41 protein-coding genes (1 of these 41 only partly in view) are annotated in these 56,612 nt (G+C 39.9%); 17 read left to right on the top strand and 24 right to left on the bottom strand.

All coding sequences use genetic code 11. The annotated features are described in order from the left end of the window. Window positions 1-1,157 precede the first annotated feature (1,157 nt). From G3R48_RS03150 to G3R48_RS03140, 3 genes are all read right to left on the bottom strand, one after another. Window positions 1,158-2,054: a hypothetical protein gene (locus tag G3R48_RS03150; RefSeq protein ID WP_153660394.1), complete on the bottom strand. Its 897-nt coding sequence runs from the start codon at window positions 2,052-2,054 to the stop codon at window positions 1,158-1,160. A gap of 42 nt (window positions 2,055-2,096) precedes the next feature. Next, complete coding sequence (gene ribA, locus G3R48_RS03145; RefSeq protein ID WP_153660396.1) at window positions 2,097-2,720, bottom strand: GTP cyclohydrolase II; 624 nt, start codon at window positions 2,718-2,720, stop codon at window positions 2,097-2,099. A gap of 64 nt (window positions 2,721-2,784) precedes the next feature. Then, window positions 2,785-3,141, bottom strand: coding sequence for a YibL family ribosome-associated protein (locus G3R48_RS03140; protein WP_153660398.1), 357 nt, complete (start codon window positions 3,139-3,141; stop codon window positions 2,785-2,787). Between the two features lie 539 nt (window positions 3,142-3,680). On the opposite strand from G3R48_RS03140, the gene G3R48_RS03135 reads away from it, so the two are divergent. Beyond that, window positions 3,681-4,346 (top strand): RluA family pseudouridine synthase, encoded by a 666-nt coding sequence (locus G3R48_RS03135; RefSeq protein WP_153660401.1) that lies wholly within the window; start codon window positions 3,681-3,683, stop codon window positions 4,344-4,346. A 66-nt stretch (window positions 4,347-4,412) separates the two neighbouring features. Here G3R48_RS03135 and nrdG read toward each other — a convergent pair whose 3' ends face one another. The 3 genes from nrdG to rssA form a co-directional block, all read right to left on the bottom strand. Beyond that, entirely contained in the window at window positions 4,413-4,892 is a 480-nt protein-coding gene (gene nrdG, locus G3R48_RS03130; RefSeq protein ID WP_153660403.1) for an anaerobic ribonucleoside-triphosphate reductase-activating protein, read from the bottom strand. Beyond that, window positions 4,892-7,009 (bottom strand): anaerobic ribonucleoside-triphosphate reductase, encoded by a 2,118-nt coding sequence (gene nrdD, locus G3R48_RS03125; RefSeq protein ID WP_153660405.1) that lies wholly within the window; start codon window positions 7,007-7,009, stop codon window positions 4,892-4,894. Before nrdD ends, nrdG begins: the two co-directional genes overlap by 1 nt. 509 nt (window positions 7,010-7,518) lie before the next feature. Further along, a complete protein-coding gene (gene rssA / locus G3R48_RS03120; protein ID WP_153660407.1) occupies window positions 7,519-8,511 on the bottom strand; it encodes a patatin-like phospholipase RssA in 993 nt (330 codons plus the stop codon). A gap of 123 nt (window positions 8,512-8,634) precedes the next feature. Between rssA and G3R48_RS03115 the strand changes: the two genes are divergently transcribed. The 3 genes from G3R48_RS03115 to G3R48_RS03105 all read left to right on the top strand — a co-directional run bounded on the left by G3R48_RS03115 (window position 8,635) and on the right by G3R48_RS03105 (window position 11,234). Continuing rightward, complete coding sequence (locus G3R48_RS03115; RefSeq protein WP_153660408.1) at window positions 8,635-9,993, top strand: DEAD/DEAH box helicase; 1,359 nt, start codon at window positions 8,635-8,637, stop codon at window positions 9,991-9,993. A gap of 96 nt (window positions 9,994-10,089) precedes the next feature. Beyond that, the gene (locus G3R48_RS03110) at window positions 10,090-10,527 is read left to right on the top strand and encodes a DUF3010 family protein (RefSeq protein WP_153660410.1); all 438 of its coding nucleotides are present in this window, start codon (window positions 10,090-10,092) and stop codon (window positions 10,525-10,527) included. A 263-nt stretch (window positions 10,528-10,790) separates the two neighbouring features. Then, window positions 10,791-11,234 (top strand): M48 metallopeptidase family protein, encoded by a 444-nt coding sequence (locus G3R48_RS03105; RefSeq protein ID WP_228497317.1) that lies wholly within the window; start codon window positions 10,791-10,793, stop codon window positions 11,232-11,234. Between the two features lie 311 nt (window positions 11,235-11,545). Here the strand turns inward: G3R48_RS03105 and G3R48_RS03100 are convergent, their stop codons facing one another. From G3R48_RS03100 to G3R48_RS03085, 4 genes are all read right to left on the bottom strand, one after another. Beyond that, entirely contained in the window at window positions 11,546-12,901 is a 1,356-nt protein-coding gene (locus G3R48_RS03100) for a peptidoglycan DD-metalloendopeptidase family protein (protein WP_323741172.1), read from the bottom strand. A gap of 215 nt (window positions 12,902-13,116) precedes the next feature. Continuing rightward, a complete protein-coding gene (locus tag G3R48_RS03095) occupies window positions 13,117-16,839 on the bottom strand; it encodes an AAA family ATPase (RefSeq protein ID WP_153660412.1) in 3,723 nt (1,240 codons plus the stop codon). After that, a complete protein-coding gene (sbcD, locus tag G3R48_RS03090) occupies window positions 16,836-18,134 on the bottom strand; it encodes an exonuclease subunit SbcD (protein ID WP_153660414.1) in 1,299 nt (432 codons plus the stop codon). The genes G3R48_RS03095 and sbcD overlap by 4 nt, the downstream gene beginning before the upstream one ends. A gap of 375 nt (window positions 18,135-18,509) precedes the next feature. Then, window positions 18,510-19,271, bottom strand: coding sequence for a TSUP family transporter (locus G3R48_RS03085; RefSeq protein WP_153660416.1), 762 nt, complete (start codon window positions 19,269-19,271; stop codon window positions 18,510-18,512). A gap of 291 nt (window positions 19,272-19,562) precedes the next feature. Between G3R48_RS03085 and G3R48_RS03080 the strand changes: the two genes are divergently transcribed. Next, on the top strand, window positions 19,563-20,090 hold the full coding sequence (locus tag G3R48_RS03080) for a hypothetical protein (RefSeq protein ID WP_153660418.1): 528 nt from the start codon (window positions 19,563-19,565) through the stop codon (window positions 20,088-20,090). A gap of 185 nt (window positions 20,091-20,275) precedes the next feature. Here the strand turns inward: G3R48_RS03080 and G3R48_RS03075 are convergent, their stop codons facing one another. The 9 genes from G3R48_RS03075 to smc form a co-directional block, all read right to left on the bottom strand. Beyond that, the gene (locus G3R48_RS03075; protein WP_153660420.1) at window positions 20,276-22,243 is read right to left on the bottom strand and encodes an NERD domain-containing protein kinase family protein; all 1,968 of its coding nucleotides are present in this window, start codon (window positions 22,241-22,243) and stop codon (window positions 20,276-20,278) included. 152 nt (window positions 22,244-22,395) lie between these two features. Then, complete coding sequence (locus G3R48_RS03070; protein ID WP_153660422.1) at window positions 22,396-22,785, bottom strand: ribonuclease E inhibitor RraB; 390 nt, start codon at window positions 22,783-22,785, stop codon at window positions 22,396-22,398. Between the two features lie 9 nt (window positions 22,786-22,794). Next, window positions 22,795-23,028, bottom strand: coding sequence for an RNA-binding S4 domain-containing protein (locus tag G3R48_RS03065; RefSeq protein ID WP_153660424.1), 234 nt, complete (start codon window positions 23,026-23,028; stop codon window positions 22,795-22,797). A 42-nt stretch (window positions 23,029-23,070) separates the two neighbouring features. Beyond that, on the bottom strand, window positions 23,071-23,892 hold the full coding sequence (locus G3R48_RS03060; RefSeq protein WP_153660426.1) for a Rossmann-fold NAD(P)-binding domain-containing protein: 822 nt from the start codon (window positions 23,890-23,892) through the stop codon (window positions 23,071-23,073). 39 nt (window positions 23,893-23,931) lie between these two features. Further along, window positions 23,932-25,128 (bottom strand): HD-GYP domain-containing protein, encoded by a 1,197-nt coding sequence (locus G3R48_RS03055; protein WP_153660428.1) that lies wholly within the window; start codon window positions 25,126-25,128, stop codon window positions 23,932-23,934. Between the two features lie 126 nt (window positions 25,129-25,254). Continuing rightward, complete coding sequence (locus G3R48_RS03050) at window positions 25,255-25,743, bottom strand: DUF2919 domain-containing protein (protein ID WP_153660430.1); 489 nt, start codon at window positions 25,741-25,743, stop codon at window positions 25,255-25,257. Window positions 25,744-25,799: 56 nt separating this feature from the next. Beyond that, window positions 25,800-27,806 carry an NAD-dependent DNA ligase LigA gene (gene ligA, locus G3R48_RS03045; RefSeq protein WP_153660432.1) on the bottom strand — a complete coding sequence of 669 codons (2,007 nt, stop codon included), beginning with the start codon at window positions 27,804-27,806 and terminating at the stop codon, window positions 25,800-25,802. Window positions 27,807-27,914: 108 nt separating this feature from the next. Beyond that, the gene (gene zipA / locus G3R48_RS03040; RefSeq protein WP_153660435.1) at window positions 27,915-28,970 is read right to left on the bottom strand and encodes a cell division protein ZipA; all 1,056 of its coding nucleotides are present in this window, start codon (window positions 28,968-28,970) and stop codon (window positions 27,915-27,917) included. A gap of 21 nt (window positions 28,971-28,991) precedes the next feature. After that, on the bottom strand, window positions 28,992-32,432 hold the full coding sequence (smc, locus tag G3R48_RS03035; RefSeq protein ID WP_153662012.1) for a chromosome segregation protein SMC: 3,441 nt from the start codon (window positions 32,430-32,432) through the stop codon (window positions 28,992-28,994). Window positions 32,433-32,601: 169 nt separating this feature from the next. Between smc and cysZ the strand changes: the two genes are divergently transcribed. The 6 genes from cysZ (at window position 32,602) to G3R48_RS03005 (ending at window position 41,812) form a co-directional block, all read left to right on the top strand. Next, a complete protein-coding gene (gene cysZ, locus G3R48_RS03030) occupies window positions 32,602-33,375 on the top strand; it encodes a sulfate transporter CysZ (protein WP_153660437.1) in 774 nt (257 codons plus the stop codon). Window positions 33,376-33,651: 276 nt separating this feature from the next. Then, entirely contained in the window at window positions 33,652-35,985 is a 2,334-nt protein-coding gene (locus tag G3R48_RS03025) for a carbohydrate binding family 9 domain-containing protein (protein ID WP_212593185.1), read from the top strand. A gap of 165 nt (window positions 35,986-36,150) precedes the next feature. After that, on the top strand, window positions 36,151-37,161 hold the full coding sequence (locus G3R48_RS03020; RefSeq protein ID WP_194823816.1) for an ABC transporter substrate-binding protein: 1,011 nt from the start codon (window positions 36,151-36,153) through the stop codon (window positions 37,159-37,161). Further along, window positions 37,154-38,623: a sensor histidine kinase gene (locus G3R48_RS03015; protein WP_153660441.1), complete on the top strand. Its 1,470-nt coding sequence runs from the start codon at window positions 37,154-37,156 to the stop codon at window positions 38,621-38,623. The genes G3R48_RS03020 and G3R48_RS03015 overlap by 8 nt, the downstream gene beginning before the upstream one ends. Next, window positions 38,616-39,338: a response regulator gene (locus G3R48_RS03010; protein ID WP_153660443.1), complete on the top strand. Its 723-nt coding sequence runs from the start codon at window positions 38,616-38,618 to the stop codon at window positions 39,336-39,338. Before G3R48_RS03015 ends, G3R48_RS03010 begins: the two co-directional genes overlap by 8 nt. A gap of 17 nt (window positions 39,339-39,355) precedes the next feature. Continuing rightward, the gene (locus tag G3R48_RS03005) at window positions 39,356-41,812 is read left to right on the top strand and encodes a sensor domain-containing phosphodiesterase (protein ID WP_153660445.1); all 2,457 of its coding nucleotides are present in this window, start codon (window positions 39,356-39,358) and stop codon (window positions 41,810-41,812) included. Here G3R48_RS03005 and G3R48_RS03000 read toward each other — a convergent pair. Continuing rightward, window positions 41,795-43,024 (bottom strand): response regulator, encoded by a 1,230-nt coding sequence (locus G3R48_RS03000; protein WP_153662014.1) that lies wholly within the window; start codon window positions 43,022-43,024, stop codon window positions 41,795-41,797. The genes G3R48_RS03005 and G3R48_RS03000 overlap by 18 nt on opposite strands. A 14-nt stretch (window positions 43,025-43,038) precedes the next feature. Continuing rightward, window positions 43,039-44,160: a beta-ketoacyl-ACP synthase III gene (locus G3R48_RS02995; protein WP_153660447.1), complete on the bottom strand. Its 1,122-nt coding sequence runs from the start codon at window positions 44,158-44,160 to the stop codon at window positions 43,039-43,041. Between the two features lie 281 nt (window positions 44,161-44,441). Between G3R48_RS02995 and cysK the strand changes: the two genes are divergently transcribed. Continuing rightward, window positions 44,442-45,407: a cysteine synthase A gene (gene cysK / locus G3R48_RS02990; protein ID WP_153660449.1), complete on the top strand. Its 966-nt coding sequence runs from the start codon at window positions 44,442-44,444 to the stop codon at window positions 45,405-45,407. A 123-nt stretch (window positions 45,408-45,530) separates the two neighbouring features. Here the strand turns inward: cysK and focA are convergent, their stop codons facing one another. Further along, complete coding sequence (gene focA, locus G3R48_RS02985; protein WP_228497272.1) at window positions 45,531-46,448, bottom strand: formate transporter FocA; 918 nt, start codon at window positions 46,446-46,448, stop codon at window positions 45,531-45,533. Window positions 46,449-46,981: 533 nt separating this feature from the next. On the opposite strand from focA, the gene pflB reads away from it, so the two are divergent. Continuing rightward, a complete protein-coding gene (gene pflB / locus G3R48_RS02980) occupies window positions 46,982-49,264 on the top strand; it encodes a formate C-acetyltransferase (RefSeq protein ID WP_153660453.1) in 2,283 nt (760 codons plus the stop codon). A gap of 73 nt (window positions 49,265-49,337) precedes the next feature. After that, a complete protein-coding gene (pflA, locus tag G3R48_RS02975; protein WP_212593199.1) occupies window positions 49,338-50,078 on the top strand; it encodes a pyruvate formate lyase 1-activating protein in 741 nt (246 codons plus the stop codon). A 19-nt stretch (window positions 50,079-50,097) separates the two neighbouring features. On the opposite strand, the gene yfbV is transcribed toward pflA, so the two are convergent. Beyond that, complete coding sequence (gene yfbV / locus G3R48_RS02970) at window positions 50,098-50,541, bottom strand: terminus macrodomain insulation protein YfbV (RefSeq protein ID WP_228497273.1); 444 nt, start codon at window positions 50,539-50,541, stop codon at window positions 50,098-50,100. A gap of 185 nt (window positions 50,542-50,726) precedes the next feature. On the opposite strand from yfbV, the gene ackA reads away from it, so the two are divergent. The 3 genes from ackA (at window position 50,727) to G3R48_RS02955 (ending at window position 55,184) form a co-directional block, all read left to right on the top strand. Continuing rightward, window positions 50,727-51,929 carry an acetate kinase gene (ackA, locus tag G3R48_RS02965; RefSeq protein WP_153660459.1) on the top strand — a complete coding sequence of 401 codons (1,203 nt, stop codon included), beginning with the start codon at window positions 50,727-50,729 and terminating at the stop codon, window positions 51,927-51,929. A gap of 31 nt (window positions 51,930-51,960) precedes the next feature. Next, on the top strand, window positions 51,961-54,102 hold the full coding sequence (gene pta / locus G3R48_RS02960; RefSeq protein WP_153660461.1) for a phosphate acetyltransferase: 2,142 nt from the start codon (window positions 51,961-51,963) through the stop codon (window positions 54,100-54,102). 644 nt (window positions 54,103-54,746) lie between these two features. Beyond that, window positions 54,747-55,184: a nuclear transport factor 2 family protein gene (locus G3R48_RS02955; protein WP_153660463.1), complete on the top strand. Its 438-nt coding sequence runs from the start codon at window positions 54,747-54,749 to the stop codon at window positions 55,182-55,184. 852 nt (window positions 55,185-56,036) lie between these two features. Here the strand turns inward: G3R48_RS02955 and hrpA are convergent. Further along, a protein-coding gene (gene hrpA / locus G3R48_RS02950) for an ATP-dependent RNA helicase HrpA (RefSeq protein ID WP_153660465.1) crosses the window boundary here: on the bottom strand, window positions 56,037-56,612 show its 3' portion. 3,300 nt of this gene lie beyond the right edge of the window; only the last 576 of its 3,876 coding nucleotides appear in the window; its start codon lies off the right edge, out of view; it ends in the stop codon at window positions 56,037-56,039.

Here is a 56,612-nt window from a genome sequence, read left to right as displayed (position 1 = left end):
TTTAAATATACAGCTAAAGTTTCTGTATCACCTATAATATATAGGCTCCGTGTTTTTTCTGACACGATAACAGCTTATTAAACGGCGTATCATTCAATGTCAGCCGTTTAAGTTATTGATTAATAACATCCTACATTTGCTATCTTATTGATGTAAAGCACTTTAATTTTCAACAATTACAATACAAACCGTGCAAAATGGATTTGAAAAATATTTTTCAAATTTAAATCATAAAAATATAAATGTAATCATTATCTTACAAAGAAAAAATCATAATTACACCTACAACTTATGGATGATTTTCGACCACACAATTCATCATTCTGCCTAAAATCATTATAACTGTATAAATACACAGTTATAAATAAAAGTAGGCAAACTTATGAAGAATGCTGGGTATTTACCCCGTTACAGAACGCCATTACTTAAATCTAACCCAATGCCTGCCGCAGGGATGTTCAGGATGAACGGAGTGTTTTGGAAGCTAGCTACTGCATCTACACTGGGATTATTTTCTCTTCGATTTGACTGTATTTGTGGCAACTAACAAAGCTATAAATACCAAGGATCTATTCAGCTAAAAGACTCAATTTGAATTGAGGACGTTGAAGAAAATAGCGTGATGCTCACATGGCCTTTCTCGCACATCCATGTGCTTCAAGGCATTTAGTGCATTGTGCACTTAAGATACCTGCAGCTTTTGCGGTGCATAGATGCACCATCGCAAGCGTTAGCATTTTCGAATAAGACCGAAGCAAGCACAAATGAAGTTAGAAACATGATAGTCCCCATATGGAAATTTTCGTTTCCCAGAAAATTTCGCGATGGGCGGCTGGGTGATACAAGAAGGTATAGCTGTTGATACCCTCTTGTTCGGGTGTGGGCGAAGCGCCACGACGTTGATTTTTTTTCAAAAATAATAAAACAAACTTTGGGGCAGAAATGTGTTAGCCCTCAACGGGCTTTCTCACCAAAAAAGCAAAAAATATCAAGCTATAGTATAAATGATCAAACACTATTAAGAATTATCAAACTTTCATATAAACGCACAAGTCTATAGCATAAGATTTTTTGTAACGGCTGCCATTAACAATTAATAGCAGTAATAGCAGTAATAGCAGTAATAGCAGTAATAGCAGTAAACAGATTAACCGCGCTTAAATTGGGATGTCGAAGATTAAGCGCCACACTTCCAAACCACCGCCGTTTTGGTAACTGATGCCAAACCTGTCTAATTTGAGACCATCCCAACCAAATACTTCCCAGCCAACCGGTTTGCTGAACGCCAGCGATGCGCCCACTTCATAGCTGTGGTTGGTTAATACATCTTCACCTTCGGGATTGATAAAGGTTAATTGGTCAAAGTACCAACGACCACTAACAAATAAACGAGGCTCTACCTCTACGTTTTGCCATTGCCAATGATAACCTAAACCAAAATCAACACCCGACTGAAACACCGCAAAACTGTCAGAATTATGGTTAACGCTACTTCGATAACCCGCCCAGAATAACTTATTAGATAAAATGGGGGTGTATTTAGGATTATCGATGCGGTAAATCGCCCCAGTACCCACAGAAACAATGCCAATATTGCTCGAATTGGTAAAGTTGTGGCCATAACCTAAGTCTAAGTAACTCTCTAAGGTTAACTTGTCATTGTAAAACCAATGATACTCAAGCCCTGGAGTAATGGTTAATGTCCCCACCGTATCAGGAAACTCTCCCTCAGGAAGATCGGTAAAAGAGTAATTAAAAAAACCTAGAGAAACAGGCAAACGCAGCTTCATCTGATGATCATCATCTTCATCTATCAGCATGCTAATGGGTATATTTGCCACCGCAGCTTTTTGTCCTGCAGTCCGATAAACCCCACTACCTAAATAGTTGGCAAAAGCATAATGAGAGGCATCAGGTGTCGCGGTCGTTGCATTGGTTTGCGTTTGAGTATGTGTGTTAATTGGTTTGGCTTGTGCAGCTATTGTGCTAAAGGCAAAACAACAACAACATAAAGCGGCACTCAACTGTACAGCTTTAGTCAACAATGCATTCATATTTAGTCTTAACAATCGGCTATTTATATGCATTATTGTAATTTATTCACCCGAAGTATTTTCGTCAGTAAAATGTACTTCTGACATCATATGCCCAAGCTGAGTCGATTTAGTTTTGAGATATTGCTCGTTATAACGGTTTTTTCCGACTTGCAGTGGGACTCGTTCAACAACTTCAATCCCAACATTTTGCATAGCGGCCACTTTACGCGGGTTATTTGTCATCAACCGAACATGCTCTACACCAATCTTATTTAGCATAGGTAGAATCATATCGTACTTACGCATATCAGCTTCAAAACCAAGCATTTCATTGGCTTCGACAGTATTAGCTCCGCCATCTTGCAATTGGTAAGCCCTAATTTTATTTAACAGACCAATACCCCGGCCTTCTTGACGTAAATATAAAATAAAGCCCTGCCCCTCTTCTGCAATAGTTTGCATGGCGGTTTGTAATTGAAAACCACAATCGCATCGTAAACTAAATAATGCATCACCGGTTAAACATTCAGAATGAATCCGCCCTAAAACGGCTTGTTGACTATCAAATTGACCTAATGTTAGCGCCACGTGCTCTTTACCTGAAGTGGTATCTTCAAAACCATGCATTTCAAAAACGCCCCAAGGCGTAGGCAGTTTTGAAGTGGCGATATATTTTATCGACATGAATTAACCTTTACGACAGCACCCTTGGGAGAAAATAAACCAAGAGTGGAAAATTGGTAACAATTTAAAACTTAGCTGGAGCAAAACCGGTAACAGCTTTAATACCCATTTCACGACCTAAAGCCGTCATAGGATGAACAACAACTAAACCCTTAATTGATTTTTTTAGTTTGCCCATATCGGCTTGTTCAGCCTTTGTGAGTGCACGATTAAAAGCTAATGACATCACTTCACTACCTTCCTTGCTCAATTGTCTTGTTTGCTGACTTTTGATGCTGGCAATACGTTTAGTGACCGTCGCAATCTCTTTTTTAAACTGCATAATAATTGTGGTATCACCACGTTGCTCAGCTGCCGCTAATTTACGACGACACTTATCGAGCTTATCATTAAGAGTCTGAAGTTCTTGCTTTAAATTCATTGCTTTACCTTTTTGCTTAACGTGCATTACTGACATGTCATATGACTATTGATATCAATAACACTAATTTGGAGGCAGATTATATACCCAAACAACTGCCTAGTGCGAATTTAGCGGCCGCTTTTTGTGCCAAGATCAAAATAATTCTGCAGGCTGCAAGTAAATAAAAAAACAGCTAACTGATAAGATGGCTAATTAATGTTGCGTTATTATCCAAATGTCTCCTTTAGTGCTTTTACATCGCTGTCATCGACAGATAAGTTATCCACTTGCAGGGATAGTTTAAGCGCCAATGCTAAATATGTTTTTAGGTCTGTGGCCAAATTTTGTCTTCAAACAGCACATTATCACCTTATTAAGTTCATGCATTTTCTAACCGAATAAACCAATAAACTGACTGAATACATTCACATTAATCATCTATGTGCTCATTTTTTACCAGTAAGTCATTGACGATTATCTCTTTGCTGTTAGCAATGGTATTTATTACTCTTGTTCGTTATGCTAACGAGCCAGTTTCACGGTAAAACTTATCAATCATGCCTGAATTTATTGCCCCACCTTGCTATGCTCAAATCACAATAATTTTTGAAGATGAGCATCTTTTTATTATCAATAAGCCCTCAGGGTTATTGAGCTTATCGGGTAAAAATCCAGCTAATCTAGATTCCGTACATTACCGCCTCGTTCAAGACTACCCCAGCTGTACTTTGGTGCATCGGTTAGATTTTGGTACTTCAGGTATTTTATTGGTTGCCAAAAACAAGTTGATAAACGGGCAATTAACCAAACAATTTCAAGATGGCTTGGTGACTAAAACCTACACGGCTATCTTGCTCGGTAAACTCACCTCTCAACAAGGCGATATCCATTTCCCCATCGCGAAAGATAAAAACAATTTTCCATATATGAAAATTTGTTTTGAGACAGGAAAAGCCGCTCACAGTCATTATCGGGTTATCGAATCATTAATGCATAACGGTATGCCAACAACCAAGGTGATCTTTACCCCTATAACTGGTCGTACTCATCAATTACGTATCCATAGCCAACAGATAAATCATCCCATTATAGGTTGTGACCTTTATACTCAAGCAGGCTCTCACGCATTAGCGAGCAGATTGATGTTACATGCAACTTCGTTATCATTTATCCATCCAGTGACTAAACAGAAAATGGATATCACTTGCCCAAGTCCTTTTTAAGTGATACAAAAAAGCCAACTCTGCTGAGTTGGCTTTAATAAGAATTATCGTCGACTATTTATGACATTACACTGCGGTCATATCAGTCAAACAATGAATTTGTTGATTACTGCTACCGCGCCATTTCAATGATGGGTCATACAAATCTTGCTCAAACTTACCGTCAATTAACACATCGATTAAATTGACAACGGCTTGTTGCTCAGGACTTAGCGCGTCACGTAAATAGCCGGTCCATAACCAAATATCTTTATTATCACACTCAGTTTTAACCCGCGTAACTAATTTCAACACAGCGTTAAGATTGGCGGGATGTAAAGGATCACCGCCACTTAACGATAAACCCTTACGTACAATGCGCGTATCTTGTAAGTCAGCAATAATTTGATCTTCAAGCGCTTGAGTAAAGACATGGCCTGAGTCGAGTCGCCAAGTTGATTGATTATAACACCCCCGACACTCATGCTCACAGCCACTAACAAACAAAGTACAACGCGTCCCTTTGCCGTTAATGACATCAACATTATGATAAACATGATAATTCATTATAAATGCTTCACTCGACGTTTAACTTCTTCTTGTTTACCGTAGTTAAATGGACGCGCATCAGGGCTACCTAAATAACCACAAACACGACGAGTAACCGACACTCGGCTTGGTTCATGGTTGCCACATTTAGGACAAACAAAACCTTTACTGGTGCAGTTAAACTCACCAACAAAGCCACAGTCATAACACTCATCAATAGGCGTATTTGTACCGTAATAAGGCACACGACTAAAGCTGTAATCCCACACTTGCTCTAGCGCTTCAGTGTTGTGTTGCATGTTTGGATATTCGCCATAACAAATAAAGCCACCATTAGCGAGATCAGGATATGGTAATTCAAAATCGATTTTATCGAATGGATTCACTTTCTTTTCCACATCTAAATGGAAACTATTAGTGTAATAACCTTTATCAGTCACACCTGCAACAACGCCAAATTGTTTCGCATCAATCCCGCAGAAACGGCTACATAAGTTTTCACTGGGTGTGCTGTATAAACTAAAGCCATAACCGGTGTCTTCTTTCCACTGCTCAGTTGCCGCTTTTAAGCGTGCAATAATTGCAATGGCTTTTTCACGCAACGTTTCACTGTCAAATACGTGGGTATCATTGCCGTAAAGTGCATTAACGGTTTCGTGTAAACCGATGTAACCCAATGAGATTGACGCACGGCCATTTTTAAAGATTTCAGACACATCGTCATCCGCTTTTAAACGCACGCCACAAGCACCTTCCATATATAAAATAGGCGCAACGCGTGCTTTGACACCAACTAAACGTGCAATACGGGTATCGAGTGCCTTTTTAGAAATAGCTAAACGCTGTTCAAGGATCTCATAAAACTTGGCTTCATCGCCCTGCGCTTCAATTGCAATACGTGGCAAGTTAAGGCTTACCACACCTAAATTATTGCGCCCTTCATGGATAAGTTCACCGTTTTCTTCAAATACACCTAAGAAAGAACGACAACCCATTGGGGTTTTAAATGACCCCGTCACACGCTCAACTTGTTCATAGTTAAGAATATCTGGGTACATACGCATGCTGGCACACGTGAGTGCCATTTGCTTAATATCGTAGTTATCGTCAGCGGCTTTGTGGTTAACGCCATCACGAATAGCAAACACAAGTTTAGGGAAAACTGCCGTTTTGTGGTTTCTGCCTAAGCCAGCCATACGCACGGCTAAAATAGACTTTTGAATTAAACGTGCCTCCCAACTCGTGCCTAAACCAAAACCAAAGGTCACAAATGGGGTTTGGCCGTTAGCGGTATGCAGGGTATTAACTTCGTACTCCAACGACTGGAATGCGTCATGGCATTCTTTTTCAGTTTGCGCCATGGCAAATGCATCAACGTCTTTTACATCCCACTGTTCGCCTACTTTACGGTGTTTTTGGTAACTGGTTTTTACAAATTCAGCCAGCACTTCATCGATACGATTAATGGTTGTGCCGCCATAAATGTGGCTAGCAACTTGAGCAATGATTTGCGCAGTAACGGCTGTTGCTGTCGAAATGGATTTTGGCGTTTCAATTTCAGCATTCCCCATTTTAAAACCGTTAGTTAACATGCCTGCTAAGTCAATTAACATGCAATTAAACATAGGGAAAAAGGGGGCGTAATCTAAATCATGATAATGAATTTCACCTTTTTCATGGGCATCAACCACATCTTTTGGTAACAAGTGCGCTTTAGCATAATGCTTAGCGACAATCCCTGCTAATAAATCGCGCTGGGTTGGAATCACTTTCGCGTCTTTATTGGCATTTTCATTAAGGATACTTGAGTCACTTTGCTCAACTAAGCCGCGAATTTCACGATTAAGCTTGCTCTTAGCTTCACGACGAACATCGCGATCATGGCGATACTCAATATAATGTCTGGCTACGGCTTTAAATGGCCCTTCCATTAATTGATTTTCAACTGCACTTTGTAAGTCACTAATATCAACTTCTTGTTGACCAACAAATTGTTGCTTAACTACTGCCGCTAAAGTTTGGGCATAATCACTATCAGATTGACCTGCTGATTCCATTGCAGCAATAACGGCGTCTCTGATGCGTTCTTCGTTGAATGCAGTACGACAACCATCCCTTTTAATGACAACAAGCATAGATTTTTAACTCCTGATAAGACTTTTTTTACCCTCATGACAGAAACACTAGATATCGGGGAAATGCATCGGGCAAACACAATATGTGGTGTATTAGGCGTTATTGGATAAAAAAAATCTATGATCTAGATCATGTTTTTCAAGTGTTGAAAATGAATAAAGCTATTTCTGGAATGGCCTTCAGCAGATCGAAAAGTTGATGCTTGACCTCAATAAATTTGGAGGTTATGAGGGTCATAAAAGCGAAAAAACAACCACTTTTCACCTCAAATGCAATGACCGTTTGGACTGCCTATCTTGCTGTTAATAACCGAGTAATGACGCTGGTTTGCGCTATCCTTTGATCATTAAAAATTGCGACAAACAGGGTGTTTTTTTCACCCCGAAATGTATTTTTGATCCATAAAAATAATAAAATGCAAACAAAAAATATAGAAATAAGTATTCGATTTTTTGCTGATTAAAATCAATTAATAGAACGCTAAGCGGTTAATTTTATATCGCTTTATTTATTTGTTATTCAAGTGACTCAATTGTGCGTTAATTAAGTGCTCAATGTCTTTTACTGCTTGATAACCTGCATCTATGGCTTCTTGAGCGCGATGAAACTCCATCGTGCCAATATCTTCTACTTGAGGAATAATGCAAATTTCAGGTGGATCACCCATTAATCGTGCACGTTTATGACGTTGTTCCAGTATTTCCATCGATTGGCTCATTACGGCCAACATACTAGGGTCCGATTGAGTTGCTGCAGTAAATTTGTGAGACAAATTCGCGATATATTCTTTACCGCGACCAAGCAAATCGACAAACCGAAACTCATGCTCATCCTGCTCGTTTATTTCACAATGTTGCGCATTTGGGTGACTTATTATTGACTCAGGTATCGGGCTAGCTCGGGATACTTGATAAGCATTTAAATCAACTGCAATGACAATATCAACATCCATTGCACGGCTTAATGACACTGGTACAGGATTCACTACCGCACCATCAACTAACCATCGGTGACCTTGTTTAACTGGTGATAAAAATCCGGGCATCGAACACGACGCTTTTACTGCTTGGCGTAAGTCGCCTTCACGAAACCAGACCTCTTGGCCAGAATACAAATCCGTCGCGACAGTCGCAAAAGGACGCTGTAACTGCTCAATCGTTGGCGTGCCAAGACGGGAACCAATCACATCAAATACCTTTTCGCCGGTAATAATGCCCCCTTTTTGCCAACTTAAATCCATTAAACTAATCACGTCCCAATTTGAAAACCCACTCACCCATTTTGAAAGCTCTTGAAGTTGATCATTGGCATAAGCTGCGCCAACAAATGCCCCAGCCGAACATCCTGCAACTTTATCAGGGTATATGCCCATGTCATTTAGGGCATTTAACACCCCAATATGTGCCCAACCTTTAGCGGCACCGCTTCCTAGTGCAATTCCAATTGTACTCTGGCAATGTTTTTTTTGATTACGTTGGGCAGACTGCAAGATATCAAACATGTAAACTCCTTTAAAAATTGTTAACTTGGAACGAGGAAATTGTCATAGTTAAGACTAATTACATGGCTAAACTCTTGGGAAATCGTTATAATATTTGGCTACCATTTTTTAGGGGATTTACCTTTGCAATTTTCAGAGTTTTCATTAGACAAACGCTTGTTAGCTACTGTTGAACATATGGGGATTACCACCCCAACGCAAATCCAAGAACAAGCGATACCGATTGCTTTAGCTGGCAAAGATCTAATGGCCTCATCTAAAACAGGTTCTGGTAAAACGTTAGCGTTTTTATTGCCTGCTATGCAACGACTAATTTCCACTAAAGCGTTATCGAAAAAAGATCCTCGTGCGTTAATTTTGTTACCAACAAGAGAACTCGCACAACAGGTGTATAGCCAATTACGTTTATTGGTTGCCAATACCCAATATAAAGCCATTAGTGTACTGGGCGGTGAAAACTTTAACGACCAAGCCAAAGCACTATCGCGTGAGCCTCACTTTATTGTTGCCACACCTGGACGTATTGCCGATCATTTAAGCCAACGGCACTTATTCTTAAACGGTCTTGAGCTACTGATACTTGATGAAGCAGACCGTATGCTAGACCTAGGCTTTGTTGACCAATTAAAGCAAATCAATGATGCTGCTGACCACAAACGTCGTCAAACGTTAATGTTTTCGGCCACCTTAGACCATGACAACATTAATGATATTGCCGCAACGTTATTAAACTCGCCTGCACATGTTGCTGTTGGTGCGTCTCACACAGAGCACAAAGATATTACTCAGCGTATTGTGTTAGCCGACCACTTAACCCATAAAGAAAAACTGCTTAACCATTTATTAAGCAGTGAATCGCACAAGCAAGTCATTGTGTTCACCGCCACCCGTGCTGACACAGACCGTTTGGCCTCAGTTTTGGCTGAAAAAGGCTATAAAACAGCATCGTTAAGCGGCGACTTAAAACAGTCCGCTCGTAATCAAATCATGGATCAATTCAGCCGTGGCTTGCATCAGATCTTAGTAACAACCGATGTTGCATCTCGCGGACTTGATTTAATCAACGTGTCATTAGTGATTAACTTTGATATGCCAAAATTTGCTGAAGAATATGTTCACCGCATTGGCCGTACAGGCCGCGCCGGCGCACAAGGAGATGCGGTGTCTTTTGTTGGCCCAAAAGATTGGGACAACTTTAAAAAGGTTGAAGAATTCTTACGTAAACCGTTTGCTATTTCTGAATTTGAAGGCCTAAAAAGTAAATTTACTGGCATCAAACCTAAATCAAAACAGACTGCTAAAAAGCAAACCGGTAAAAAGTCTGCGCTAAAAGGTAACAAGCCAAAAGCAAACAAAGCTAAAGCGGCGCCAAAACGTGATAAACGCTTTATTACCGGTGTGGATATTGGCGATACACCAATGCGCCGTATCGTAAAACCAACGAAAATTATTGAACAAGATGATCCGTCATCAAAATCGTAGTGATTGACACTGCGTTATGTCTATCTGGTTGCCGTCAGGCAGCCCATTTACGTGCTGATATCATTGAGCGCGAGAATATATTAAAGAAGGGTTAACATGAGAATTTGTGGTGTAGAACTTAAAGGTGGCGAAGCCATCATCAGTCTGCTGAGTTATGAAGGCGAAACATTTAATGTACCAGCTTGTCGCCAAATATCTTTCACCATGTCTGCGACATCTAATACATCGACAGTACGCGACTTCCACTTTGCTTTTCATAAGCTAATGGAAGATTATCACGTTGATGAAATTGCGATTATTTCACGTGAGCAAAAAGGCAAACAGGCCGGCAGTGCAACCAGCTTTTTATTTGAAGCGGCAATTCAAATTACGGATATGCCAGTGACATTAATCTCACCGCTGGCAATTAAAGAACAATTAAAACGCAACCCGCCAATGGTTGATTTTGACTCTCTAGAACTTAAGCGTGTACAAAAAAATGCGTTTGACGTTGCGTATGTGCTTCATAACCATCATATTTTTGGTAAAGCATAACGACTAATTGGGCAAGGTAATCTTAAGTAAGTGTTACCTTGCGCTATTATTTTGGAACTCGCATGCCTTGTCCTCCCCCATCGCCAAAAGCCAAACCGAAATCGCCACCTAAAATGCCATTAAAGGCTAATGCTCAACGCCTAAAGCCTAAAACTGACGTTTATTCACTACCAAACAGCCAACAACATTTAACCCCGAATAACGACCCTTTGCGATTTGTGCGCCATTATCCTGCGCATATTATTGAACAAGTAAACCAATTAATGCAGCAACAAAAGCTTGCTCAGCAATTACTCCAACGTTACCCACTTATTCACGATATTCGTAGCGACAAAGCATTGTACGATTACACGATGCAATTTAAGCAAACCTATTTACGCCAGTCAGCCCCGCTGACCAAAGTCGTATTTGACGATAAAATCAATTTAAGTCATCACGCATTAGGCTTGCACCGTTACGTTAATCGCCGCCAAGGCCATAAACTCAAAGCGACCAATGAAATCCGCATTTCATCACGTTTACGCCGAATTCCAGAACCCTTATTGCGAATGGTTGTGGTGCATGAGCTTGCACACTTAAAAGAGAAAGAGCACAACAAAGCTTTTTATCAGCTTTGCTGTTTAATGGAGACTAATTATCATCAGCTTGAGTTTGATATGCGTTTATTATTGATATGTGAAGCCCTTGAGACTTCCCCTTACCCATAGCGCTTTGTTTATAAGTTGATTCGTTAACCCTGATATTTCAATCAAACAAGAGCCACAACAATTTTAACTAACCCCGCTAAGTAAGATGTTAATGCCGGCATTGTATTCGTCAGCTAATGGCGCACTCACATGTTATTTCAATTCTACAACGGTAATGAAATGTGCATTTATTACCGATTAACACCCGACAATCATCACTCGCAAAATAGATACATACAATGGCTTTGAAGCGCAAGTAACATGGCTATTGAAGAGCAAGACGAAAAAAGGCAAACCGAAGTTTGCCTTTTTATTGTGAATATAATGATTAACTACCCTAATGCCATCATCCGCTTACGTTTTTCCACCATAGCGTTAAAAGCTTTACGGTGCTTTTTCGGTAATATAATGGCTTTAGTAATATTGACCTTCATCGCATTCACTGGATGTCCATTGACAATATATTCGTAATGCAAGTGAGGTCCAGTTGTGCGACCGGTATTGCCAGATAACGCAATCACTTGACCACGTTTAACATGCTGGCCTTTATGTACTTTAAATTTAGATAAATGCAAATAGCGGGTACGAATTTTACTATTGTGCTGAATGACAATGTATTTACCTGCATAGCGATGGTTTCGAGTTAAGGTCACCACACCATCACCCGTTGCTAACACGGGTGTACCAATAGGTACGGCAAAATCAGTGCCGTTATGCGGACTTCTTCGACCGGTTATCGGGTGTTTACGATGCGCATTAAACGAAGAACTAATTCGATATCGATGCGTGGTAGGTAAGCGCTGAAAAGCGGGTACTAAACTTGAGCCTTCATCGTCATAATAATGGCCATCACTAAATTGAAATGCGTTAATTTCACGTTTACGCGTCTCAATACGAATACTGAGTAAATCCGTGTTTCCTGTCAGCGTGCCATCCACTAATTGATCGTTCATCATCACTGAAAAGTGGTCGCCAGCACGCAATTCTTTGGCAAAGTTAAGTCTAGGTTTTAGCAGTGCTTCAATTTTATGGATTTCATTTGAACTTAAACCGGCTTTTTTTGCTGATACATAAAAAGATCCTCTAATTTCACCGCTGAGAATGCGATGTTGCCAGACACCTTCTTTAATAATATTTTTTACGCTAAAACTGCCATCATCGTGACGTCGAAACACCACTTGTTTAGCAGCATTAAAGTACAACTCTAATTTTTTTAGTTGTCCTTGTTCATTTTGCCAAAATTGAATCCGGTTTCCCGGCATCAATGTATCAAGTGCCAATACTTGTAAGTCAGCCTCAAGCACTTTATACATGGTTTGTTGATCGATTTTCGCTCTTGAAAACAAACCGCTTAAGGTGTCACCGGGTTTAATGACTCTGGAATAAACCGGCTGCTGTAAATCTCTTGGTTGAGCGGCCGTAGCGGATGTGTTGACGGCTTCAGCTTGAGTGGCGTGAGAAGGCGCATCCGTTTTTTTAGAGGTCAGTTTACTCAAGTCGAGCTCAACAGAAATCCGTCCTGATTGTGCTTGCTGTGTGTCTTGTGTGTCTTGTGTGTCAGTGTTATCAAATAGCGACCAAAGGATGACGGCTATAACGAAAATTATCCAGATGATAAGGCCATTTTTATAGCGCTGAGATAATTTGAGCGACAACGCTCGTTGAGCGAGGTGTTTAAGTGATTGCACGTATTAATTACCCTAAAATGATGTACGACTGTCTTTTGCGAGCGTTTCGGCTTTGTTGTTTTAATTTTGCTAACAAAATGCTAGCCAAAATCAACAAACCGGTTTATGCAATGTTAAGCGCGAAATATTCATAAAAAATGCCGACTGTTTATATCAAACAATCGGCATTTCACAAACTAATTAATTCACTTTTTTGTGCTAAACATCAGTCTTTATCACGCTTTTACAGTAGTTGTAGTTTCAGTAACGGCAAATTGAGGCTGCAATTTACTCACTCCCAGCCCATTCATCTTATTCACTTTTATTTGCACATCTATGCGCTCTTTCATTGCATCAACATGGCTAATCACTCCAATCATTTTGCCACTGGCATTGAGGCTATCTAACGCATCAAGCGCGATATCTAACGTTTGACTATCTAAAGTGCCAAAACCCTCATCTAAAAATAACGACTCGATTTGGGTTTTATGGCTCACTAAGTCAGATAGTGCCAACGCCAATGCAAGGCTCACCAAAAAGCTCTCCCCGCCAGATAAGGTTCTAGTGTCGCGCTCAGCATCCCCTTGCCAGGTATCCAATACCTTTAACTCTAAGGTGGAAGAATCTTTACTAGCGAGTAAATATCGCCCATGAAGCCTATCTAATTGTCTATTGGCCAAGGTCACTAAATGTGCCAATGTCAGTCCTTGAGCAAAGCGGCGAAATTTATCCCCTTTTTGCGAACCGATTAACGCATGCAACAAGCTAATATCGTCATAATCTTGTTTCGCTTGTTGCAGCTCATTAAGCAACTGCGCTTGATTACCTCGCTGTTGTTCATCTTCATTAATCAACTGCTGTAATTGCCAAAGCATTTTTTGTTGAGCTTGAAACTCCGGTTCTAGTGCGGCAAAAGCATCACGGTTTTCTTGTGCTTTAGCCAAGTCATAACCCAACTCATCTGCTTGCCTGTGCATTTGCTTAACCTGAGCACTAATACGCTCAAGCTCATGCTGTGCTTTCACCTCGGCTTGGGATAACTGCTGAGTAAGTTGAGATAACTGAGTAAATTCAGTTGGCGACAACCGCGCAGCTAAAAATTGCTCAACCTGTTCAAAAGGACTGTCTAACAAAGCTTGTTGCCACTTGGCGCTGCATTGGCTGAGTGTTTGCTCAAGCGTCTGCCTTTGTTGCTCATGGGTTTGTTTTTGAGTGTTAACTTGCTGCAACTGCATATTCAATTGCTGCAGTTGCTCTGTAACCGCCTCAAGCGCTTGCTCGGTTTGCTGAACCTGTTGCAAACTTCGCTGCTTTTCATTCAGGCCTTGTTTGTCCGCAAATAGTTGATGGCGCTTTACAGTTAACGTATTAAGTAATTGTGTAAGCTGCTGCTGTTGCTCAGCAAGTGTTGTGCGCTGAGCAATACGTTGTTGCTGTTGTTCCGCTACATTAGTCAGTTTTTCATTAAGCAGTTGGATTTGTTGCCCGATTTGTTGTTGGCGCGTAGCCGCCTGCTGCCAATCATTAAGCGCACTAAACAACTGGGTCAACCACGCTTCACAGTGTTCAATTGTCGGCATGGTTAACTCACAAGCTTGTATTTGTTCATGTAACTGGGCAGATAATTGGCTTATTTGCCCATCAAGCACATGCAATTGTTCATTGACTTGTGTTTGTTGATTTGTCTGACTATCAAATTGTTGTTGCTTGAGCGCAATATCAGCTTGTAATTGATTCATTTGCTGACGTTGTTGTTGCTCAAGCTGTTGTTGCTCACTGAGCTGGTGCTGCCATTGTTGTATTTGTTGCAGTTGCCGACTTAATTGCGCTTGCTGCTGCTGGCATTGCTCAAGATAATCGTTAATTAATTCGACGGTTTGCGGCTGATTCAGGTCAAAATTTAACGCTAATGTTTGCATTACTGTTTGCCAATCATTGGTTAATACAGACAAACTGGCTTGTCTTGTTTCAACAAGCTGTAAACTGGCATCCGCTTGCGCTTGGCACTGCACTTTTTGCTGTTTAAGCTCCTCACCTTGGACTTGAATGCTGCTAAGCTCACCAGTTATGTGTATCAGACGCTGCTCAGTTTCACTAACATCAAGCTGCAAATACTCGCTTACTAGTGGGTGCTCCGTTGAGCCGCACAAGGCACAAGGTTCACCGGCTTGCAGCTTTTGGCGCTCATCGGTTAACGAGGCAATTTTTTGCTCTTGTGACAATAACGTTTGTAAGTCTTGCTGCTGTTGATGCTTTTGTTTCCAACTGCCCCTTATCTCGTTTAATTGCTTTTCTAGCTGGGTAATCTGTTGGGCTGCTTGGCTCGCAATCTGTTGCTGCTGACTAATTTCAGCATGATGTTGAGTATATTGCTTATAAACCGAGGTTAAATCAGCTCTGGCAGTTTGATTGTTAATCAATGATTGATATGACTGATTAAGCTGCTCAAACGTACTACTACCAGCTAAGCCGTTATCTAATTGTTGTGTTGTCTGAATTATCGCTTGGTTGCTGTGCGCGACTTGTTGCTCTAGCGCTGGCAATTGTGTGTCTAACTGGTCGATATGTTGGCTGCACTGCACGAGTTGTTGGTGTAATTTCAGCGCCTGTTGTTGCTGGTGTTGCTGTTGATTTACATACTGATTTAATTGACCAAACTGATTTTGCCACACTTGAATTCGTTCTTGGATTAACGGGGCATGCGCTAATGCCTCAAGTTGTACCTTAACCAACGACGACTCGGCATCAAGTGATCTCATTTGTGTTTGTATTTGCAGGTGTTGTTGGTCTATGCCTGTAATTATTTGGCTTATTTCCGCTTGCTGCTTGGCTGTTCCATCAACCAATAATTGTTGTTGAGTAATTTGGTTATCAAGTGGGATCACTTGTTGGTCAACGAGTATCACCAACGCGCCATGAGTCTCTTTTTGTTCATTTAATGCTTGTTGTTGCTGAACGTGCACTTGTTCAATCTGTTGCAATTGCTCAGCGCTTTGAACACGTTGTGAATCTAGCGCATTAATTTGCACGTTTAATTGTTCAGCATTTTGTTGCTGTGCTTGCCATCGCTCGTAAATGGGGGCTAATAGTAATGCCGGTTGATGATGTTCAAGCTTAATAAAACTTGCTTGTTGAGCTTCTTTACTCGCCTTAGCTGCAAGGTATTGTTCGTCTGCACTTTGTAGCTGCTGTTGATATTGCTCTGAACTGTCAACCCAACTGATATAACGTTGTAATTGCTCACGCTGCTCTGTTAGCTGGGTTAACAATGTTTGGGTTTCGCTCAATTGCTGGCAATATTGTTCAAGCTCATCCTCAGATAACACACTGACATTACTGACATTTAGCTCTAATAATGCTAATTGCTGCTTGGTTTCGCTAAAATGCTGATGTACCCGCTCAGATATCAAACCATAAATTTCGGTGCCAGTTAGTTCTTCAAGTAATTCCGCACGCTTATTCGCGTCGGCATTTAAAAAGGCATCAAACTTACCTTGAGACAACATCATCGATTTCGTGAATCTGGCAAAATCTAGGCCTGTAATGGCTTCAAGCAACTCTGATTTACGCTTAATCTGGCTGGCTAAAATGTTGCCATCGACTAATGTCGCTAATTCCACTTGGGCATCTTGTAAATTACCATCAGCTTGTCCGCGTGAACGACGTTGACTCCAAAATGCACGGTAACCTTTACCTTTTACCTCAAATTCCACTTCAGCTAAACATTCGCTGGTGCCACGAGTCATTAGTTCATTGGTTGTTTTTGAAATCGTGGTAATGCGCGGCGTTCGATGATAAAGCGCCAAACAGATCGCATCTAATAATGTCGTTTTACCCGCACCCGTTGCGCCAGTAATGGCAAATAAGCCATTATCAACAAAAGGCGGTTGGGTAAAATCAATTTTCCACTCACCTTTTAATGAGTTGATATTTTTAAAGCGCAAACTGAGGATTTTCATGCATTAACCTCCGCATCAACGGGCACAATGTCTTGTTCAACTTCCGCTGCGATTTGTTTGAATTTCACTCTAATACGCTCAAGCTTGTGTTGTTCCTCTGCGGTTTCAAAGACTTCATTGGCTAAACGACGCTCAAACACGTCTTCGATATTAATTTCGGCCAAGGTTTCATTTTCAACCTTGCTCAAGGTATGTTGCTGCACCTGACGCGCCCGTTTTAACTGTAATACTTCAATCGGTTTATCTTGTGTCATGGCGGCAATGCGTTGCTGTAAATCACTAAGGTAATCTTGATGATTCACTTCAATACTCAGCCAAGTGTCTTGTGCTTGTTCGCGCGCGGCAATAGCGTCAATAGCTTGCTCTATTTCAACCAAGTTACCTTTAATCGTTTGCATGGCCTGAAATAACGGCACGGTTAATGGCGTTACGTCAGTGAGTTTTTGTTGCTCGAAATTAACAAGAAGTACATTTTTACCACTGATATCATGCTGCTTTGGCAATTCGTCAAAACTTAATGGAATGGGCGAGCCGCTATAACGGATATGTTCTGTTTTTGCGACCTGTTGCGGCCGATGAATATGACCTAATGCTATGTAGTCTGCTGCAGGGAAATGCTGAGCATTAAAGGCATCAAGGCTACCGATGTATATATCTCGGACAGATTCAGAGCTGCTCGCTCCAACGGTGGTTAAATGGCCGGTGGCAATAAGCGGTACTGGGACAGCTAACGATTGTTGAATGCTTTGGGCGTATTCAAAACTGGCACGATAATAGTGCGCAATCGCCATTGATAATTTCTGCTGCTTGGTTGAGCCTGACTCACCACTTTCACTGTTAACGAGATCTCTTGGGCGTAAAAAAGGCATCGCACAAATAATGGCATACGGTTGTGTGGGTTCAGATTCTGGCATCGCACTAGTTTTACCCACTTTATAAAGCGGCAATACATGTTGCTCTGGGGTAGCAAATCCGCCTGGGACAACATGGGTGTTTAAATACGACAATAAGGCTTTTGACTCACTCAGGGTAGCAACTGAGTCATGGTTGCCGCCTAGAATAAGCAGCTCACAACCAGTGGTTTGAATATCAACAATAAATTGATTATATAAAGTACGTGCATAACTGGGCGGCGTTGTGGTGTCGAAAATATCGCCCGCGACAATTAATAAATCCACTTGGTATTGAGTAATTTGTGCTAACAACCATTGCATGAATGCATGATGCTCTGCCGCGCGGCTTTTACCATAGAAATATTGGCCAAGATGCCAATCTGAAGTATGTAATATACGCATGCTTACCTGTTGTTATTTTAGTTATTTTGACTTGATAAAAGACTGTTATTGGCTTTTTCTAAGACCAATTTTACCTGAATTGTATGTATTGTGGGTATGAGAATTTTTGTGTGAGTTCGGGGTATCTATTGTGCTGAAAAACCAGCCTAAAATGCGGTTTAAAGCTAAGAGATAGGCATCAATTCAATTGCTCGCTCAGGCTGGATTTAACAGCAAATATACGACCAGATTAACTGTCATTAGGCTGTTGAACGATACAGCTAACCTCGTACTAACTCACATTGGCTGTATACCAAAGACTAAACAGAGACCATCACATTATCTCGGTCAGTTGCGTATTTGGCAGCATAAGTTGCCTGACGCGAGCAAGATGCATTACATATATTGAGTCCACAAGAGTTTAAAGCTCATGCCTAACGACATAATGACCACCAACGGTTTAATCACTTTTGTGCCCTTTGTGACGACTAAACGAGAGCCTAATGTCGCCCCAATAGCTTGCCCGCTTAACATGATCAACCCCAACTTCAGCACAACTTGTCCGCCAATGGCAAAAAACAATAATGAAGCAATATTGGTGATAAAATTCAACACCTTTGCGTGAGCTGTGGCTTTAGCCAAACCAAAACCGGCTAACGACACAAATGCTAAAGCAAAAAAGCTACCTGTACCTGGGCCAAAAAAGCCATCATAAAAGCCAACACCTAATGCACCGGTAAATGCAAATACCGTCGGGGTGACCATTTGCTGTTTATCTTGTTCTGCTATCGTTTTAGAAAATAAAAAGTAACAGCCAATCGCTAAAATAAGAAATGGCAACACCATGCTCAGAACCGAGGCATCAATCATTTGTACTAATATCGTCCCCGTCGCAGCACCGATAAAAGCACAAACAATAGACAGTTTAATTTCACTGACTTTAACCATTCCTTTGCGAATAAAGTACAAACTGGCAAAAAAGCTGCCACCACAGGCCTGTAATTTATTGGTCCCTAATGCCGCAGCAGGCGGAATACCTGCCCACATTAATGCTGGAATGGTCAACAATCCGCCGCCACCAGCGATAGAATCAATAAATCCCGCTAACATCGCCACGAAAAATAAAATAATGCCAATTTGAAGCGTCAGCTCAAACATATTTGCTCACACAAAAAAAGAAATGATTATACCCATCCCCACAAGGCCATGACTACTCCATTGACGTCTAACGATGCGTTTTTTTCTATCACGTCCTGATGGTCAATTAAAATGGCCTTTTATATGAATTATTTGACTCATTATTCACTTGAATAAAACACTTGCGATTACAAAGCGATTAGCGTTTAATAACAATTTATTAACATTAGCTGCAACTAAGGTCGCAGATTACACCTTTAAGTCATGCACTCTTCAAAACAAAGATAACGAAAAATTTGGGAGACTGATATTTTGAAATATATATTGATCATTGCATTCGCATTTGCTGGATATGAATACGTAAAAACCGCTGAATTACGGGCTAACTCAACACCGAAAACGATATCATCGACTGATTACAATTTCCAGGTAACCTTACCTGGCACCCCAAAAAATAATGTCAAAATGGTCAACATTGCTGAATACGGTAAAATTAAATCCACTTCTTATACCGTTAATCATTCAGACTTAACCTGCACAGCTTCAATTACTCATTATGTGGAACAAGTACGTATTCCTGGAGACTTTTATGATCAAGTCGATGTGGCAAAAAGAGATTTAATCGACGGGTTTGGTGGCACAATCAATCATGAAGGCATTGTTTATAATGGACGTCAAAAAGGATATGAATTTAACTTGCGTAGTCGTAATAACTTATTAGTAAGAAGCCAAATATACAAACAACAAAACAACTTACTTAATCTAATGTGCCAATATCCTAACGAAGATGACTCGAAACTGATCGTCGATAATGTGATGCAGTCATTAGCATTTAGCTAGTTTAAGGTTTGTTAAACGTAGTTTCAGCGCATCGTTATCGCCGCTAGCTAAAACAAGCTCAATAAAAAAACCACCTAACTGTTAGGTGGTTTTCTGTTTGTATTGGTCATTACATAGCAACAAAAATGCAGTTAATTGCTGTTGTGCTTTTTTGTTTGATTATCCAACATCATTACTATCCCCTTCTAGTCTTTATCTGTTAGTCCTAGTTGCTGGGTATAACTAATATTAGGTTCAACTCTAAATTCAAACTTTAATATCTTTAAGCAAGCATCAAATAACGCCTCACCTAGCCATTGGCGATCAAATTGCATTAATGCATCGACAATGCCTTGCGCACCTGCATCAGAAATAAGCTCATGCGGTACTAATGAATCAATAAAACTGGCAACTAAACCGTAGAGGTCTTTCTCAGCATCGCCTTCCACATCCCATAAGGTGGGATCAGCATAACGCGCGGCATAATGAATTTGAGCAATATCGCTGCCGATACCGAAGTTGACGAGTGTTGCGGTATCATGGTGACAAATGATGTTTTTTGGACAAATAGCGCCATGATAAATATCAATACTATGTAAGTATTGCAGCGCATTTACCAGCTGTGTAAACCAAGTAAACGGCTGTCCAACTTCAATTTCAGCAATTTCATCTAACGCAACACCTTGCGCCCACGCTCTAGCGATAAACAGTTCTCTCGACTCAGGCAATTGGCCAAAACTGAGCACTTTTTCAATATGAGGGTGATAGATTTTCGATAAACTGCGATAAATATTGCTCAATGTTAACCATTGTTCATCGACTTCTTTGTAAATACTAATAGCACAAGGATAATTACCTTGAATATGCTTGGCTTGCCATAACTGACTATATTCAGTTGAGGAAATAAAATGCTCAAGCAAAAAATGATGATCGATAATACAACCTTGCTCAATGGTTATTTTTTGCGGCAATGTGTCACACACGCCAAGCTCAATAAGCGCGGATAAATCACAACGCATTGCATCTAAATCAATCGTCGTCCCTTTCGCTGCATCACGATACCAATGATAAATTCTAGGCTGTTGTGTTTGCTCAGCAAGATTAACAAAAGCTTTGGCATATTGAGCAATATCTTCTGCGACCGTTAAGTTATCTTTGATATCAATAAATTCAACATCACCTTGGTCTGACAAAAATACACAATTACTTGCCCAGCCACCAATGGTATACCCGCGGCGATGGATTTGCTGCATAGCCACAATACTGCGGCGCAATATACCAAGAAGTTGATAAGTGCTTTGCTGCTCTACTTCAAAGATATTTAGCGGAATTCCCCGCGGCATTCGTATTGGTAACACTAATTGCTCACCATCTTGAATTAACGGTGCGCAAAATGGTACGCCACTACAACCTGACAATGATTGCATTCGCTTAAATTCTTCACGTAGTTTCACTTCATGTTGCTCAGCCTCATGTTGGCTGGCAAATTGGCCATTAACTAAGATTTTCAATAACCAAGGCGCAGTCCAGCCACCTGGATTATATTCTGATTGCCAAACTTCTAGACCCTGTTGTAGGAACAAGCATTTGAGTTTTATGAAGTCTTGAATTTTTTGATTACGTTGCTCAACAATGGCGACTTGCCCAATGGTATCTAACACCATTTCTTTTTGAACATCAGTCACTTGATGCTTTCGTGGTGCGGTTAGGCCCCACTCTTTTGTTAATGCCTCAATAATTTTAGCTGGCGTGTATATACTCAAATTACCTTGGTCTTTTTCAACTAAAATTTCTTCACCTTTACGGCCGGTAATAAACACCATTCCTTGACACCAAGGCGCATATACTCCTACTGGAATTTTATGCTTTAGCCTGCCAGCAAGAACTCGTGCGACATAGTTAGCTTTAGAGAGGCTGTTATCCACATCACGGCCATCAAGCGACCAAGCATGAAGTCCTGCGTTTAAGCGGCCAATGTAACCTTTTACATCAACAACATATACGCCCCATTGCCCTACCACTAACGCATCAACTTCCATAGCTTGCCCTGAATGGGTTGGGATCTCTACGTTGGTTAACAACAGGTAATCTTGAGGTAATTCATCACTGAGCAAGGAAAATGCCCAACGTTCTGCATCATTTACGGGAGTGCCAAAACTAATATGCCGTGCCATGCTGATATCCTTAAATGCAAGTAACGCTAAAATCCGCTTAGCTCATGCTAAATTTTTAGGCACAAAAAAACCACCTCTTAAGGTGGTTTTATTATCACTTATGCAACAAGTGTTTACTTATCAACCGCTCCATACATAAAAAGTGGTGTAATTTAATGATGATGGTCGTGATCATGGTCATGGTCATGGTCATCAGCAAATTCACCGTCACCGTCTTGATGTTGCATCACGCCCCATCCATCAGAAATGCCATCAAATTCTTGAGCAAAAGTATTAAGGGCCGTTTCTTTAGCCACCAAAGCATCGTACTCTGGCACCATGTTAAAGCAAACAATGACTTCCCACTTTTCAGTGTCTTCGTCAAAATGTACCTCAAGATCGTTGTCACCTTGTTCGCTTGTTAACGTTTCTAACGCAGACTCCGCATCACGTTGGTCATCAAAAACAAGAAAGAAATCCACATCTAACGCTTTGGTTAAATCGATACCTGAATCAGCCATAGCTGCAAGCATTTGGCCGTTATCATCATCTGGAAATTGCATGTTCTTTCCTTATTCAGCTAGAGTAATTTTAATTGTTGCGCCATTAAATTCAATGACATCACCAACAACACATTTTTTACGTTTGCGAGTATCAACATCGCCATTAACAGTGACTAATCCTTCAGAGATAACATGTTTTGCTTCTCCACCACCATTAACCATACCTTGTACTTTAAGTACTTTATATAGCTCTACAAACTCGCTACCGCTCAGTAAAGATAGTTCTTGCATTTTTTCACTCATCAATCAATTTATCGCTTGGCGCGCATTATAACTCAAGCCTAGTTAGCAAGCATCAAGCATTTTAACGGGGTCTTGAAACTGATAGTTAAAGCCTAATTGGCTAACAATTCTCTCTGCTAAAATGGTTTTATCTGCAACACTCTCTTCGTTAAATGTCGGTAAAGCAACACCTAAATGTTCACATGCTTTAGTGTAAAAGACTGACTTTGTAGGATGAATGGGGGCACATAAATTATAAATACCTCTGGCATTGTCCGATTGCATGATTAACGTCACCGCAGCGATACAGTCTTCTAAATGCACCAAATTCACGGCCATTTGACCACCAGCAACATCGTTTTTACCGGCAAAAAAGCGCCCGGGATGTCGTTTAGGACCAATTAGGCCTGCAAAACGAACCACTGTCGCGTTATGCATTTGGCTAAATATGGCTTCAGCTTGCAATAACGTTTGGCTTACTAGATTAAATGCTTGGGCATCAGATTCATCAACGGCTTTATTTTGCGATGGATACACGCCTGTAGAACTAATAAAAATGAGTCTTTGATATTGTTTATCAGCAATAATTTGTTTTAGCCTCAGTAGATTATCAAGATATTGCGACTCTTTACGCCGAAGCCCTGGCGGAATATTAATCACTAAAAAATCACTGTCGAAATGTTGTTCAATTGCACTGATATGTTTAGGCTCAATACAATCTACGTCTGCAAGATCCAGTTGGAAGCCGTCAATGCCGATGTCATTTAACGGGGTAATATCTTGCGCTAGACGCTTATTCGCACTGACATGAAAACCTTGTTTTAACAGGGATTTTGCAAACGGCAGTCCAAACCAACCGCATCCAATGAGCGTGACCTTAGGCATAGGGAAATAAAACCTTTTTAATCGTGAGTCAGCAACTGACTAAAACGCAAAGTCGCTGAAATAAAAGCTAATAGTATTATTTGCTTGCAGCGTTTTTAACACACTTCCAGGGAGGTTTTCAAATTTAACGGCTTCAACCACATCGATATCTTCTTCAATCAAAAAACGTAAAGTAGCGTCTTCACCGTGTTCGCTGCAGGCCCACACATGCGGCTTTTTGACTTCTGAAGTAGTCATCATCACTTTGGCAAAATTACCATCGGCGAGTCTGACTAATGTGCCTGGAGGATAAATACCAAGCACTTTTACTAATTGCGAAACTAATTTTTCATCATGCTTTTGTTTATGACTTTTAAATAACACTCCTAAAGCAATTTGCGGCGATAAATAACGCTCTAATAACTGTTCAAAGTTATTCACTAAACTGACAATTTGTGTAGTAACAGGAATGGTGGCTGCATTTAAACCGTCAGGATAACCACTTCCGTCAATAAACTCATGATGATGCTTCACAATATGCATAACGGCTTTAGGATATTGACCATTCTTACTGAGCATTTCATGGCCAAAAATAGGGTGCATTTTTAAAAAGTTTGCCTCATGCTCGGTCAACTCACCACGTTTACGGCGAATATTGTCCGGCACTTTCAGCTTACCGATATCATGAAACATACTCCCCAGTGCAATGTCTCTAATATCACTAATTGGCAGTTCAATGGTATTGGCAATTAACATCGATAGCACTGCAACAGAAATGCCGTGTTGAGTCACGCTCATCTCTTTTTCATGGGATCCGACTAAGGTTAAATGTGGCGTGTCGGTACTATTTAAATGTGCCATTAATGATTCAACTAATGTGGCAATTTCACGATAAGCGCCATCAGGGTCGCTCACCACTTTAGAAAATGCATTACGGCTTTCATTCACACTTTGCAAAAAACGTTGTTGTCCACGGCGAATTGATTTTCTTGCCGCAACTTTATTATCAGGCTGCTCAAGGGAATCTGATTGGGTGTCTTCAATCAGCTCTTCAGCTTCAGCGTCTAAAAGCTCGTGACCATCAAGCAAATAAACAAACTTGACGTCTAACCCTTTAAGCAGAAGCAATTGAGAAGCTTTCTCAATTTTAACTTTGCTTCTAAAAAAAGGATGATTAGTCCAAGAAATTGGTAACTTAATCGTCATTCCTATAACGATTTGAGATACATCAATTTGAGTGAGTGCCGATTTAGCCAATCGTATTACCTGCAAATAAAAAACAAAAAGAACGCATTAAGATATTCCACAATCTTAGATGATAAAGTCATATTACGCACTTTTTCAGTATCTATTACTGCGACTTAGCACAAATAACTGGCGCATTTAATCAGCTTTTTTATCACTTGGATCTTCTTTATTCCAATCATTAAAATAAAGTTTTAATCTTTCTGAATTGATTATGTAAATAATGGACCAAAAAACCAGCAAAGAATCTACTGCATAGCTAACTTTAAATATAAAACCGTCGTGTATTAAGCGTTGAACTAATACCACAGCATCTAGAGTCACTAACGCTGCTAATATGAAGCAACCTCGTTTAAAAACAGGAATTAACCATTGTGGTTTACGCTTTCGCTCAGCAATCACTAAACCGTAAACTAACACCGCTCCAACACCAAAAACTAACGACCACAAAAAGTCGGTTTTTTCTGGGTAAAACAAACGCACAAGCCCTGAACGATCGTTAAACTGGGTCAAAGAGGCAATAAAAACGCACCATGAGCGGGCCAAAAAAAGCAGCATCAAATACAAGGTAAGCGGTGGCTTTACATGACCTTTATCATCTAACCATTTAATGTGGCTAAAGTTCATGCCACGCTCCTAAACATTGTTTTATTAACCGGTAAACTGCAAAAACCGCACTCAAATTACCCATTTAAGAACTGCAACAATGCTTGTTCATCCATGACTTTCACCCCTAAATCTTGTGCTTTGGTTAATTTAGAACCAGCAGAAGCACCAGCAACGACACAATCGGTATTTTTAGATACACTGCCAGCCACTTTAGCCCCTAGCGCTTGTAATCGCGCTTTAGCATCATTGCGATTTAGTTCAACTAATGTCCCTGTGAGTACCCATGTTTGGCCTGTTAACGGCAATGAATCTTCATCAACGTCTTCAATATCTGGCCAAGTAACCCCCATATTGATGAGTGCTTCAACAACGTCAATGTTATGCGCTTGCTTAAAAAAATGATGAATATGTTTGGCGACAATCGTCCCAACATCATCGACTTCAATTAATTGATCTAACGTTGCTTGGCGCAAGGCATCAATGGTTTTAAAGTGTGCAGCAAGGTTGGCAGCAGTGGCCTCACCCACCTCACGGATCCCTAAAGAATATAAAAACCGAGCTAATGTGGTTTGCTTAGCATTGTCAATCGCAGCAATCAGCTTACTGGCTGATTTCATTCCCATTCGCTCAAGCATGGTTAACATTGACGCGGTAAGCTTAAATAAATCGGCTGGGCTTTTAACAAGCTCTTTATCAATCATTTGTTCGACAACTTTATCGCCCAAACCATCGACATTTAACGCTTTACGTGAGGCAAAATGCTTAATGGCCTCTTTGCGCTGTGCTTCACAAAATAATCCACCCGTGCAGCGTAATGTCGCCTCGCCTTCGATACGCTCAACTTCACTTTGACACACGGGGCATTGATTTGGGAATGTGACATTGGTTGCCGCTGCAGGACGTTTTTGCTCAACAACGGCAACGATTTGCGGAATAACATCCCCTGCTCGGCGAATAATCACAGTGTCTCCGACCATGATACCTAAACGCGCAATTTCATCGGCGTTATGCAAGGTGGCATTAGATACTGTAACGCCACCAACAAACACAGGTTTTAAACGAGCCACAGGCGTAATTGCACCTGTACGCCCAACTTGAAAGTCAACAGACTCAAGTAATGTCATTTCTTCTTGAGCGGGAAATTTATAAGCAATTGCCCAGCGCGGCGCTTTAGCAACAAAACCTAATGCCGTTTGTTGAGCAATGCCATTGACCTTTATGACTACGCCATCAATCTCGTATTCAAGTTCACTGCGTCGAGTTAATATATCGCTGTAATAGTCAAAAACCTGTGCAAGGTTTTGGCATACTTTTACTTCAGCTGAAACTGGCATGCCCCATTGTTTAAGCTGCATGAGTTGGCCAAAGTGTTCGCCATTCATGGGCTCACTATCCCCCTCTACCACACCCAATGCATAAGCATAAAAATCCAGTGCTCGCTCAGCGGTTATTTTACTGTCTAATTGACGCAAACTACCTGCTGCAGCATTACGCGGGTTAACAAAGGCTTTATCATTTTTAGCTAATTGACGCTGATTTAACGCATCAAATGCCGATTTTGGCATAAAGACTTCACCGCGCACTTCCACTAACTCCGGGTAACCTTCGCCGCGTAGTTTCAATGGAATAGATTTAATTGTCCGCACATTTTCAGTGATATCTTCACCGACACTGCCATCCCCACGGGTTGCCGCACGTTCTAATAAACCGTGTCGATAGGTAATGCTTACCGCTAAGCCATCAAGTTTGGGCTCGCAGACATATTCAACGTCACTCACTTTGTCTGTGATGCGCTTATTAAAGGCTTCAAAGTCAGTTTGCTCAAAGGCATTATCAAGGCTGAGCATAGGCTTTAAATGCGTGATTTGGTCAAATTTTGCTAACGCCATTCCGCCAACACGCTGACTTGGCGAGTCTGGTGTTTTAAATTGTGGATGTTGTAGCTCTAAAGCAATAAGTTGCTTCATTAAACGGTCATATTCAACGTCAGGAATGGAAGGCGCGTCATCAACATAATAGCGAATGTTATGCTGGTTAATATTGTTGGTGAGCTCCAGCATTACTGATTTAATGTCTTGCATGTTCAATCCAAATAATAGCGTTTAAAAATGATTAAGGCCGCAAATGCGGCCTTTAAGCGAAGTACTATATTGTACTTAATCTAGTGGCAGATCCCAGCGATTATCAACCTAAACTGCCATGGCTTGTTTAATACGTTGTTGATATTGCGATCTGGTGCTGTCAGTCCATAAGTCACGTGTGCCATCAAGTAGCTGTGCATCGAGATCTTCTGCTAATGCTAACGCGGAGTTAAGCATAATCGTGAAGTTCATCTCAGGATTACCGTAACAAGGCAGTGTCATAAATAGCACCACACCTTGAGTCACAAATTGCTCCATATTATCAGGGTCAAATGTGCCCGGTTTCATCATATTCGCTAATGAAAATAGCGTATCACCAGTACCGGCATTATCGATATGACGATGGAAAATTTCCATTTCTCCGAACTTGAAGTTTAACGCTAATAAGCTCGGTAGCAGTTCCGCACCCTGTAGCTGTTGACCGTCTTTAGCAACAACATGCAGCACGAGCACATCTTTCGGTTCTTGCTCTACAGCTGAATCTTTTGAGGTTGTCTGTGAGGCCGTCGCACTGGAATCTTCAGATGCAGTATCAACATAAGCGTTATCTTGTGTTTTACTTAAATTGTCAGCTTCATTTGCAACAAAAGCAGCTTGTGACTCATTATCTGAGTGATTAACACTGGTAGTATCAATGACAACAGGGTCGAGTGTGGCGTGGTAACTTGTGTCATCTGTTGAAGACTGATTAGCTAAATCATCAATCTTATTATCGTTAAAAAGCTGACTATCACTGGTATCAGCCGTGAAAGTTTGCTCAACGCTTTCTGCAGAGGCGGTTAACGTTGGCTCAATTTGTTCGCGCCCAGCTAGCTCATGAGTCGTTTGTTCGTTATGAGTTGGTTCCGTGAGCGGCTGGGACGCGGGCTCATTGTTAGACTCAACGCCTTGCGTTGCAGTTTTACGAACCCGTACTTCGCCAATTCCATCAGCGTCAAAGCCTTCAGCATCGCGTCTTTTGGATTGGTTTTTGTAAAAGTCCACCATTGGGCTTTCTTTCATTGACTTAGGTTGTTGACGCCTAATAGACCAAAAACCGTGAATTAAAACGGCAATGATCGCGATGGCACCCACGACGAACAACACTAACTGTAAATCTTTCATTATGAATCTAATCCCATATTCTTATACTGCGTCAGCCATCGCCACCGCAGTGTCAATATCCACGGCGACAATACGTGAAACGCCTGGTTCGTGCATTGTTACGCCTATCAATTGTTCAGCCATTTCCATCGTTATTTTATTGTGGCTAATATAGATAAATTGCACACTTTGTGACATTTCTTCAAGGAGTCGACAAAAGCGACCCACGTTAGCGTCATCCAAAGGTGCATCAACTTCATCCAACATACAAAAGGGCGCCGGATTTAGTCTAAAAATAGCAAAAACCAATGATAAAGCGGTTAAGGCTTTTTCTCCACCACTGAGTAGGTGGATAGTACTGTTCTTTTTGCCCGGAGGTTGAGCCATTATGGTCACCCCGGTGTCTAACAAATCGTCATCGGTCAGCGCTAAATACGCTTTACCACCACCAAAGACCTTCGGAAACAACTTTTGTAAGTCAGCATTCACAGCATCATAGGTGGTTTTAAAACGGGTGCGTGTTTCACGGTCAATTTTCTTGATTGCGCCTTCTAATGCACCCAGAGCTTGAGTTAAATCGAGATCTTGTTCATCTAAGTAGCTTTTGCGTTGATGTTGAGTGTCGTACTCTTCTATCGCGGCTAAATTAATTGCCCCTAGTTGCTCAAGCTGCTTTTTAATGTCTTCAAGCGCTTTTAACCACTGATTGATTTTGGCATGTTGTGGCATTTGTGCCAACACCTGGTCAATATCCACATCTTGGTCAGTAATCAGTTGCCTTTGAGCATCTATCTGCCCTTTTATTCCTTCACGTCGTAACTGTAACGTGCCTAGCGACTGAGTCAACCCCTGTTGTTGCCCAAGCTGTTGTTTTTGCTTTAATAGTGAACTATCTAACGTCTTTTGCAATAAGGCTTGCTGCTGACGGACTTGCAATAAACTTTGTTCAAGTTCAGATTGTTTTTTTAGTTGCTCAGTCAATTGTTGTTGTAAACGTTGTAGATGCTGTTCTCGCGCATCATGATTAACTTGCTTTGTCGAGTCCGATAATTGCGCGATCTGTTGTTGTAATTGTTGCAATTTTTCTTGTTGTTGCTGTTGTTGCTGCTCACTTAACGCCAGTGCAGTTGTTAACTGTTGCTTTTGTAATTGTTGTTGCTGCAATTGCTGTTGATGAGTCTGTTTTTGTTGTTTTAAATGCTTTAATTGCCCCATGGCAGTTTGTTGATGCTGAACTTGCTGTTCATAATCTTGACTGAGAGCATGTTTTTGGCACTCAAATTGCTCAAGCGTCTGTTCTAACTCGGTTAGGCGCTGCTGGTTATCAACCATTGACTGGTTAATTTGTGCTTTTTTGCGCTGCGAATCAGCTAAGCGTTGCTCTTGAGCATTGAGCTGCTGTGTTAATGTAGCCGCTTGCGCATTCAGCGCATGATAATCTTGTGTCGCACTTTGATGCTGCTGGGTTAAGTCAGCTATCTCTAGTTGTAATTGACTAAACTGCTCTGTTAATTGGCTAACGGTCAATTGTTGCTGTTGATAATGCTGTTGCTGCTCGGTGAGTAACTGATTTACTTGGTTAAGCTCTTGACTCAACTGCATTAAGGGCTGGGCTGATGATGGCGTAATATGAAAACCATGCCCGATTAACTCACCGGCTTTGGTCACACAAAATTGGTGGTTTTTTAGCTGGCTTAATTTACGACTCGCAGCCACGTCGTCTTCAACCCAAATAACACCCGTTAACCATGGTGCAATATTGGCCGCGGCAATAACCTTGCTTGCTCCCTCATGTTCGCGGTTATCAGGCGTTGTTAAGGATGATGTATTGGCGAACAGGTGAAAGCCATTACCATTGCCTTGCTCATCAACTGGCATTGCCAATAATTGCGTGAATAAACTATCAACAGCGGCTTCCCAGCCTAATTCTACCTCGAGTATTTGCCACAACTGTTTGCCATCATGTTGTTGTTGCTTGTCAAGAAGCTGCTCAATTAACTCACCACGCGCCTGTAGGGATGCTTGTTGTTGTTTAGTTTGACTAAAGCTTTGCTGCGTAAGCTTTAGCTTGGTTTCACATGCGGACTTATTGTTTTTTTGCAGCTTAATGGTGTCATCAAGCTTTGCTAAACGCGTGGTAATTGTTTGCATTTGCAGCTTAACATCCGCCAAATCAACTTTGGTCGATGTGTTAGCTTGTTGACGTTGATCTTGGCTAATTTGTGCAAGCTCTGTTTCCGCTAGTTGCTGTTGTTGCTGCACATGCGCCAATGAAGATTGCGCAACTGCGAAACTTGTTTGTACTTCAGATAATTTATCATGGCTGATCCGCGAAACGGCTAGCGTTTGCTCATTTTGTTGATCAATTACCAAAGCTTGTTCATCACAGATTGCAATCTCATCGGTTAAGTCATTGATTGTGAGAACAAGTTGTTCTTGCTGATGACAAAGCTGTTGATGATGCTGTTGCTGCTCTATGAGCGCTTTATTGTTGAGCACAATTTGTTGTTGCAAGCTGTCATGTTGCTGACGCTGTTCAGAATCAAGTTGCTGTTGGTGGGCTATTTGTTGCTCTAAACGGGTGACGTTATTACCTGCTTGGTAAAATTGCTCTACTTGTTTTTGTTCGGCGTTGATTAGCTCGGACAATTGCGCGTTAACCAAAGTTTGACTGGTCTCAAACTCACGCAGTTCATCTGCAGATTGCGTCCTTTTATCTTCAAGTTCAGTTATTTGTACGGTAAGTTTGTCAGCTTGTTTATCAAGTTCTCGCAATTTTAATACTAATAATTGTGCTTGATGTTCTCTTTCTGAGGCTTTCAATTTGCGATACGCTCGGGCATCAGCAGCTTGATTGGCAAGCTTTTCAAGCTGAATACCAAGTTCGCTGCGAATATCATTTAGGCGTTGTAGATTTTCACGCGTATGACGAATGCGGTTTTCAGTTTCACGGCGGCGTTCTTTATAACGTGAAATTCCTGCAGCCTCTTCAATAAACACTCTTAGTTCTTGCGGTTTTGATTCAATTAAACGAGAAATGGTGCCCTGTTCGATAATGGCATAGCTTCGTGGCCCAAGACCTGTGCCCATAAATAAATCGGTAATGTCTTTGCGGCGGCATTTTTGGCCATTTAAAAAATAGCTAGATTCACTGTCTCGATTCACCTGTCTTTTAACGGCAATGTCTTGAAAGCTGGCATACTGCCCCGCTAATCGACCTTGGGTATTTTCAAAGGTAAGTTCAACACTGGCAACAGAGATCGGTTTTCTTGAGCTAGAGCCATTAAAGATAACGTCAGTCATGGCATCACCGCGCAGGTTTTTGGCCGAACTTTCGCCTAACACCCAACGTACAGCATCAATGACATTAGATTTACCACAACCATTAGGGCCAACAACGGCAGATAATGCATGTTCAAAAGGGATTTTTGTTGGGTCTACAAAAGACTTAAATCCAGCAAGTTTTATTTGTTTTAATCTCATGCAACCATTATCAAAAAGAGGGATACCCAAAGGCGGCATTTTAACAAACAAATCTTGTAAATGCGCTGCATTTTGTAACCAATTAAAGTTCTTTGACACAGTTTTATACTTGTTTTCTGTGACATGAATAGTCAGACTTACAAACATGTACGTTTAAGGAAATCGTTTAATGCTAAAAAATACTGTTTCGGTAAAAAAAAGCGGCGTGAACTACTTTATGCAAGGGTTTGAATTAATCAAACAACCTGGTTTACGCACATTTGTTGTCATTCCATTATTAGTTAACTTTATTTTATTCAGCGTGGCGATGTATTTTGCTTTTAGTCAGCTTGGGTTGCTATTTGATTGGATGAGCGCCCAACTACCCGATTATTTGTCATGGTTAGAGTTCATTTTATGGCCGCTGGCAGTGTCGACAGTGTTAGTGGTGATGTCATTTATCTTTAGCTCAGTGATGAATTGGATTGCCGCGCCATTTAACGGACTGTTAGCCGAAAAAGTAGAAATGCACCTAACAGGTAAAAGCCTTAACTCTGGTTCAACTGTTGATTTAATTAAAGATCTGCCTCGAATAATGAAGCGTGAGTGGATTAAATTAAAATACTACCTTCCCCGAGCAATTGGGTTCTTATTACTATTTTGGTTACCTGCCATTGGACAAACTATTGCACCAGTTTTATGGTTTTTATTTACTGCTTGGATGATGGCCATTCAATATTGCGATTATCCTTTTGATAACCATAAAGTGCCTTTTAATGATATGAAGTCGGCTTTAAGTAATACCAAAGGAACCAGTTACTCTTTTGGCGCAACTGTTACTTTATTTTCAATGGTGCCAATTTTAAATTTATTTGTGATGCCCATTGCTATATGCGGTGCAACAGCCATGTGGGTTGAGCGTTATCGTGAAGTATACAAACATCCGGTTATCGCTAACGATTAATCGGTTCGATAGTCATTAATTACCAATGCGACCTCAATTCTAGGTCGCATTTTTGTATATACACCCTATTTTTAGCCCACTGCAACAACTTCATCATGAACACCATTAAGCAGTTAAGCAGTTAAGCAGTTAAGCAGGTGATTAAAGGTATAACGATGCTCAATGAAGTGGCATTTAACAACCAACATTTTGTAACACATAAACCGTGATTGTTAATGATTTGTTTTACCTTAGTTGTCACAATATCAGCATCATTCATTGACTTAACGTATTGCTGTGAAAAAACTCATCTATGTTTTATGCCTTATATTTAGCGTTATCAGCAGCAATACGGTTGCAGGTCATAGAGACAATTTCCACGTTGATATTCCAACTTTAAGCCAAAGTATCACCGTCGATGGTGAGTTTGATGAACCGCAATGGCAGCAAGCAGCACAAGTGTCACTTGCCTTTGAAACCTCCCCCGGTGAAAATATTGCTGCCCCCGTAACCACTATGGTTAAAGTTTTTGCCACACAAGATCAATTATTGTTTGCATTTACAGCAAATGACCCCGAGCCCCACAAAATACGAGCCAATCTACGCGACCGTGATAATTCATGGGGAGATGACCTTGTCGGTGTCAAGCTTGATACTTATAACAATGCCAAGTTAGCTTACCAATTTTTTGTTAACCCTTTTGGAGTGCAAAGCGATTCCATTGAAAATGAACTAACAGGCCAAGAAAGTGATGCCTGGGATGGCATTTGGCAGAGTATGGGGAAAATGACGCCTACCGGTTATCAAGTTGAAATTGCCCTACCTTTGCGCCTATTTAACTTTAACCAAAGTGACATGCAAACATGGGGAATCGAACTTGTTCGCTTTTATCCGCGAAACGAAACTCATCGCTTATCAAGCAGCAAAATTGATCGAAACAATAACTGCCAACTATGCCAGTTAGGCACTGCGACAGGGCTTGCAAATGCTCAACAAGGGCAAGATTTACAAATTACCCCATCCGTTGTGGCCAATAGACAACAGCAGCGCGATCTCAATCCTAATACTGCGTGGGAAACAGACAATAATATTGAAGTAGGGCTAGATCTTCGTTGGGGAGTCACCCCGACAACCTTATTAAATGCCACCATCAACCCTGATTTTTCCCAAGTTGAAGCTGACAGCGGACAGCTAAATATCAATAATAATTTTGCGTTATTTTTTGATGAAAAACGGGCTTTTTTTCTCGATAACCAAGATTATTTTGACACTCAAATGAGTCTATTACACACCAGAAATATTGGTTCACCAGACTATGGTATTAAGCTCACTAGCCAAATAGATGAACACACGGTTGGTTTTTTGGCTGCTAATGACGTGCAAACACAATTTTTAGTGCCGGGTAATTTAAGTTCAGCTGTCGCGACAATTGATCAAGAAAGTCAAAATATTGCATCTCGTTACCGATACGACCTAAACAAACAATTCTCTGTTGGCACAATGGTGACACTCAAGCGTGCTGAAAATTATCATAATTATGTCGCCAGTACCGATTTGAAATATCAACCAACAGACAATGACACCTTTACCGCGCAATATGCATACTCGCAAACCCAATATCCAGATGACTTATTTGAAGATTTTTGTGGTTCAGATGATTGTTCAACAATCCCACCATCTTGCGATTTACAACAATGCGATTTCAACGAACGGGTGCTTCGCACCGCAAAAGATGGCGCATTTAATGATTCTGTTTATCGATTAACCTACAACCATGACCGTCGTAATTGGTGGGTATCTTCATCTTACATTTCAATTGGTGAAGATTTTCGTGGTGACTTAGGGTTTATTGAAAAGGTCGACTTTAGCAAATTTGTTGCCGGTGGTGGCTATAACTGGTACCTAAATGACAACTTTTTTAGCCAAATCACCCTAAAAGGTGATTGGGATATTTCTCATAACCAAGCGGGTGATGAAATTGAGCAAGAAACAGAAATGTCGATTTCGTTTGAAGGCGGCTGGCAAAGTTATATTGCCTCTGGACTGGTTAACCGAGAAAGAGTTGGTCGGCGTATCAATGCCTCAACCATTGCGATTGCAGGGAATACCCGCTCATTTAATGAAACTTTTGGTTGGTTTTATGGCCAATTTACTCCCCTTGATCCGCTTAGACTTGAATTAGAACTGAGCTATGGGGACGACATTGATTTTGCCAATAATCAACTGGGCAGTAAAACAAAAATAATTCCTGAAGTTCAATGGAAACTAACCGAGTCAATCGCTTTAGATTTATCTCATCGTTATCAATCACTCAATGTCGATAACGGCCGTTTATACACCGCTAACTTAACTGACGTTAGACTAAATTGGCAATTGAGTTTACGCAGTTTTATCCGTTTAAGTAGCGTATACACCCACATTGAGCGAGATCCAAGCTTGTATATATACCAACATCGCCAAGCAAAATATCAAGACTTAGGCAATGAGTTACTCTATGGCTATAAACTCAATCCTCAAAGTGTGTTTTACCTAGGTTACAGTGATGCGTTTGTCGCCGATGACACAATCGATACCCTGACTCAACACGACAAAACCTATTTTATGAAACTAAGTTACGCATGGCTTTTATAAAAAATAAGTCATTTTCAGTTAATGAACCTTCGAGTTCACAATTTAAATAAACAAATGTACTAGAAAATCACCAACGAACTCTCCCTAACATTATTTTTTGTCAGTTAAAAATTTAATTATTGCTAAACTTATCTTTATCGGCGAAATACAAGGATGTTAGCCAGTATGAAAAGTTTGCTCAGGATGATTTGCTGTTGCTGCGTTATTTTTTCAAGTAGTTGTCATAAGCCTCTTACTGACATCCCCGCCCCTGTCACGGTTAAATTTGCAGTCCCTATGCAGCTAAGTGCCATTTTATTGCACTTAGCCATCAATGAAGGCTTTCTCGACAACCATGGAATTACAGCTGAAGTATCTTACTACCCAAGTGGAAAACGCGCACTTCAAGAAGGATTAATTAATGGTGACGCACAAGTTGTTTCTACTGCTGACATCCCATTTATTCTTGCCATACACGAACACCATAGCATCACTTGTCTTGCCACATTATCTTTCAATGATAATGTCAATGGTATTATCGCGAACCGTCAAAAAGGCATTAACAACATCAGTGACTTAAAAGGCAAGCGAATTGGCACCCAAGAAAACTCAACCGTACATCATTTTCATGACTCAATTCTGCCGTTATATGGCATCAAGCTAACTGATATCAACACGCTATTCTTTAAAGCAGAAACACTTCCAGCGCGTTTATATCGAGGTGAAATAGATGCTTTTACCATGCGAGAACCTTTTTTAAACCAAGCAAAATCGTTACTCGGTAATGACGCCATCAGTTTTAAATTCCCTAACGATTACATTCAATACGAAGTGTTATTGGCAAAAAATCAATTACTCCATGATTCCCCAGAAACGGTATCGAATATCCTTAAAGCGCTAGCCGATGCCGAGCAGTATGTGCGTATGCACCCCCAAAAAGCGTTAGCCTCTTTTGCTAAAAATATTGATATGCCAGAACACGCTTTTGCTCATGACTGGCAGAGCTACAATGCGCAATTGCAATTTCCGCAAGCGGCATTAACACTTTGGGAAGGACAGTGGCAATGGGAGGAAACACTAGAAGAAAAAAATCATGTTCATACAGAACCTCATGAATTTATGGTATTAGACTATATAAATGAGCACTTTCTTAAAGATTTATACCCTAATAAAGTGAGTGTGATTGCCCATGAGTAGTTTAAAAGGCACATTGTTTTTTTGTATGTTATCGGTATTGCTGACATTAACCATTACCGGTATTTTTACACTTAAACTCAATCAAGAACTGACTGAATTAAGGCGTCAAATTGCTACTTCATCAATCATTTCTCATCAAAGCTTTGATCTAATCATTCTTACTTATGATTACACCCATTCAGCTAGCCTTAGGGCAGAAAAACAGTGGAACCATACCCAGCAAGACTTAATTAATTATGTTGAAGCACACCCGAACTCTTTATTCACCCAATTAAAAGACTTAATTGGGTTATCTAAAACTCAAATGCAAAACTTTCAACGTTTATCTAATCAATCTAGACGCACCAGTATCACCCCTGTTGCCTTGATATCCACATTACATTTATTGTCAAATTCAGCGCAGAATATCTCTGAGAAAATTCAAGTCCAACTCACCAATAAAGTTAAAGAAATTTATTTCACTCTAACTGTGACGGCCATATTACTATTCATTTTCTTATTTATATTGATGGCAATGGTGTCATTACGGGTGTCATACCCATTACGTGCTTTGCGTTTGCATTTTCAGCATGTTGGTAAAGGCGACTTATCCAAACCCATTTTTATTAACGGTTTTGAAGAATTAGTTCTGTTAGGAAAGTCAGCGGATGAAATGCGAATAGACTTACAAGAAACAACCGTATCAAAGAATGCTTTACTTGCTGAAATTAAAGAAAGAATGAAAACCGAACAACAAAATTTACAATTGTTCGAGCAGCTTAAAAATTCTCAAAATCAAGTTATTTCAATGGAAAAACAGTCCACAATCGGTACATTAGTTGGCGGTGTCGCACATGAAATAAATAACCCGATTATGGCCATGTTTAGCTACTTGGAATATATCAACAACCACAATAAAAACCAGCAAATCAATGACAAACTGCAAAAACTTGAATCATTACTTACTCGGGTGCAGAGAATTGCCAACGGCTTATTAGTTTTCTCTCGCAAAAAGTCATCATCGCGTAAGCGCTGCCATTTACATGACACTATTTTACGAGTTAACCACTTATTTCAAACGAGTATTAACGGCACCGCTATCGACTACCACTATCAAAATGATTTAACCCAATTACAGGTGGCTATTTCAGAAGACCATCTTGAACAAATTCTGCTTAACATTCTAATTAACGCCTCACATGCAGTTGCCAATGTTGCAGCACCAACAATCAGTTTGCAGGTAAAGCAACAAGGCAAAAGCTGCATTATTACCATTACAGACAATGGCGCAGGCATTCCTCCAGACATTCAATTTAAAATTTTTGACCCTTTTTTTACTACCAAAGATGTCGGACAAGGTACCGGGCTTGGGTTGAGTATTTCCAACACATTAATTAATAACGCCAATGGCGAGATACACGTCGAAAGTAAAATGAATAACTATACTTCGTTTATAATTGAGTTAGGAATTGAAAATGAATAATCCACCACTTCCCAGTATTGTTGTTATTGATGATGAGATTTGCTTACTTGAAGCATATGAAATGGCCTTAAGTGACACCAAAGTCAATTTACTTACCACCGCAGACAGCCAAACAGGTATTGATTTAATTTGTCAGCATCAGCCGATTCTTGCATTTATCGATTTAAAAATGCCGACCCTCAACGGCGTCGAGGTCGTACAGCAATTATTTAAAAAAGGTATTCGTACAAAAATTTATATTGTCTCTGCATACGTTGAAGAATATTTAAAAGACTTAGATGTGTTAAAGCAGCAACATATTCCATTTGAAATTGCCATAAAACCGCTCTACCCAAAAGAAATTAGGCAAATTGTACAAGCACAGGTTGAGTTAGAAACGGTTTGTACTGCGGTAGACATTCAACATGGAGAGCAAAAGAGTTTTTGTCATGGAATGGATATCACTTTAATTGGCTTATTTCAAAAAGCCAAAGAGTTTGAATTGAATTTGCAAGAATGTTTGGAACATTCGCAGATTGAAAATTCTAAATTAACCGTGATTGAAGTGTCTAGCTTACCCGTTAAAGATAAATACCGCGACGTGTTTAATGGTTCAGAATTGATGGGATATTTACCACAAACATTAATTGGGTTGATTGGTGAGGTATATCAACGCAATGACCTGATGTTAATTGTGCAACTTCACTCATCAAACAAGTTTGCTTTTGCAGTTTAAAATGGAATAACCCTGTGATGGATACACAAATTTCTGCTGACAATATGATTGGAACTTGCTTCTCTTGGGTGTGGGACATAGAACAAAATACCTTTTGTTCTGATACTTTAGTGCCGCTTTTATTTGAAGATAACATTGGTAACAGTGTGCGCTTTAAGCAGCTCATTGACCGTTTAAATGAATATCAAGCGGTTCACTTTAAAAACCATATTGAATTAGCATTGAAACAGAAAATAGAAATCCAATGTCATTTGATTTTTAATATTCAACATTGCAAATACCTTGCTAAAGTGACGATTAGTACAGCTAATTTAAGTAAAGTGAGCGGCCATATTTGTTTAATTAAAAATCTATTAGCGCAAGAGCAAGAAAAGAAACTATTAAATGAGATTTTTCATAACTCAAGTAAGCTGGTCATTATTTGTGATAAAAACTTAGACGTGATCATTACAAATACTCAAATAAATCAATCATTAGGATTTAACGATTATGAAATATTAGGCCACCGTATTAGTAAAATCATTTGTAATAATCACAATACCTTTGATGAAATCAACTTGCGGTGTAAGCAAAAAAAGCCTTGGTCTGGTGAAATAATTTTATATGATAAAGAAAAGCAAGAAAGACCATTCAAAGCCATGTTATCAACGTTTCACGACAAAGTGAAAAACGAATACTTGTATATTTTCCAGCTGACAGCAATGGATTTCTCATTTAACCAAATAGAATACTTAGGCAAAGATAACGATCAATGGAGCTGGCAAAATAAAGTTGATTTTTTTCAACAAATTGATAGCTGTCGTGAACAATTAGATGACAGTGAAAGCATGATCGTATTCATGTTAAACACCTTTGTGGCAGGAGTTAAAAATAGCAAAAAAAGTCTATGGTTAATTAGCCATTCTTTTTACCATAATGACTTTAATAAAGCGCGTTACAAAATTGGTTTACTCAATCAAAATCAAATTTGTGGCATTATTATTTCATCTAAAATCGTCAAAAACATCCATAAAGATCTATGTAAAATTATTTATAAATTGGTTAAGAATGAATTAAATGAAAATGATAATATTCTTTGCCATGTTGGCGTATCTATTGATGGTGCGGATGCTAAAAATAATACTCAACTATTAGGTCATGCCGCGCAGTCTTTAATATCAACCAACGACAAATGCATTAATTTTCAAGGTCACAAAATCAATTATTTTGACCCGAGAGTCAATGAGATAAACGACCGTAAAGCCAAGATTGAACAAGCATTAAAACACTCATTAAGTACAAAAAACATTAATGTCGCTTATCAACCTATTGTGGAAATAAAATCATTAAGTGTAAAAAGAATTGAAGCATTAGCTCGTTTTAAATTAGCTGTCCCCTTTGATTACACAACACAAGAAGTAATTGAAATTGCTGAAGAAAATGATTGGATCAATGAAGTAGATACATTAGTTGCTGAAATAGCCTTAAAAGAAATAGACCCCCTTTCGCAGTTGCTTGATAACCAAAACTTATCGTTATCTATCAATCGTTCAATGGTGTCAACCTACAGCAATCGTAGTAATTTAGAAGACACTCTCAGCCTATTTAAAAAGACTAATATCGATCTAAGTCGAATTACCCTCGAGTTAACTGAGTCTTCTATTTTTGCCAACGACCCACGGGTAGTAGAAACCATTCATAATATTCAAAAAGCAGGTCTCACCATTGCCATTGATGACTTTGGTTCAGGCTATACTTCTTTTACTAACCTAACAAAGCTACCAATGAGCTTAATCAAAATAGATAAAGATATTATTTTTGGTATCGACAAAGACCAACATAGACAATTAATGGTGAAAATGTTCACTCAACTCATTCATTCACTTGGAGGAAAAATTATTGCTGAAGGTGTAGAAACGGTTAAAGACTTTATGGTGCTACAAAAAGTGGGCGTGGATTACATTCAAGGCTACTTTTTCAGTAAGCCTAAATTGTTAATTGATCATCAAGGCACAATTAATAGCATCAATGGTGTGGTAAAAAAATATCAACTTACTGAACAAGTAGAAGGAAATCAGGTTCATAATATCTCATCGCTCTTTGTGCCTAACCTCGTTCATATTCACCCTGATGATCGGGTAGAAGAATTGATGCCTCAATTACAAAAAAGTGCTTTTTTGGTGGTTTTTAAAAAAAATAAATGTATTGGGCTGGTGACACAAGATGACGTGAATAATGCTATCAGTCCTTATATTAATACTGACGCAGAGACCTCACATGACAGGCTAACATTAAGTAAAAGAGCCCATCAAATTATGCAAACAGTAGAATATACTTGTGAAACCAGTTTCTCCGTGTGTGATATTATCAGTCACTTTTGTGAGCACCCCAACTCATTGATGGTCGTTACTGGAAAAACGGGAATGCTATTAGGAGTGATAAACTTTGAGCAAGTAAAACCACTCATAAAAACCTATTTACCCCTGAACAATTAAATTACGTCCTGTCTTTTTAGCTTTATATAGCAAAGCATCGGCTTGTTTAAGTGCATTATCGATACCACCGTCGATAATATGTGTTACTCCGCCACTGAAGGAAATATTAAGCGCACCTGCTTGTGTCACTATCGCGGTTTGTTGGGACTGAATCCGAAATTTATCAATAAGTGTATATGCTTTTGTTGTATCTAAACCTTTAAAAGCAACAACAAACTCTTCACCACCAAAACGGGCAACGGTAAAATGTTGACCAAACGCCAAATCGAGACGCTTAACAAACTCAACCAAGACTTGATCACCAACGTCATGCCCATAACTATCATTGACTTTCTTAAAGTAATCAATATCGAGTAATGCAACGCTATAATGATCTGTTTCTTTGGGCTCTTTTTTATACTGGCTGAAGAAGTAACGCCTTGTATAAGCTTTGGTCAAATAATCACGATTCGCTTTATTCCAAAGTCTGCGGATCATATCCAACGAATCAAGCGTATTTAACACCCGACAATGAAACTCTTCATGAACAAACGGTTTTTGCAGAAAGTCATTGGCACCATTTTTAATAAAACGCGCCGATAACGACTCATTATTATCATTGGATAGGCCAATAATGGCGAGATCTTCACGAGTGTAATTTTCCCTAACCTGTAAAATTAGCTCAAAACCATCAATATTAGGCATATTATAATCAGTAATGAGTAACTGGATACCCTTGTGTTGTTGTAATACTTCAAGTGCTTGCGCACCATCATTTGCTTCAATCACTTGAAATAAATGTTGTTCTAAAAGCGCCCTGACAAACTTACGACTGACAACAGAATCATCTGCAACCAAGACTTTAACGTCTTGATTGCGATGCAGCCTTGAAATTAACTTCACAACATATTGATAACTAAATCGATTTTCTTTGAGGATGTAGTCAACAATCCCCATTTTGAGTAACTCTTTTCGTTGTTGATTATCTAAATTGCCTGTTAATACAATACATGGCGTTGTAAAAGTAGTCAGCACTGAGGTGACAATTTCGCCATTGGGTGCATCAGGCAAATTAAGATCGGCAATCACGACAAAGTAGTGATTATGTTCCAGTTGTTTTATCGCCGTTTGATAATCAGCAGCAACGTCTACTTCACAACCTAGCTCTTGCATAATGAGATGGGTAAGAATTTTTGAAACCGCTTCACTATCTTCAACGATAAGTATCCGCAATCGATTCATATTTTTTAGCACTTCTCTAATACAACACTACCAATTGAATACCCTGCACCAAAGGAGCACAGCAACCCGAGTTCACCTGATTTAAAGTCCGCTTTGTGGCGATGAAAAGCAATAACAGAACCGGCTGACGCCGTATTGGCGAATTCATTTAACACTATGGGTGCTTTGTCACTAGCAACATTATCACCAAGGAGTTTTTTCACCACAAACAGGTTCATATTAATGTTGGCTTGATGCAGCCATAACCGTTTAAAATCTTCTGGCTTTAGCGATTCAAGCGTAAAATGTTGTTCGAGGTGTTGATAGATCATGGGTAACAACTCTTTAAACACCTTTCGGCCTTGTTGGTGAAATAATTTATCAGCAGCATCCGCCGTTTGGGGATCACAGCGATTAACAAAGCCAAAATTACTGCGGATATTATTGGAATAATTTGTTTTACAGCTCATTGAATGAATAGCAAAAGCATTGACTTTATTCGCTAAGTCATCACGTTCAACAACTAGCGCAGTCGCAACATCACCAAAAATAAAATGACTGTCGCGGTCTTTAAAGTTGCTTTGTGGTGAAGTCAGCTCCGGGTTAATCACTAACACTCTATTGGCACTACCACCACGAATTGCGTTAACAGCATTATTAATGGCAAAGGTCGCCGAAGAGCAAGCCACTAACATGTCATAAGCAAACCCCGATGTTCTTAACGCTTGTTGCACTTCAATTGCTATGGCGGGATAAGCTCGTTCAGTATAGGCACAGGCCACGATAATAAGATCAATCTCATTGGCAGTGACACTTGCATCATTTAGGGCATCAGTTGCTGCTTGTATTGCCATTTCGGCTTGCATTGATAAATCCGAAGAGGGTTTACTTTCTATCAATGGCATCATGACTTGAGGGTTTAATATTCCTTCTTTTACCATCACATATCGCTGTTCAATTCCTGATGCTTTGACAATAAAGTCACTACTTGAATAAGTTAATGCACTTATCTCACCCGTAGCAATTTCAAGCCGGTGTTGCTCATTGAATAAATCAACATATCGATTGTAACTTTCGACTAATTCATCGTTACTAACTGTAAACTCAGGAATATATAAGCCCGTCCCTGAAATGACGACTTTTTTCATTGTGTTTGCTTCCATCTCTTACTGAAGAATTTTGCACACTTAGATTACAAAACATGCCAGTATCATAAACAATTTTCACCTATTTAGTTCAATTGATTACTAAAAAATACAGTTTGTCACTATTTAAGCATCTGAAAATCAATAACAACGGATAAAACCGTTCATTAGAATAATATGTTTATCTTTAATAACTAAATCGAATAAAGAAGAACGTTTTTTCACTTCTAAATATGTGACTTATGACTATTATGTGTGGATGAAAATAAAGGAGTAATTGACTCATGAGCAAAATTTTTGAAGATAATTCATATACTTTAGGTAACACCCCTCTCGTTCGTCTAAACCGAGTAAGTAATGGTAACGTGCTTGCAAAAGTAGAAGCACGAAATCCAAGTTTTAGTGTTAAATGTCGTATTGGCGCTAACATGATTTGGGACGCTGAAAAAAGTGGCAAGTTAACTAAAGATGTTGAGTTAATTGAACCTACATCAGGTAATACAGGTATTGCTCTTGCTTATGTTGCTGCCGCTCGAGGTTACAAACTAACGCTAACTATGCCAAACACGATGAGCCTTGAGCGTCGTAAATTACTTAAAGCATTAGGTGCTAATTTAGTATTGACTGACGGCGCTAAAGGCATGAAAGGAGCCATTGATAAGGCAGATGAAATTCGTGACTCAGCACCTGAAAAATACTTAGTATTAGGCCAATTTAGCAATCCCGCTAACCCTGAGATTCATGAAAAGACCACCGGGCCTGAGATTTGGAATGATACTGACGGTCAAGTTGATGTCTTTGTTGCCGGTGTTGGAACTGGTGGCACAATAACGGGCGTCAGTCGTTATTTAAAAGCACAGGGTAAGTCAATTACTTCTGTTGCTGTTGAACCGGTTGATTCACCTGTCATTGCACAAGCAAAAGCTGGCCAACCTATTCAGCCTGGACCACATAAAATTCAAGGTATTGGAGCAGGATTTATTCCTGGAAACTTAGATCTTGAACTTGTAGACCGTGTAGAAGCCGTCAGTAATGAAGATGCAATCGAGATGGCTCGTCGGTTAATGAAAGAAGAAGGTATCCTTGTGGGTATTTCTTCGGGTGCAGCTGTGGTTGCCGCTAACCGCATTGCCGCGCTGCCTGAATTTGCAGATAAAACGATTGTGGTTGTTTTACCTTCTGCTGCTGAGCGTTACTTATCAACAGCATTATTTGCTGGTGAATTTAGCGATACAGAAAACGTTCAGTAAAGAACTTACTTTGCAACTTGGCCTGAACGACTTAGGGTTAAATTGAATAAAAAATGGATGGGTTAACCATCCATTTTTATTTATACGACGTATCAAACCCAACACATTAGCTGGCAACACGCATTAATCATTCACTTTATCATTAGCTGCCTGCGGATTTTGCTCTGCTACCTTTGACACCGCTTGGCTGTTACCACTTAGCCAATGACCTAGTCCCACAATCACACCGCCACCAACAATATTGCCTAATGTCACAGGAATTAAATTATTAAATAGAAAGTTAGTGATAGTTAAGTCAGCAAATTGAACAGGGTCTAAATTAATTGCACTCCAAAAAGAAGCTGGCGCAAATTCAGCAATTGAAATACCAAATGGCACCATAAACATATTGGCAACACTATGTTCAAAACCTGAGCTAACAAACATTGCAACCGGTAACATCACCAACATGCATTTGGTTAACACATCTTTAGTCGCAAAAGTCATCCATATTCCCAAGCAAACCATCATGTTACATAAGATACCAAGCGCAAATGCTTGTCCCCATGTATGATGTAATTTATGTTGAGCAATGTTCAGTGCTGATAACCCCCATTGACCATGGTTTAAATCAAACATGCCGGCACTCATAATTAGCCATACCATAAGCAGTGCGCCAACCATGTTTCCTACATATACTCTAGCCCAACATTGAATTTGCGCTTTAAATCCAATTTTCTTGTTCGCCCAAGCCACTGTGGTGAGTACGGTACTGGTAAATAACTCTGCCCCAGCGCCAATGACTAGCATCAATCCCATACTAAAAGCTAACCCACCGATAAACCGAGTCAGCCCCCAACCGACATCACTCCCGTTAGTGACCGTAATATAAAATACAAAGGCAACGGCAATAAATGCACCAGCAAATATCGACAATATAAATGATTGTACAGGCGTCTTTTCAACTTTAGCTAAGCCATATTGGCTTGCGGTTTCAACCATGGAATTTTTTTTCTCTTCCACAGTTTTTTTGATTGCATCTGTTTGATTCAAATTCAACATATCTATACTCATTGGTTAGTCGTTAACGAAAGCACAAGCGCTAAAGACAGCTGTAAACTCACCATTCACATTCAACGGTGAAATTGGTCTTACCAAAAACAATTGTAGGGTAATTGCCACTACGCTATATGAGATAAAAGTAATACATCGCTAAAAAAAACTGCGTTCACACAACGAAGTAACACAGGTTAATCAATTTTCATACCAACTGAAATCACCGAATACAAAAATGCTACCTAGATAACATTTCTGTACATTTCACCAGTAAGACCATTGATAAACCATGCGTTTGAAAAATCTCTATGGTAATATCTTTGAGGTAAATTGGTCTTACCAATTATTTGCAGTCACTTTTTAAATGTCGCCAACGTCAAATTGACGACTCGATAAACCTAATTTGATGCCACAAGAATCAACTATTTTTGTGGGTCACAAATTAACCGGCTTTAGCTGATAATAAGTAAATAGCGAATCCTTTTTACTTTGAGTAGTCTAAAGTCAATTAAGTTTAAATACGTTTAAGGTATCAATCGATGACTAAAGAAACAGAAGTATTTGCTAGTGCTTGGAACGATTTCGCTGCTGGCGATTGGAAATCAGAAGTTAATGTTCGCGACTTTATCCAAAAAAACTATTCACCATATGAAGGTGACGAAGCATTCTTAGCTGAAGCAACCCCTGCGACTACCACCCTTTGGGATAAGGTAATGGTTGGTATTAAGCAAGAAAATACCACTCATGCACCGGTTGACTTCGATACAGATAAAGTCTCAACAATCACCTCTCACGAAGCGGGTTATATCAGCAAAGACCTTGAAACTATCGTTGGTCTACAAACAGACGCGCCACTTAAACGAGCAATGCTTCCAAACGGTGGCATCCGCATGGTTGAGGGTTCTTGTAAAGCATATGACAAAGAACTTGATGCCGACATTAAATACACTTATTCAGAATTACGTAAAACACATAACCAAGGTGTTTTCGATGTTTACACACCAGAAATCATGGCTTGTCGTAAATCAGGTGTGTTAACTGGTTTGCCTGATGCATATGGTCGCGGTCGTATCATTGGTGATTATCGTCGCATCGCGCTTTACGGTATTGACTACCTAATGCAAGATAAATTCGCTCAATTTGGTTCTTTACAAGCAAAATTTGAATCTGGTGAAGATTTATCAAATGTCATTCAGCTTCGTGAAGAAATTGCTGAGCAACATCGTGCATTAAGCCAAATGAAAACAATGGCAGCATCTTATGGTTGTGATATTTCTAAGCCTGCAACCACTGCGCAAGAAGCAATCCAGTGGACTTACTTTGGTTACCTTGCAGCAGTGAAAAGCCAAAATGGCGCAGCAATGTCACTTGGTCGTACTTCAAGCTTCTTAGATATCTATATAGAACGTGACATTAAAAATGGTGTCATCACCGAAACTCAAGCACAAGAAATGGTTGACCATTTCGTAATGAAACTGCGTATGGTTCGTTTCTTACGTACTCCAGAATATGATGAATTGTTCTCTGGCGACCCTATTTGGGCAACTGAATCAATTGGTGGTATGGGTGTTGATGGACGTACGCTAGTCACAAAATCTAGCTTCCGTTTCTTACATACTTTATACAACATGGGCCCAAGCCCTGAGCCAAACATCACTGTTTTGTGGTCTAATCAATTACCACAAGGCTTTAAAAACTATTGTGCAAAAGTGTCCATTGACACAAGCTCAATTCAGTACGAAAACGATGACTTAATGCGTCCTGATTTTGAAAGCGACGATTACGCAATTGCCTGTTGTGTTAGCCCAATGGTTGTGGGTAAACATATGCAGTTCTTCGGTGCACGTGCTAACTTAGCAAAAACCATGCTTTACGCCATTAATGGTGGTGTTGATGAAAAGCTGAAAAAACAAATTGCACCTGTATCAGACAAAATCACCGCCGAAGTATTAGACTACGATGATGTTTTGTCTCGTTTAGATTCTTTAATGGATTGGTTAGCAACACAATATGTAACAGCACTTAATTCAATTCATTACATGCATGACAAGTACTCGTATGAGTCTGCATTAATGGCATTACATGACCGTGACGTTCGCCGTACTATGGCATGTGGTATTGCTGGCCTTTCTATCGCAGCTGACTCATTGTCTGCAATTAAATTTGCAACAGTGAAACCCGTTCGTGACGAAGATGGCATTGCTATCGATTTCGACATTGAAGGTGATTACCCTAAATACGGTAACAATGACCCACGTGTTGATGACATCGCTTGTGACTTAGTTGAACGCTTTATGACTAAAATCCGTCATAAAAAAATGTACCGCAATGCAATTCCAACACAATCAATCTTAACCATTACATCAAATGTTGTTTATGGTAAGAAAACAGGTAATACTCCTGATGGTCGCCCTGCTGGCGCACCATTTGCTCCAGGTGCTAACCCTATGCATGGCCGTGATGAAAGCGGTGCGATTGCATCACTAACTTCAGTTGCAAAACTGCCATTCTCCCACGCGCAAGATGGTATTTCTTACACATTCTCAATCGTGCCAAATGCATTAGGCAAAGATGAACTAGGTCGTCGTGTTAACCTTGCATCACTAATGGATGGTTACTTCATGAGTAATGAAGCACGTGAAGGTGGTCAACACTTAAACGTGAACGTCATGAACCGTGAAATGCTTGAAGATGCCATTGTGAATCCAGAAAAGTACCCACAATTGACCATCCGTGTATCAGGTTACGCAGTTCGCTTTAACGCATTGACTCCTGAACAACAACAAGATGTAATTACACGTACTTTCACTAAAGGTTTATAACCTTTAACCTAAAGGCTGTATCAACATACGATACAGCCTTTTCTTTATCTACTTGTTCAACTTTACAAGGTACATTATGACAACAGGTCGCATTCACTCCATTGAATCATTTGGTACTGTTGATGGCCCAGGCATTCGATACATTACCTTTTTGCAAGGGTGTTTAATGCGTTGCCAGTATTGCCATAACCGTGACACTTGGGATCTTGATGGTGGTAAAGAAGTTACTGTTGATGAGTTAATGAAGCAAATCATATCTTATCAACCGTTTTTACAAGCAGGCGGTGGTGGCGTGACAGCCAGTGGCGGAGAAGCGATTCTACAAGCAAATTTTGTTTATGAGCTCTTTAAAGCTTGTAAAGAGAAAGGCATTCACACTTGTCTTGATACTAATGGGTTTGTCCGAAAATATACCCCCATTATCGACCAACTTCTGGATCAAACCGATTTAGTGATGCTCGATATAAAGCAGATGAACGATCCGGTTCATATTGATTTAACCAAAGTCAGCAATCAACGGACATTGCAATTTGCACAGTACTTAGCAAAGAAAAATAAAACCACATGGATTAGATACGTTGTCGTTCCAGGTTTTACCGATGATATTGCCAGTGCTATTGCGTTAGCAGACTTTGTTAAACCTATGACCAATGTAGAAAAAGTTGAATTATTGCCCTACCACCAATTAGGTGAACATAAATGGGCATCATTTGATGAAGAGTACAGTTTAAAAGATGTTCTGCCACCGAGTAAATCAGTGATGGAATCAATTAAAGCGGTATTTACTGAACATGGCATAACAGCAACTTATTAATCAAATAATAATGGATGAGTTAAATGTCATCCCAGTAGCTGTTATCTAAACGTTCAAATGCCAGTTTTAAAATGTTCGCCATATCCATATAACACGCTTTGGAGGTTAATGGTGGACAAGCAACACCCTGTACAACGAGCTGTTGACTGAGTTTGTTAGTCCAATCAAATAAAGACAAAGGTAAAGGGTGGGATGCTCTCCAGCCTAACCAAACAAAACCTTGAATTGGAATACTGATAAAAAATAAGCCCATAGCAATAGATTGCGGTAAAAAAGCAACACTCAGTACAGATGTTTGAATAATGACCGTTAATAAAGCAATGACGGGCATTGCCACAATAGATAAACGCGTGGCTTTAATCACTCGATACTCAGGAAAATAAAAACTAATTTGCTTAACCATCGGCCATATTTTCATATATCGCCGACCTTGATTAAACAAAGAATATAAGTTGATGAGCAAAACAAAATAACCACATATGGCAAGGTGTTAATACCATAACACATTAGGTGTTATCACCACAGCCAAAAACAAAGCCTCAATCAACGATTGAGTTCGGCTATAAGCTAATGAAGTAAATGACTTACTTCTCAAAATAGCCAACTTAATAAGAGATTACTTTAAAATTACACTAAGAAGGCGTTAACATGTCAGATAAATTTGTACTTGTCCTTAATTGTGGCAGCTCCTCGTTAAAATTTGCAGTCATTGGTGCAACCACTGGTGAAGAACACATTTCAGGTTTAGCGGAATGTTTCGGGTTAGAAGATTCACGTATTAAGTGGAAACTTAATGGTGCTAAACATGATGCTTCTTTAGGTGCGTTTACTGCTCATCGCGAAGCTGTTGAGTTCATCGTTAATCAAATATTATCAACGCAACCAGAACTTGCAGCACAAATTGAAGCTGTCGGTCACCGCATTGTACATGGCGGCGAGAAATTTACTCGTTCAATGATTATTACTGACGATGTTATTAAAGGTATTGAAGACTGTGCATCACTAGCACCTCTTCACAACCCTGCGCATCTTATTGGCATTCGAGCAGCTATGGCTTCTTTCCCAAGTTTGCCACAAGTTGCTGTTTTTGATACAGCGTTTCACCAAACCATGCCGGAAAAGGCATTTATTTATGCCCTACCTTATAAACTGTATCGTGAACACGGTATTCGTCGCTATGGCATGCATGGTACCAGCCACTTATTTGTCAGTCGTGAAGCGGCTAAAACATTAAACAAACCATTAGAAGAAACCAATGTTATTGTTGCTCACTTAGGTAATGGCGCTTCTGTTACGGCTATTAAAGGCGGCAAAAGTGTCGATACTTCAATGGGGCTAACACCGCTTGAAGGTTTAGTTATGGGCACACGTTGTGGTGATTTAGATCCATCCATTATTTTCCACCTCGTAAATCAAGTGGGCTACACCCTCGATGAAGTCAATAGTGTACTAAATAAACAATCTGGTTTACTGGGTATTTCTGAATTGACAAATGACTGTCGTGGTATCGAAGAAGGATACGAAGATGGTCATAAAGGTGCCACATTAGCATTAGAGATTTTCTGCTATCGCTTAGCGAAATATATTGCATCTTATACTGTGCCACTAGGGCGACTTGATGCGGTTATCTTCACTGGCGGGATAGGCGAGAACTCAGATGTAATCCGTGAAAAAGTACTAAACTTATTGCAAATTTTCAATTTCACCGTAGATGTTGAACAAAACAAAGCCGCTCGTTTTGGTAATGAAGGCATCATCACAACAGCAGACAGCACTGTTGCAATGGTCATTCCAACAAATGAAGAGTGGGTCATTGCAGAAGACTCAATCAAGTTGATTTCAGCATCTTAATTTTGCTGTTCTAAAAAACTCAGAGGACATTATGTCTCGAAATATTATGTTAATTCCTATTGGTATCGGTGTCGGTTTGACTTCACTGAGCTTAGGTATGGTTCGCGCCCTCGAGCGCAAAGGTGTTAAGGTACGATTCTTCAAACCTATCGCCCAAATTCGTGCTGGTGACAATGGCCCAGAACGTTCAACAACGATTTTAAGCAAATCGCCAACAGTTAATCCATTAGAGCCATTTCCAATGGAATATGCTCAGGATTTAATTCGTTCTGAACAAAAAGATGTCTTACTTGAACAAATTATTGCTCGTGTTGCTGAATGCACTTCTGAAACAGAAACAATTGTTATCGAAGGCCTTGTACCAACACGTAGTCAAGCATTTGCAGACGACATTAACTATGAAATTGCTAAAGCATTAGATGCCGATGTTATTTTCATTGCAACACCTGGTAACGACACGCCAGATAGTTTAATGAACCGCTTAGAAATAGCGTCTAATTCTTGGGGTGGAGCGAACAACAAACGCTTAATGGGGGCTGTAATCAATAAAATTGGGGCTCCTGTTGATAATGAAGGTCGTGCTCGCCCTGACTTATCAGAAGTTTTTGACTCAAATGCGCCGCAAATTAATACGTCAGAAATGTTCCAATTACCTGGTAAAAGCCCTATCCGTATTTTGGGTAGTGTCCCTTTTAATACCGACCTTATTTCACCAAGAGCGTCTGATTTAGCCAAGCATTTAAACGCTAAAATAATCAATGCTGGCGAAATGAACACGCGACGCATGCGCCGCGTGACCTTTTGTGCCCGCAGTATTCACAACATGGTCTCTCACATTAAAGCAGACTCTTTATTAGTAACTTCAGGTGATCGTTCAGACGTAATTGTGTCAGCTTGTTTAGCCGCAATGAATGGCGTAAAAATTGGCGCATTATTACTGACTGGTGGCTATGAACCTGAACCTCAAGTTATGGCGCTTTGTGAGCAAGCATTTGAAACAGGCCTACCTGTATTCTTAATTGAGTCAAACACTTGGCAAACCTCGTTAAATATTCAGCGTTTTGACCATGAAGTGCCGGTTGACGATGCCGTCCGTGTTGAAAACGTACAAGAGTTTGTTGCAGGTCACATTGACCAAAGCTGGATTGAGTCGGTGACTCAAGACTCTCCACGTGAGCACTTATTGTCTCCACCAGCATTTAGATACAAATTAACCGAGCTTGCTCGTGCTGCCCGTAAGAAAATTGTTCTGCCAGAAGGTGAAGAACCTCGTACCATCAAAGCCGCTTCGATTTGTGCTGAACGCGGTATTGCACGCTGTGTCTTAATCGGTAACCCAGAAGAAATTCAACGTATTGCAGCTCAACAAGAAATCACTTTAGGCGATGGCATTGAAATCGTTGAGCCTCAAAGTGCACGTGATAATTATGTTGAACCTATGCTCGATTTACGTCGTCATAAAGGATTAACTGAAGTGGTTGCTAAAGAGCAGCTAGAAGACAACATGGTACTGGGTACGATGATGTTAGCTCAAGGCAAAGTGGATGGTATTGTATCCGGTGCGGTAAATACGACAGCTAACACAATTCGCCCTCCTCTGCAGTTAATTAAAACTGCACCGGGTTCAAACTTGGTTTCATCCATCTTCTTCATGTTGATGCCAGATCAAGTTTTAGTATACGGTGACTGTGCAATTAACCCAGATCCAAATGCTGAGCAACTAGCAGACATCGCGATTCAGTCTGCAGAATCTGCAGCGGCATTTGGTATTGAGCCTCGCGTGGCCATGATCAGTTATTCTACCGGTAATTCCGGAACAGGCTCTGACGTTGATAAAGTACGCGAAGCAACACGAATTGCTAAAGAGAAACGTCCTGACTTAGTTATTGACGGCCCATTGCAATATGACGCAGCGGTAATGCCTAACGTCGCTCGCTCTAAAGCACCAGATAGCCCTGTGGCAGGTAAAGCGACTGTATTTGTATTCCCAGATTTAAACACCGGTAATACAACCTACAAAGCGGTTCAACGTAGTGCTGATTTAATCAGTATTGGCCCTATGCTTCAAGGCATGCGTAAACCTGTGAATGACTTATCTCGTGGTGCGTTGGTAGACGATATTGTTTACACCATTGCATTAACGGCGATTCAAGCATCTCAAGCAGATGAATAGCACACATCAAAGTTGACACTGCGATAAACATAAACAGCACTAACGGCGTTAGTGCTGTTTATTTTCCGATATACTGCACCAATGCATTAACCTCTTCTAAAGCCCTTTCTTTATTTTTCTGCATTAATTCTCTGACGATCTTTTAATTTATCGAGGCACCAAACACATCAACTGTAAAGGTCTGCTGTTAGCCCCTACCTCATGGTTTAAATGCTCGTCTCAATTATTGGAGCCATTTTTTATACCATATGACGAATTAAGTTGTGGATAACATCCCAAATGCCCATAATTTAATCACAATAGTTAGATAACAGAAGCTTTGATTTACAAAAAGACATTAGAATTGAGATAACGCTAAGAGGAGACAAAAAATGAGCAGGATAATTAATTACTTTAATTCAACTACTTATTAAGGTAATTTGATTTCACTAACACAGTTGTCCACAGATTTTGTGGATAACCTTATAGATACGGTAATACCCACTAAAGTATTAACGCATATATACTATATGACATTATATTTAACCACGGTCAATGTTATTTTTGCTGTTTGATTAAAATATCGGCTAAATTAAGTATTAATAGTTGTTAGTTTCTAGATAAATAGTAATACTAATTAAAATCATAAAAACGATGAACCACTTATGTATAAAGCACTTATATTTATTGGCATGCTTGTTCTTAGCGGCTGCAGTCCGTCAGGTGAAGACCCTACAAGAGCGTTATCCCCTGAAGATGTTTCTTTAGGGTTCTTTAATGCCATCTACGTTGATCGTGATGTTAATCAGGCACTTCCTTATGTTTCTCCCGATCTCGCAGAAGTGATAACCCATTATTATATTGCATCAGCAGTTCAACGGCATGTATTAGGGTTATCGATGACTGAGGTCAAATTATCTATTGATGAAATTAATATCGATTTCTTTCGAAAGTTCACTGACGATGTAGATGTCGTTGTCAAAATGGAAGGTTTAAAAGGTGGCCAACCTTGGAAAGATAATCGTACTATTAAGTTAGTGCGTAAAGGGAACTCATGGATGATTGATAAAATCATGACAGAAAAAGGCCGAATTGATAAATAATTCGTTAAGCCAAATTCAGACATAAAAATAGCAGCCTAGGCTGCTATTTTTCATTTCGAAGTGTCATGTTCATTATTTGTGCTACGTGTTGTTATTTTAGTATGTTGCTACAAATGATTAATTACGATTTACTCTTCTTCGTCCGTAGGTAGTGATGTGAGTACATCATCTTTGACTTGATAATAAGCATTTTCGTATTCATGAATATCCATAGGTCACTCCAATATTAGTAGGTCGTTGTAGGGTTTGGCTTGCTTTATTTTTTGATAAATCCGCTAAGTTAAATCAACCGCTATTTTATCTAGCAATGACCAAAATCAGAAGGTAGTTGGATCAGCTTCTAGCGCAAATTATACCTACTTAGATTTACATTGCACTCAATAATTACAAAAAACTTTCAGTTGCGTATGCGTTTTGCTTTAAAGTCAATCAATTTAAGCCCTTTAAAGCATGGTTGACTGAAAGTATTACCAATTAACTTACTTGAATTCTGTTTGACGATGACGGCTTTATATTAAGGGGACTTTAAACAGGACTCTTTAACCTAAGCCCAAATGGACAAATTAAATGCAAACGACATAATGTACGATTAACCTTCCTCTTACAGAAAATAGCTAATCTCTTTCATTGGCGTTAACTGGTTACCTCAATATCGAACAAATTTAGTGATGCTAAGTGATGCTAAGTGATGCTAAGTGATGCTAAGTGATGCTAAGCAAAAATGAGACAAGATGAGCGCAAATAAAACCGGCATGAATGCCGGTTTTATTGCCTTACTATTTAGTTAGTTGAAAACCTCATTAAACAGGCAGGCGACAACCAATTAAAACAACAAAACAAGTACACCAGTCGTTAAATACTATTGATATGATTAATCACCCGCTTCTCTGATATCGGATACGCCGTTCCAAGAACTTGCGCGAAACATGACACTCGGTATTCTTCAATCATCCAACGTGCTTCCTCTAACGCGAGAGGAACAGGTTGTGACTTAGGCACTTTAGCCAGTACACCATTAAGCATATCCTGTAATTTAATCACACTTTGTAAATGGATCCGGTCACGGGTGGGATCAATCGGCAATTTGTCTAAACGGTTTTCTATCGCCATTAAATAACGATGAATATCAGTAATTCGCTGCCAGCCGCACTGAGCCACAAACCCTTTGTAGACTAACTTATCTAATTGGGTTTGAATATCACTCATCGCAAAGGCGATATCTAGGCTGATTTTACCTTTCAAGCGTTTCTTAACACGTTGATATACTGTTAGTATTTGCTCTACTTGTAGCGATATTTTCTCTGCAGTGGGGTTTAACTCTTGTCTCACCCAGTCTTTGGCTTGTTCAAATTGCTGTGCTTGACGAACATCAAGCTTTTTCTCATCCAGCAATTGTTGCACCGCAGCATTAATAATATCTTCAATGAG

Source organism: Shewanella intestini, from assembly GCF_018221465.1.
Lineage (GTDB): Bacteria > Pseudomonadota > Gammaproteobacteria > Enterobacterales > Shewanellaceae > Shewanella > Shewanella intestini.
This window is presented reverse-complemented; position numbering and strand designations above follow the sequence as displayed.

Excerpts from the sequence above, each read along its gene's own strand:
- G3R48_RS03150 (WP_153660394.1), bottom strand. The coding sequence starts at position 2,054 with ATGAATGCATTGTTGACTAAAGCTGTACAGTTGAGTGCCGCTTTATGT.
- ribA (WP_153660396.1), bottom strand. The coding sequence starts at position 2,720 with ATGTCGATAAAATATATCGCCACTTCAAAACTGCCTACGCCTTGGGGC.
- G3R48_RS03140 (WP_153660398.1), bottom strand. The coding sequence starts at position 3,141 with ATGAATTTAAAGCAAGAACTTCAGACTCTTAATGATAAGCTCGATAAG.
- G3R48_RS03135 (WP_153660401.1), top strand. The coding sequence starts at position 3,681 with ATGCCTGAATTTATTGCCCCACCTTGCTATGCTCAAATCACAATAATT.
- nrdG (WP_153660403.1), bottom strand. The coding sequence starts at position 4,892 with ATGAATTATCATGTTTATCATAATGTTGATGTCATTAACGGCAAAGGG.
- nrdD (WP_153660405.1), bottom strand. The coding sequence starts at position 7,009 with ATGCTTGTTGTCATTAAAAGGGATGGTTGTCGTACTGCATTCAACGAA.
- rssA (WP_153660407.1), bottom strand. The coding sequence starts at position 8,511 with ATGTTTGATATCTTGCAGTCTGCCCAACGTAATCAAAAAAAACATTGC.
- G3R48_RS03110 (WP_153660410.1), top strand. The coding sequence starts at position 10,090 with ATGAGAATTTGTGGTGTAGAACTTAAAGGTGGCGAAGCCATCATCAGT.
- G3R48_RS03105 (WP_228497317.1), top strand. The coding sequence starts at position 10,791 with ATGCAGCAACAAAAGCTTGCTCAGCAATTACTCCAACGTTACCCACTT.
- G3R48_RS03095 (WP_153660412.1), bottom strand. The coding sequence starts at position 16,839 with ATGAAAATCCTCAGTTTGCGCTTTAAAAATATCAACTCATTAAAAGGT.
- sbcD (WP_153660414.1), bottom strand. The coding sequence starts at position 18,134 with ATGCGTATATTACATACTTCAGATTGGCATCTTGGCCAATATTTCTAT.
- G3R48_RS03085 (WP_153660416.1), bottom strand. The coding sequence starts at position 19,271 with ATGTTTGAGCTGACGCTTCAAATTGGCATTATTTTATTTTTCGTGGCG.
- G3R48_RS03075 (WP_153660420.1), bottom strand. The coding sequence starts at position 22,243 with ATGGCACGGCATATTAGTTTTGGCACTCCCGTAAATGATGCAGAACGT.
- G3R48_RS03070 (WP_153660422.1), bottom strand. The coding sequence starts at position 22,785 with ATGCAATTTCCAGATGATGATAACGGCCAAATGCTTGCAGCTATGGCT.
- G3R48_RS03065 (WP_153660424.1), bottom strand. The coding sequence starts at position 23,028 with ATGAGTGAAAAAATGCAAGAACTATCTTTACTGAGCGGTAGCGAGTTT.
- G3R48_RS03060 (WP_153660426.1), bottom strand. The coding sequence starts at position 23,892 with ATGCCTAAGGTCACGCTCATTGGATGCGGTTGGTTTGGACTGCCGTTT.
- G3R48_RS03050 (WP_153660430.1), bottom strand. The coding sequence starts at position 25,743 with ATGAACTTTAGCCACATTAAATGGTTAGATGATAAAGGTCATGTAAAG.
- ligA (WP_153660432.1), bottom strand. The coding sequence starts at position 27,806 with ATGCAAGACATTAAATCAGTAATGCTGGAGCTCACCAACAATATTAAC.
- zipA (WP_153660435.1), bottom strand. The coding sequence starts at position 28,970 with ATGAAAGATTTACAGTTAGTGTTGTTCGTCGTGGGTGCCATCGCGATC.
- smc (WP_153662012.1), bottom strand. The coding sequence starts at position 32,432 with ATGAGATTAAAACAAATAAAACTTGCTGGATTTAAGTCTTTTGTAGAC.
- cysZ (WP_153660437.1), top strand. The coding sequence starts at position 32,602 with ATGCTAAAAAATACTGTTTCGGTAAAAAAAAGCGGCGTGAACTACTTT.
- G3R48_RS03020 (WP_194823816.1), top strand. The coding sequence starts at position 36,151 with ATGAAAAGTTTGCTCAGGATGATTTGCTGTTGCTGCGTTATTTTTTCA.
- G3R48_RS03015 (WP_153660441.1), top strand. The coding sequence starts at position 37,154 with ATGAGTAGTTTAAAAGGCACATTGTTTTTTTGTATGTTATCGGTATTG.
- G3R48_RS03010 (WP_153660443.1), top strand. The coding sequence starts at position 38,616 with ATGAATAATCCACCACTTCCCAGTATTGTTGTTATTGATGATGAGATT.
- G3R48_RS03005 (WP_153660445.1), top strand. The coding sequence starts at position 39,356 with ATGGATACACAAATTTCTGCTGACAATATGATTGGAACTTGCTTCTCT.
- G3R48_RS02995 (WP_153660447.1), bottom strand. The coding sequence starts at position 44,160 with ATGAAAAAAGTCGTCATTTCAGGGACGGGCTTATATATTCCTGAGTTT.
- cysK (WP_153660449.1), top strand. The coding sequence starts at position 44,442 with ATGAGCAAAATTTTTGAAGATAATTCATATACTTTAGGTAACACCCCT.
- focA (WP_228497272.1), bottom strand. The coding sequence starts at position 46,448 with ATGTTGAATTTGAATCAAACAGATGCAATCAAAAAAACTGTGGAAGAG.
- pflB (WP_153660453.1), top strand. The coding sequence starts at position 46,982 with ATGACTAAAGAAACAGAAGTATTTGCTAGTGCTTGGAACGATTTCGCT.
- ackA (WP_153660459.1), top strand. The coding sequence starts at position 50,727 with ATGTCAGATAAATTTGTACTTGTCCTTAATTGTGGCAGCTCCTCGTTA.
- pta (WP_153660461.1), top strand. The coding sequence starts at position 51,961 with ATGTCTCGAAATATTATGTTAATTCCTATTGGTATCGGTGTCGGTTTG.
- G3R48_RS02955 (WP_153660463.1), top strand. The coding sequence starts at position 54,747 with ATGTATAAAGCACTTATATTTATTGGCATGCTTGTTCTTAGCGGCTGC.